This window comes from Kocuria sp. CNJ-770, from assembly GCF_001942375.1.
Taxonomy (GTDB): domain Bacteria; phylum Actinomycetota; class Actinomycetes; order Actinomycetales; family Micrococcaceae; genus Kocuria; species Kocuria oceani.
In genome coordinates this window covers 1-46,411 of record NZ_MKJW01000088.1, presented here as the reverse complement: position 1 = coordinate 46,411, position 46,411 = coordinate 1, and the positions used below count along the sequence as shown (strand labels likewise).

General features: G+C 71.7%; 30 protein-coding genes, 1 tRNA gene and 5 pseudogenes. 7 read left to right on the top strand and 29 right to left on the bottom strand.

The window, feature by feature from the left end:
• The coding region (locus BJF77_RS20500; RefSeq protein WP_158041210.1) for a hypothetical protein at positions 1-183 on the top strand (183 nt) is incomplete at its 5' end.
• Between the two features lie 10 nt (positions 184-193).
• On the top strand, positions 194-2,806 hold the full coding sequence (locus BJF77_RS08065) for an RNA helicase (RefSeq protein WP_075871828.1): 2,613 nt from the start codon (positions 194-196) through the stop codon (positions 2,804-2,806).
• An 85-nt stretch (positions 2,807-2,891) separates the two neighbouring features.
• Here the strand turns inward: BJF77_RS08065 and BJF77_RS08060 are convergent, their stop codons facing one another.
• The 3 genes and pseudogenes from BJF77_RS08060 to uvrB all read right to left on the bottom strand — a co-directional run bounded on the left by BJF77_RS08060 (position 2,892) and on the right by uvrB (position 8,129).
• Complete coding sequence (locus BJF77_RS08060) at positions 2,892-4,223, bottom strand: TerC family protein (RefSeq protein ID WP_075871824.1); 1,332 nt, start codon at positions 4,221-4,223, stop codon at positions 2,892-2,894.
• Between the two features lie 485 nt (positions 4,224-4,708).
• A pseudogene (locus BJF77_RS08055) lies at positions 4,709-5,646 on the bottom strand (TerC family protein); the annotation flags it as partial.
• Positions 5,647-6,008: 362 nt separating this feature from the next.
• Complete coding sequence (gene uvrB / locus BJF77_RS08050) at positions 6,009-8,129, bottom strand: excinuclease ABC subunit UvrB (protein ID WP_075871823.1); 2,121 nt, start codon at positions 8,127-8,129, stop codon at positions 6,009-6,011.
• A gap of 91 nt (positions 8,130-8,220) precedes the next feature.
• Here uvrB and BJF77_RS08045 point away from each other — a divergent pair, with 91 nt between their 5' ends.
• Complete coding sequence (locus BJF77_RS08045; RefSeq protein WP_369821377.1) at positions 8,221-9,087, top strand: phosphatase PAP2 family protein; 867 nt, start codon at positions 8,221-8,223, stop codon at positions 9,085-9,087.
• 37 nt (positions 9,088-9,124) lie between these two features.
• Here BJF77_RS08045 and BJF77_RS08040 read toward each other — a convergent pair whose 3' ends face one another.
• Entirely contained in the window at positions 9,125-9,952 is an 828-nt protein-coding gene (locus BJF77_RS08040) for a DUF1206 domain-containing protein (protein ID WP_075871822.1), read from the bottom strand.
• Between the two features lie 337 nt (positions 9,953-10,289).
• On the opposite strand from BJF77_RS08040, the gene BJF77_RS08035 reads away from it, so the two are divergent.
• On the top strand, positions 10,290-10,964 hold the full coding sequence (locus BJF77_RS08035) for a polysaccharide deacetylase family protein (RefSeq protein ID WP_255396184.1): 675 nt from the start codon (positions 10,290-10,292) through the stop codon (positions 10,962-10,964).
• Positions 10,965-11,147: 183 nt separating this feature from the next.
• Here the strand turns inward: BJF77_RS08035 and BJF77_RS08030 are convergent, their stop codons facing one another.
• The 7 genes from BJF77_RS08030 to BJF77_RS08000 form a co-directional block, all read right to left on the bottom strand.
• Positions 11,148-12,146, bottom strand: coding sequence for a sugar phosphate isomerase/epimerase (locus BJF77_RS08030; RefSeq protein ID WP_075871821.1), 999 nt, complete (start codon positions 12,144-12,146; stop codon positions 11,148-11,150).
• A 78-nt stretch (positions 12,147-12,224) separates the two neighbouring features.
• Positions 12,225-13,400, bottom strand: a complete 1,176-nt coding sequence (locus BJF77_RS08025) for a Gfo/Idh/MocA family protein (RefSeq protein WP_075871820.1) — start codon at positions 13,398-13,400, stop codon at positions 12,225-12,227.
• A complete protein-coding gene (locus BJF77_RS08020) occupies positions 13,397-14,266 on the bottom strand; it encodes a sugar phosphate isomerase/epimerase (RefSeq protein WP_075871819.1) in 870 nt (289 codons plus the stop codon). Before BJF77_RS08020 ends, BJF77_RS08025 begins: the two co-directional genes overlap by 4 nt.
• Positions 14,267-14,366: 100 nt before the next feature.
• A complete protein-coding gene (locus tag BJF77_RS08015; RefSeq protein ID WP_075871818.1) occupies positions 14,367-15,605 on the bottom strand; it encodes a substrate-binding domain-containing protein in 1,239 nt (412 codons plus the stop codon).
• Positions 15,605-16,702 carry an ABC transporter permease gene (locus tag BJF77_RS08010; protein ID WP_075871817.1) on the bottom strand — a complete coding sequence of 366 codons (1,098 nt, stop codon included), beginning with the start codon at positions 16,700-16,702 and terminating at the stop codon, positions 15,605-15,607. The genes BJF77_RS08015 and BJF77_RS08010 overlap by 1 nt, the downstream gene beginning before the upstream one ends.
• The gene (locus BJF77_RS08005) at positions 16,699-17,709 is read right to left on the bottom strand and encodes an ABC transporter permease (RefSeq protein WP_075871816.1); all 1,011 of its coding nucleotides are present in this window, start codon (positions 17,707-17,709) and stop codon (positions 16,699-16,701) included. Before BJF77_RS08005 ends, BJF77_RS08010 begins: the two co-directional genes overlap by 4 nt.
• A complete protein-coding gene (locus BJF77_RS08000) occupies positions 17,706-19,214 on the bottom strand; it encodes a sugar ABC transporter ATP-binding protein (protein WP_075871815.1) in 1,509 nt (502 codons plus the stop codon). Before BJF77_RS08000 ends, BJF77_RS08005 begins: the two co-directional genes overlap by 4 nt.
• Positions 19,215-19,330: 116 nt before the next feature.
• On the opposite strand from BJF77_RS08000, the gene BJF77_RS07995 reads away from it, so the two are divergent.
• A complete protein-coding gene (locus BJF77_RS07995) occupies positions 19,331-20,551 on the top strand; it encodes an ROK family transcriptional regulator (protein WP_075871814.1) in 1,221 nt (406 codons plus the stop codon).
• A gap of 151 nt (positions 20,552-20,702) precedes the next feature.
• Here BJF77_RS07995 and BJF77_RS07990 read toward each other — a convergent pair whose 3' ends face one another.
• The 4 genes and pseudogenes from BJF77_RS07990 to coaE all read right to left on the bottom strand — a co-directional run bounded on the left by BJF77_RS07990 (position 20,703) and on the right by coaE (position 25,068).
• Positions 20,703-21,818: a type I restriction endonuclease gene (locus BJF77_RS07990; RefSeq protein ID WP_075871813.1), complete on the bottom strand. Its 1,116-nt coding sequence runs from the start codon at positions 21,816-21,818 to the stop codon at positions 20,703-20,705.
• A gap of 383 nt (positions 21,819-22,201) precedes the next feature.
• Positions 22,202-22,471: a hypothetical protein gene (locus BJF77_RS07985; protein ID WP_075871826.1), complete on the bottom strand. Its 270-nt coding sequence runs from the start codon at positions 22,469-22,471 to the stop codon at positions 22,202-22,204.
• 120 nt (positions 22,472-22,591) lie between these two features.
• A pseudogene (locus BJF77_RS07980) lies at positions 22,592-24,344 on the bottom strand (BCCT family transporter).
• A gap of 100 nt (positions 24,345-24,444) precedes the next feature.
• Positions 24,445-25,068 carry a dephospho-CoA kinase gene (coaE, locus tag BJF77_RS07970; protein WP_047803962.1) on the bottom strand — a complete coding sequence of 208 codons (624 nt, stop codon included), beginning with the start codon at positions 25,066-25,068 and terminating at the stop codon, positions 24,445-24,447.
• A 238-nt stretch (positions 25,069-25,306) separates the two neighbouring features.
• Here coaE and BJF77_RS07965 point away from each other — a divergent pair, with 238 nt between their 5' ends.
• The gene (locus BJF77_RS07965; RefSeq protein WP_075871810.1) at positions 25,307-26,026 is read left to right on the top strand and encodes a YigZ family protein; all 720 of its coding nucleotides are present in this window, start codon (positions 25,307-25,309) and stop codon (positions 26,024-26,026) included.
• Positions 26,027-26,278: 252 nt separating this feature from the next.
• Here the strand turns inward: BJF77_RS07965 and rpsA are convergent, their stop codons facing one another.
• The 5 genes from rpsA to BJF77_RS07945 all read right to left on the bottom strand — a co-directional run bounded on the left by rpsA (position 26,279) and on the right by BJF77_RS07945 (position 32,906).
• Positions 26,279-27,757, bottom strand: coding sequence for a 30S ribosomal protein S1 (gene rpsA / locus BJF77_RS07960; protein WP_047803960.1), 1,479 nt, complete (start codon positions 27,755-27,757; stop codon positions 26,279-26,281).
• 169 nt (positions 27,758-27,926) lie between these two features.
• Positions 27,927-28,073 carry a hypothetical protein gene (locus tag BJF77_RS21560; protein ID WP_369821376.1) on the bottom strand — a complete coding sequence of 49 codons (147 nt, stop codon included), beginning with the start codon at positions 28,071-28,073 and terminating at the stop codon, positions 27,927-27,929.
• Complete coding sequence (locus BJF77_RS07955) at positions 28,013-29,338, bottom strand: GNAT family N-acetyltransferase (RefSeq protein ID WP_255396182.1); 1,326 nt, start codon at positions 29,336-29,338, stop codon at positions 28,013-28,015. The genes BJF77_RS21560 and BJF77_RS07955 overlap by 61 nt, the downstream gene beginning before the upstream one ends.
• 47 nt (positions 29,339-29,385) lie before the next feature.
• A complete protein-coding gene (polA, locus tag BJF77_RS07950) occupies positions 29,386-32,277 on the bottom strand; it encodes a DNA polymerase I (protein ID WP_075871809.1) in 2,892 nt (963 codons plus the stop codon).
• Positions 32,278-32,330: 53 nt separating this feature from the next.
• On the bottom strand, positions 32,331-32,906 hold the full coding sequence (locus BJF77_RS07945; RefSeq protein WP_047803981.1) for an ANTAR domain-containing response regulator: 576 nt from the start codon (positions 32,904-32,906) through the stop codon (positions 32,331-32,333).
• Positions 32,907-33,175: 269 nt separating this feature from the next.
• Here BJF77_RS07945 and BJF77_RS07940 point away from each other — a divergent pair.
• Positions 33,176-33,255, top strand: a tRNA-Leu gene (locus BJF77_RS07940).
• 80 nt (positions 33,256-33,335) lie between these two features.
• Here the strand turns inward: BJF77_RS07940 and BJF77_RS07935 are convergent.
• The 9 genes and pseudogenes from BJF77_RS07935 to BJF77_RS07900 all read right to left on the bottom strand — a co-directional run bounded on the left by BJF77_RS07935 (position 33,336) and on the right by BJF77_RS07900 (position 46,310).
• On the bottom strand, positions 33,336-33,818 hold the full coding sequence (locus tag BJF77_RS07935) for a PaaI family thioesterase (protein ID WP_238986058.1): 483 nt from the start codon (positions 33,816-33,818) through the stop codon (positions 33,336-33,338).
• Positions 33,803-35,281: a pyruvate kinase gene (gene pyk / locus BJF77_RS07930; protein WP_047803957.1), complete on the bottom strand. Its 1,479-nt coding sequence runs from the start codon at positions 35,279-35,281 to the stop codon at positions 33,803-33,805. The genes BJF77_RS07935 and pyk overlap by 16 nt, the downstream gene beginning before the upstream one ends.
• A gap of 258 nt (positions 35,282-35,539) precedes the next feature.
• Positions 35,540-37,003, bottom strand: a complete 1,464-nt coding sequence (locus BJF77_RS07925) for a glutamate synthase subunit beta (RefSeq protein WP_047803956.1) — start codon at positions 37,001-37,003, stop codon at positions 35,540-35,542.
• On the bottom strand, positions 36,996-41,666 hold the full coding sequence (gene gltB, locus BJF77_RS07920) for a glutamate synthase large subunit (protein WP_255396181.1): 4,671 nt from the start codon (positions 41,664-41,666) through the stop codon (positions 36,996-36,998). The genes BJF77_RS07925 and gltB overlap by 8 nt, the downstream gene beginning before the upstream one ends.
• Positions 41,667-41,968: 302 nt before the next feature.
• Positions 41,969-42,853 (bottom strand): prolipoprotein diacylglyceryl transferase, encoded by an 885-nt coding sequence (gene lgt / locus BJF77_RS07915; RefSeq protein WP_047803955.1) that lies wholly within the window; start codon positions 42,851-42,853, stop codon positions 41,969-41,971.
• Between the two features lie 75 nt (positions 42,854-42,928).
• A pseudogene (gene trpA, locus BJF77_RS07910) lies at positions 42,929-43,718 on the bottom strand (tryptophan synthase subunit alpha).
• A 56-nt stretch (positions 43,719-43,774) separates the two neighbouring features.
• Positions 43,775-45,027 (bottom strand): annotated as a pseudogene (trpB, locus tag BJF77_RS21555) (tryptophan synthase subunit beta).
• Between the two features lie 108 nt (positions 45,028-45,135).
• Positions 45,136-45,729, bottom strand: a pseudogene (locus BJF77_RS21550) (indole-3-glycerol-phosphate synthase); the annotation flags it as partial.
• 317 nt (positions 45,730-46,046) lie between these two features.
• Positions 46,047-46,310, bottom strand: a complete 264-nt coding sequence (locus BJF77_RS07900; protein WP_047803953.1) for an HGxxPAAW family protein — start codon at positions 46,308-46,310, stop codon at positions 46,047-46,049.
• Between the last annotated feature and the right edge of the window lie 101 nt (positions 46,311-46,411).

The window sequence follows — 46,411 nt, the reverse complement described above, 5'->3', positions numbered from 1 at the left end:
AGCACCGCGGCCGCGGTGCTGGGGGCCGTCGGGGCGCTGACCGATCGGCCCGGCGCGGGGGCCGCAGCGGCCCTGCTCGGCTGGGCCGCGGTGCTGTGGTGGGCTCCGCAGGAGCCGATGCTGCGCACGTGGGAGCGCTCGGAGGAGCTGCGTCCGCCCGGTGGCCGGCGGGCGCGCGGATAAGCTGGGGGCGATGAAACTCCTCGAAGCCCTCTCCCCCGAGCTCGGCACCCCGGGCCGTCCGTACTACCGCGGCGACTTCGCCTCCAACCCGCTGTCCGGGGACGAGGTGTACGAGGGGTTCCTCGGCTGGATCGCCTCCCGGGACATGGAGCTCTATCCCGCCCAGGACGAGGCCGTCCTGGAGTTCGCGAGCGGGTCCAACGTGATCCTCGCGACCCCGACCGGGTCCGGGAAGTCGACCGTGGCGGTCGCCGCCCACTTCGCCGGCCTCGCCGCCGGGCAGCGCTCCTACTACACGGCCCCGATCAAGGCCCTGGTCTCGGAGAAGTTCTTCTCCCTGGTGGAGATCTTCGGCGCCGAGAACGTCGGCATGGTCACCGGGGACTCCGCCGTCAACGCGGACGCCCCCATCGTGTGCTGCACCGCGGAGATCCTCGCCAACGTGGCCCTGCGCGAGGGCCGGGACGCGGACGTGGGCCCCGTGGTGATGGACGAGTTCCACTTCTACTCCGACCCGCAGCGCGGCTGGGCGTGGCAGGTGCCGCTGCTGGAGCTGCCGCAGGCGCAGTTCCTGCTCATGAGCGCCACCCTGGGGGACGTCTCCCGCTTCGAGAAGGACATGACGGAGCTCACCGGGCGGCCGACGACGACGGTCTCCTCCGCCGAGCGCCCGATCCCGCTGCACCACTACTGGTCCGAGGACCCGATCCACGAGGCGCTCGAGGAGCTGCTGAGCACCAACCAGGCCCCGGTCTACGTGGTGCACTTCTCCCAGCTGCAGGCCATGGACCAGGCCCAGAACCTGATGTCCGTCAACGTGCTGTCCAAGGAGGAGAAGGAGCGGATCGGGGAGCTCATCGCCGGGTTCCGCTTCTCGGCCGGCTTCGGCAAGACGCTCAACCGGCTGGTCCGCCACGGCATCGGGGTCCACCACGCGGGGATGCTGCCCAAGTACCGCCGGCTCGTGGAGCAGCTCGCCCAGACCGGTCTGCTCAAGGTCATCTGCGGCACGGACACCCTCGGGGTGGGCATCAACGTGCCCATCCGCACCGTGGTCATCACGGCCCTGTCCAAGTTCGACGGCGAGCGCACCCGCCGGCTCAACGCCAGGGAGTTCCACCAGATCGCCGGGCGGGCCGGGCGGGCCGGCTACGACACCGCGGGCACCGTGGTGGTCCAGGCGCCCGAGCACGTCATCGAGAACACCAAGGCCATGAAGAAGGCCCACGCCAAGTTCGGCGACGACCAGAAGAAGCTGCGCCAGGTGGTGAAGAAGAAGCCGCCGCAGGGCTTCGTCTCCTGGGGGAAGCCGACGTTCGAGACCCTCGTGGCCGCGGAGCCCGAACCCCTGAGCTCCTCCTTCACCGTGACCCACTCGATGCTGCTCAACCTGCTGCAGCGGCCCGGGGACCCGGTGCTGGCCGCCTGGCACCTGCTCACGCACAACCACGAGACGCGGCAGCGCCAGCGCGCACTGCTCAAGCAGGCGATCGGGATCCTCAAGGAGCTGCGGGCCGCCGGCGTCGTCGAGAAGCTGGACGCCCCGGACGAGGAGGGCCGCACCTGGCGGCTGACCGTGGAGCTGCAGGAGAACTTCGCCCTGAACCAGCCGCTGTCCCCCTTCGCCCTGGCCGCTTTGACGCTGCTCGACCGCGAGGCCCCCGGCTACGCGCTCGACGTCGTCTCCGTCATCGAGGCCACCCTCGAGAAGCCGCGCCAGGTGCTCAACATGCAGGAGAAGAAGGCCCGCGGGGAGGCCGTGGCCGCGATGAAGGCGGAGGGGCTGGACTACGAGGAGCGGATGAAGGAGCTCGAGGAGGTCAGCTACGCCAAGCCCCTCGAGGAGCTGCTCACGCAGGCCTTCGAGACCTACCGCACCGGGGCCCCGTGGGTGGCCCAGTTCGAGCTGACCCCGAAGTCGGTGGTCCGGGACATGTACGAGCGGGCGATGACCTTCGGCGACTACGTGCAGTTCTACGGCCTGGCCCGCTCCGAGGGGATCCTGCTGCGCTATCTCTCGGACGCCTACAAGGCCCTGCGCCAGACGGTGCCGCTGGACCTGCTGCGCGAGGACCTCGAGGACCTGGTCGAGTGGCTGGGCGAGCTCATCCGGCAGACCGACAACTCGCTGCTGGACGAGTGGGAGAAGCTCGCCGCCGGCGAGGAGTCCCCCATGGGCACCTCCGCGGACTCCCTGGAGGAGCTCATCGACGAGCAGCCCCCGGTGATCACGGCCAACCCGCGGGCGTTCCGGGTCATGGTCCGCAACGCGCTGTTCCAGCGGGTGGAGCTGTTCGCCGACGAGAAGGACAAGGTGCTCGGGGCCCTGGACGGCGCGCACGGCTGGGACCGGGACCGGTGGGCGGACGCCATGGACGCCTACTTCGACGAGCACGAGGACATCTACACGGACCCCCAGTCCCGGGGCCCCGGCCTGGTGCGCATCGACGAGCGGCCCGAGGGCCTGGACGGGTACTGGACCGTGGTGCAGGTCTTCGACGACCCCGACGGCCACCACGACTGGGGGATCAACGCCCGCATCGACCTGCGCGCCTCCGACGAGGACGGCTTCCCCGCCGTGCTCGTGGACAACGTGGGGCCGGTCACCGAGACGGGGCGCTGACCGCCCGCACCGGGCACCTGTCCCCGGACCGGAGGAGGCCCCCGTCCGCGCGAGCGGACGAGGGCCTCCGTGGTCGGGCGCCGGGTCAGGAGGAGCGGCCGGTGCTCCCGCTCCGCGGGGCGTCCGGCGTGGTGGTGCCGGCGGCGTCCTGCGTCTCGACGTGCTCGCCGTGGATCGCCTCGGCCTCCGGGGCCGGGACCACGTCGGGCTCGGGGCCCACCCCGGTGCGCTCGAACTCCCGGTGCTTGCCGCGGGCGCGGTCCAGCAGCTCGTGGAAGTGCTTCTCGGACTCGAGCAGCTCCTCGCGGTGCTTGTCGGAGATCTTCGGCATCTGCCGCTGATACTTGGCGGCCTTGTCCGCGAGCTTCTGGCGCTCCTCCGGGGAGGCGTCCTGGGGCAGGGTGACGTACTGCTCGGCGACGGTCTGGAGACCGTTGAGCACCCGCAGCGCCCGGCCCTTGGGGCTGAACAGCGAGGCGAGGACCGTGACGACCAGCACGCCCACGATCACGGTGAGGGACAGGGCGATGCTCACCTCGACGACCTCCACGTGCTCGCCGTTGTTGATGAACGGCAGGTTGTTCTCGTGCAGGGCGTGCAGGATGAGCTTCACGCCGATGAAGCCCAGGATGATGGCCAGGCCCCAGGAGAGGTAGATGAGCCGGTCCAGCAGCCCGTCGATGAGGAAGTACAGCTGGCGCAGGCCCATCAGCGAGAACGCCACGGCGGTGAACACCAGGTAGGTCTGCTGGGTCAGGCCGAAGATCGCCGGGATCGAGTCCAGGGCGAAGAGGACGTCCGTGCCGCCGATCGCGACCATCACCAGCAGCATCGGGGTCATCGCCCGCTTGCCGTTCTGGATGGTGAAGAGCTTGTCGCCGTCGTAGTGGTCCGTGGTGTGGATGAAGCGCTTGGCCAGGCGGACCACGAAGTTGTCGGCCTCGTCGTGCTGGGAGTCCGAGAGCTCGCCCTTGATCAGCGACCCGGCGGTGAGCAGCAGGATCAGGCCGAAGAGGTAGAACACCCAGGCGAACTGGTTGATCAGCCCGGCGCCCACGAAGATCAGGGCGGTGCGGGCGATCAGCGCGAAGGTGATGCCGAAGAGCAGCACCTTCTGCTGGTCCTCCCGCGGCACCTTGAAGGACGCCATGATGATGAGGAACACGAAGAGGTTGTCCACGGACAGCGCCTTCTCCGTGATGTACCCGGCGTAGTACTCCCCGGCGTAGCGACCACCCCACTCGATCAGGACGAACAGGCCGAACAGGAGGGCGAGGCCCACGTAGATCGCCGACCAGATCGCGGCTTCCTTCAGCTGGGGCTCGTGCGCCTTGCGCACGTGGAACACGTAGTCGAAGAGGAGCAGGCCGAGGATGGCCGCGATCGTGACGATCCAGACGGTGAGTGAGACTTCCATGATTCTGCTTTCGGGGGTCGGGTACGGGACAGCCGTAAGTCTCTCCGCCGAGCGCGCCGCACCGTTCGGGTGCGCCGCGCTGGGACCGGCCGCTGCGTCCGGCCGGGTCCGGGGACCCGACGTGCTGACGTCCACAGCGCTGAGGGATACTCCCCTAGGCTGGGCTCAGTCTATACAGCCGTCCGGGCGGAACCATGCGCAGGGCCCGTGCCGCCGGTCGGCGGTACGGGCCCTGCGCACGTCTCACCGGTCCCGCTGGACCGGACACCCCGGAGCCGGCGGGCTCAGCGCCCGTCCGCCCGGCGGGGGTCCGACGACGCCGTGCCGCTCTCGGTCCGGTGCTGCTCGACCGACTTGCCGGTGCGCTCGGCGAGGTCCGGCAGCTCCACGGAGGACCGCTCGGCGGCCGCCACGGCGGCGTGGTACTTCAGCACGAGGTCCGCCTGCACCGCCCGCATCTGACCGGTGCTCGTGTCCTCGCCCGGGCTGCGATACGTCTCGATGGCCCGGTGCAGCTCCGCCGCCGCGTGGGCGGAGCGGCCCTTGGGGCTGAGCATCGACGCGACCGTGGCGACCGCGATGATGGCCACGATCACGCCCAGGGACACGAACGTGGGGATCTCCGGGGCCCAGGCGATGTGCTCGCCGCCGTTGATGAACGGCACCTCGTTCTCGTGCATGGCGTGCAGGATGAGCTTGACCCCGATGAACGCCAGGATCAGCGACAGGCCGTGCTTGAGGTAGATGAGCCGCTCCATGAGCCCGCCGAGCAGGAAGTAGAGCTGGCGCAGGCCCATGAGCGCGAAGATGTTGGCGGTGAAGACGATGAACGGGCTCTGGGTGAGCCCGAAGATCGCCGGGATGGAGTCGAAGGCGAACATCAGGTCGGTCACGCCGATGGTCACGAACACCACGAGCATCGGGGTGAACACGCGCTTGCCGGCCACCGTGGTGCGCAGCTTGTTCCCGTCGTAGTGCTCCGTCATGGGCACCACGGTGCGCAGGCGGCGGATGAGCCCGTTCTCCTCGGCCTCGTCCTCGCCGTCGTCCTTGGCCTGCTGGTAGGCGGTCCAGAGCAGGAAGACGCCGAACAGGTAGAAGACCCAGGAGAAGTTCGCGATGATCGTGGCGCCCAGCAGGATGAACACCCCGCGCAGGACCAGCGCGATGATGATGCCCACCATCAGCACCTCCTGCTGGTACTTCCGGGGCACGGAGAAGCGGGCCATGATCACGATGAACACGAACAGGTTGTCGATGCTGAGGCTGTACTCGGTGATCCAGCCCGCCACGAACTGGGTGCCCTGCTCGGCGCCGGCGAAGACGAACATCAGGCCCGCGAACACCAGGGCGAGGGCCACGTAGAAGCCACCCAGGTGCCGGCCTCCTTCATGGAGGGTTCGTGCGGGCGCTTGGCGACCATGATCAGGTCGAAGAGAAGGATGCAGCCGAGAACGACGAAGGAGCCGATCTCGAACCACGCGGGTAGCTGTGTGTGCACGCGAGTTCTTTCGCTTGGAGATGGGTGAGCCCGCGGGCCGGCGTCGTCCGTGGAGCGGGGCGGACCGGGGCATCACGATGAGCCGCAAGTCTCTCCACCGCTCCTGGCGGGCTCCGGGTCCGGATGCCGAGGTGCGGCCGCTGCGACCGGCCCGGCTCCGTTGCCCGGCGTGCTGACGATCGCAGCGCTGAGGGATACTCCCCTACGCGGGGAGCACTCTACCCCAACCTGGGAGAACGCCGGGAACCGGTGTCACCGCGGGTCGCGGTCCCGGCGGGACGGGCTCAGGCGTGCCCGGCCTGCTGCATCTGCCGCAGCTCCTTCTTCAGGTCCGCGAGCTCGTCGCGGATCCGCCCGGCGAGCTCGAACTGCAGCTCGGCGGCGGCGGCCTGCATCTGCTCGGTCATCTGCGCGATGAGGTCCACCAGGTCCTCCGCCGGGGCGGCGGCGACCCCGTCCCGGCGCAGCTTCTGCTCCGCGGCCGCCACCGCGTCCCGCCCGCCCCGGCCCGCGGTCGGGGCGGTCTTCTTCCCGGCGGCCGCCCGCCGGGCCAGCAGCTCCTTGGTGTCCTCCTCCTCGCGCTGGAGCTGGTCGGTGATGTCGGCGATCTTCTTGCGCAGCGGCTGCGGGTCGATCCCGTGCTCGGTGTTGTAGGCGACCTGGATCTCCCGGCGCCGGTTGGTCTCCTCGATGGCCGTGGCCATCGAGTCGGTGATCCGGTCGGCGTACATGTGCACCTGGCCGGAGACGTTGCGGGCGGCGCGGCCGATCGTCTGGATCAGGGAGGTCGTGGAGCGCAGGAACCCCTCCTTGTCCGCGTCGAGGATCGCCACGAGGGAGACCTCGGGCAGGTCCAGGCCCTCGCGGAGCAGGTTGATGCCCACCAGGACGTCGAACGTGCCCATCCGCAGCTCGCGCAGCAGCTCCACGCGCCGGAGGGTGTCGACGTCGGAGTGCAGGTACTGCACCCGCACCCCGTGCTCCATGAGGTACTCGGTGAGGTCCTCGGCCATCCGCTTGGTCAGGGTGGTGACGAGCACCCGCTCGTCGCGCTCCACCCGCACGTTGATCTCGTCGAGCAGGTCGTCGATCTGGCCCTTGGTGGGCTTGATGATGACCTCGGGGTCCACGAGCCCGGTGGGCCGGATGATCTGCTCCACGTAGCCGTCCGCCTGGGACAGCTCGTACTTGCCCGGGGTGGCGGAGAGGTAGACGGTCTGGCCGATCCGTTCCAGGAACTCGTCCCACTTCAGCGGCCGGTTGTCCATCGCGGAGGGCAGCCGGAAGCCGTGCTCCACGAGGGTGCGCTTGCGGGACATGTCGCCCTCGTACATGCCGCCGATCTGGGGGATCGTCACGTGGGACTCGTCGACCACCAGCAGGAAGTCGTCCGGGAAGTAGTCGATCAGGCAGTGCGGCGCCGAGCCGCGCGGGCGGCCGTCGATGTGCAGCGAGTAGTTCTCGATGCCGTTGCAGTAGCCCATCTGCTCCATCATCTCGAGGTCGTACGTGGTGCGCATGCGCAGCCGCTGGGCCTCGACGAGCTTGTTCTGCGACTCGAGCTCCTGCAGCCGGGCGGCGAGCTCGTCCTCGACGGACTTCACGGCCCGGGCCATCCGGTCCGCGCCGGCCACGTAGTGGGAGGCCGGGAAGACGTACATCTCGGTCTCCTCCCGGATGATCTCCCCGGTCAGCGGGTGGAGGGTGTAGATGGACTCGATCTCGTCGCCGAAGAACTCCACGCGGATGGCGTGCTCCTCGTACATCGGGATGATCTCCACCGTGTCCCCGCGGACGCGGAAGGTGCCGCGGTGGAAGTCGACGTCGTTGCGCGCGTACTGCATGTTCACGAACCGGCGCAGCAGCTCGTCCCGGTCCATCTCCTCGCCCTGGCGCATGGTGACCATCTGGGCGACGTACTCCTCCGGGGTGCCCAGGCCGTAGATGCAGGACACGGTGGCGACGACCACGACGTCGCGGCGGGTCAGCAGGGCGTTGGTCGCGGAGTGCCGCAGCCGCTCGACCTCCTCGTTGATCGAGGAGTCCTTCTCGATGAAGGTGTCCGTCTGCGGGACGTAGGCCTCGGGCTGGTAGTAGTCGTAGTAGGAGACGAAGTACTCGACCGCGTTGTTCGGCAGCAGCTCACGCAGCTCGTTGGCCAGCTGCGCGGCGAGCGTCTTGTTCTGCACCATCACGAGGGTGGGCCGCTGGACCCGCTCGATCAGCCACGCGGCGGTCGCCGACTTGCCGGTGCCCGTGGCGCCGAGCAGGACTACGTCCTTCTCCCCCGCCTCGATGCGCGTGGCCAGCTCCTCGATGGCCCGGGGCTGGTCGCCCGCGGGGACGTAGTCGGAGATGACCTCGAAGGGGGCGACCACACGGTTGATCTTCTGCGCCAGGCTCATGGATCCAGGCTACGCTCCGCCCCGGACACGGAGAGCGGGTTCCTCCGGAGGCGATCAGCCGGCACCCGGGACGCCGTAGGCTCTCCCTCACGTGCCCCAGGACGACTCCGCCGCGCGGGCGGACCGGGCGCGCGGACAGGGGGACAGCGTGACCGACGACCTGCGGCGGACCGGCAGCCACCAGGACCGGTTCCTGGGCGAACAGGACCTCACCACCTGGCGGACCCGCCTGGGGCGCTTCCTCGTCCGGTGCGTCCGACGGCTGGCCCGGTGGCTCGGACCGCACGCGGCGGTGCTCGTGCCGCTGGTGATCGGACTGGGCGTCGCGGTGACCATGACGGTCGCCTCCGCGGAGGTCTACGAGGCCGTCATGGACCAGGACGACGCCGCGGCGCTGGACCGGCCCCTGCTGCAGGCCGCGATGACGGTCCGCTCGCCGTGGCTGGACACCTTCGTGACCGCCTACACCCACGTGGGCGGGGTGATCGGCATGCCGATCCTGGCGGCGGTGGCCATGGTCTGGCTCGCCCTCAGCCGGCGGTCCTGGACCCCGGTGCTGCTGGTGACGGTGGCCGCGGCCGGTTCGCTGCTGATGACCGTGGCCGGCAAGCCCCTGATCGGCCGGGCCCGCCCGGACCTGGCCGACGCGGTCCCGCCCTACGAGTACTCGGCGTCCTTTCCCAGCGGCCACTCCCTGAACTCGTTCGTGATCGCGGGCACCGTGGCCTACCTGCTGGTCCTGCGGCAGCGCACCCGCGTGGCCCGCGTCCTCACGGTCGCCGCCGCCGCGGCCTTCGCGGTCAGCATGGCGCTGAGCCGGGTGTACCTGGGCCACCACTGGTTCACCGACGTGCTCGTGGCCCAGACCCTCGGAGCGGCGTGGCTGGCCCTGGTCATCACGGCGCACCGGCTCCACCTCACCGTCCGGCGCCGCGGCCCCGCCTCCCCCGACTCCTGACGGGCGGCGCCCGGACCCGGTCGGGTCCGGGACGGGCTCACATGCGCTGGTACTTGGCGCGGACCACCAGGTACAGCCCGTAGCAGATCAGCCCCACCGCCACGGCCCCGAGGAGCCACGTGCCGAACGGCTGCCCCTGCAGGGACTTGAGGGCGCCGTCCAGGCCGGTCGCCTCCTCGGGGTCGTGCTGCAGGGTGGCCACCACGAAGAGCGCGCCCAGCACCGCCAGGGCCACCCCCTTCGCCACGTAGCCGGCCACCCCGAGCGCGACCACCGCCGAGCCGGTCCCGCCCGGGGGCAGGCCCTTGAGCGTCTGCGTGAACGTGCGGGTCACGCCGCGGTAGACGAAGTAGCCGCCGGCGACGACCAGCCCCAGCCCCACGGCCACGAGCAGCACGGTGCCGGCCGGATGGGCCATCAGCCGGGCGCTGATCGACTGCGTGGACCGGCTGCTGTCGCTCGACCCGCCCAGGGCGTAGGTGCCGAAGACCGCGCCGATCGCGCCGTAGACCACGGCCTGGCCCCCGCTCTTGAGCCGGTGCTTGAGCTTCTCCCGGTCCGAGCGCTGCGTCGCGCCGAAGACGGCCTCGCTGAGCAGGAACACCGCCAGGGCCCCGCAGCCCAGGAAGCACGCCCACAGCAGCACGGTGCCGCCCGGGGTGCCGGCGAGCGCGGCCACGGCCCCCGACTGGTCCGCCGACCCGGACCCGCCACGGGCCACCCGGAGGGCGATCACCCCGATCATCGCGTGCAGCAGGCCCGCGGCCACGAAGCCGGCCCGGGCCGCGAGGACGAACCCGCGCGAATCCGTGGCATCGTCGGCGGCATCGGCCGCCCTGGTCGCCCGGCGTCCGAGCTCGCCCATGGTTCCTCCTGAGGATAGGGCTTCATCGTGCGCCCCGCGGCGGCTCCTGTCCACGCCGCCCTTCGACGGACACCGGGCAGCCGGCGTGCCGGGCGCCCGCGCCGGATGCCTGCGCGGACACTCGCCACGGACGACGCATGACCGACGATCCCTTGACGGATTAGTTAATACTCTTTACTTTTAGGGCGTCCGATCCGCTCCTCCCCCACCCCTCTCCCACCCCTCTCCCACCCCTCCGCCGCCTCAGCCGCTCCCGGGCACCGATTCCGGGCCGGGCTGCGCCCCTCGCCGGCGGTGACGCCTCCACCCGCCGTGACGCCCCCGAAAGGATGCCCCCATGACTCCGCCGTCCGCACCCTCCCCCCGGTCCTCCCCCGCCGCACGCCGCCTCGTGGCCGGGGCCGCGGCCCTGGCCACCGTGGTCTCCGCCGGCCTGGTCACCGCCCTGCCCGCTCGGGCCGACCAGGCGACCCCCGCCGTCGTGGACTCGACGGTCCACGACGGCCGGTACCTCAGTCTCACGTTCGACGACGGACCAGACCCGGTCAGCACGCCGGCGCTGCTCGCCGTGCTGAAGAAGCACCACGTCAAGGCGACCTTCTGCCTGTGGGGCGACCACGTGCAGCAGCACCCCGAGGTGGTCCGCCAGATCGCCGCCGACGGGCACCGGCTGTGCAACCACACCATGCACCACGACGACATGGCCGACTGGGACGCGGACGCGATCCGCCAGGACCTCGAGCAGACCAGCGCGGCCATCCGCGCCGCCGTGCCGGGAGCGCGCATCGACTACTTCCGGGCGCCTACGGCAGCTGGGGACGGACGCCCGAGGTCGCGGCCGAGCTGGGGATGCAGCCACTGGGCTGGCGGCTCACGATCGGCGACTGGGCGCCTCCGGGCACGGCCGAGCTGGTGCGCCGCATCGAGGAGGGCGTCACGCCCGGGGCCGTGGTCCTGCTGCACGACGGCGGCGGCGACCGCAGCCAGACCGTCGAGGCCGTGGACCAGGTGATCCCCCGGCTCCAGGCCGAGGGCTGGCGCTTCGACAAGCCCGCCCGGCGGGGTTAGGCCCGCCCGGCGGGGTTAGGCCCGCCGGGCGGTCGGTCCGTCCGCAGGCGCCGGACCCCCGGCTCCACGTCTCCGGCGGCCGCCCCCGGCCGCCCGGACGACGTGGGGCGCGGTGGCCGGGCGCCGTCTACTGCTGGAAGGCGGCGTCGAAGGCGGCGCCGGCGGGACCGAAGTCGAAGCGCTTCAGGAAGGCGAGCGCCTCGGGCGCGCCCTGGAGGCGGTCCATCCCGGCGTCCTCCCACTCCACGGAGATGGGCCCGTCGTAGCCGATCGCGGTGAGGGCCCGGAAGCTGTCCTCCCAGGGCACGTCGCCGCGCCCCGTGGAGACGAAGTCCCAGCCCCGGCGGGGGTCTCCCCAGGGCAGGTGCGAGGACAGGATGCCGTTGCGCCCGCCGCCCATCCGCATCTTCGTGTCCTTGCAGTCCACGTGGTAGATGCGCTCGGCGAAGTCGGAGATGAAGGCGACCGGGTCGATCTGCTGCCACAGGAAGTGGCTGGGGTCCCAGTTCAGCCCGAAGGCCTCACGGTGCCCGACGGCCTCCAGCGCCCGGTGGGTGGACCAGTAGTCGTAGGCGATCTCGGACGGGTGCACCTCGTGGGCGAAGCGCACGCCGCACTCGTCGAAGACGTCGAGGATGGGGTTCCACCGGTTCGCGAAGTCCTGGTAGCCGGCGTCGATCACGTCCCGGGAGACCGGGGGGAACATCGCGACGTACCGCCAGACGGAGGACCCGGTGAAGCCGACCACCGTGTCCACGCCGAGCCGGCGCGCCAGCCGCGCCGTCAGCTGCATCTCCTCGGCCGCGCGGGCGCGCACCCCCTCGGGGTCGCCGTCGCCCCAGACCCGGGGTCCCACGATGGCCCGGTGCCGGAAGTCGATGGGGTCGTCGCAGACGGCCTGTCCCTTGAGGTGGTTGGAGATGGCCCAGACTCCCAGCCCGTGGCGTTCCAGGATCGCCAGCCGGTCCTGGACGTACGCGTCGTCGTCCCACCGCCAGGCGTCGAGGTGCTCCCCGGACACGGCGATCTCCAGGCCGTCGTAGCCCCAGCCGGCGGCGAGCTCGGCGACCTGCTCGAGCGGGAGGTCGGCCCACTGGCCGGTGAACAGGGTGTAGCGGTGTCCCATGGCAGTCCTCGGTGTCGTGGAGAGGCGGTCTCCGGTGGATCGGGCGGCGGTGGTGGGTTGGTGGTGGTGGGTCGGGGGTCAGAGCCGGACGGTGGCGCCGTCCCGGGCCGCGCTGTCCGTCACGGCGTGGAGCACCCGCTGCACGGCCAGACCGTCGTCGAAGTCGGGCGCGGCCGGGACCCCCGTGTCGATGGCGTGCAGGAAGTCGGCGGCCTGGCTGGTGAACGTGTGGTCCCAGCCGAGGGTGTGCCCGGGCGGCCACCACGCCCCGATGTAGGGGTGGGAGTCCTCGGTGACGAGGATCCGGCCGTAGCCCTGGACGTCTCCCGGGACGGTGGTGTCGAAGAACTGCAGCTCGTTGAGCCGTTCCAGGTCGAAGCGCAGGCCCCCGCGCGAGCCGTAGACCTCGATCTGGAGGGCGTTCTTGCGGCCGGTGGCGCAGCGGGAGACCTCCAGGCTGACCACCGCCCCGGAGGCGGTGCGCAGGGTGGCCCAGGCGGCGTCGTCGACCGTGACGCGCTCGGTCCCGTCCGGGCCCTCGCGGGTCGCCACGAACGTGTCGGTCGTCCCGGAGACGGACGTGACCGGGGAGCCCAGGAGGAAGCGCACCTGGTCGACGGCGTGCGAGGCGAGGTCCCCGAGGGCCCCGGACCCCGCGGTCTCCCGCCGGAGACGCCAGGTCATGGGCGCGCGCTCGTCGGCGAGCCAGTCCTGCAGGTAGCTGGCCCGCACCTGCCGGACCTCGCCCACCCGCCCGTCGGCGATCATCGTGCGCGCCAGTGCCAGTGCCGGGACCCGGCGGTAGTTGAAGCCCACCATGGCGTGCACCCCGCGGGCCCGGGCGGCGGCCGCGGCGGCCGCCATGCGCTCGGCCTCGGCCACCGTGTTGGCCAGCGGCTTCTCCACGAGCACGTGCTTGCCGGCGTCGAGGGCGGCCACGGCCATGTCGGCGTGCAGGTGGCCGGGGGTGCAGATGTCGACGACGTCGACGTCGGGCCGCTCGAGCACCGACCGCCAGTCCGTGCCGCTGTCCTCCCACCCGTACCGCCGCGCGGCCGCGGCCACGTGTCCGGCGTCCCGGCCGACCAGCACCCGCTGCGCGACGCGCGGCACGGGATAGAAGGCGTTGACGTTGCGCCACGCGTTGGAGTGGGCCTTGCCCATGAAGGAGTAGCCGAGCACGGCCACGCCCAGGACGGCCGGTGCGGGACCCCGGTCGGTGCGGGCGGCCGGCTCGGGTTCGGGGCTGGTCATGGGTGTCCTCCTCGGGTCCGGTCACGGGCGGCGCGCAGGAACGCCAGGCCCTGCTCCGCGAGCTGGTCCTGGGTCGGGGCCAGTGCCCGCCAGACCGCGGCGGCGGTGGCGATGCTGGCGTTGTGCGCGGTGAAGCTCTCGATGTTCAGGGCGCCGGTGTAGCCGACGGCGTCCAGGGCGTCGAAGATGCCCGTCCAGTCGGTCTGGTCCCCGCCGGGGGCTCCGCGGTCGTTGCCGCAGACCTGCAGGTGCACCAGGTGCTCCCCGGCCGCGCGGACGGCCTGGGCGGAGGAGCGTTCCTCGAGGTGCAGGTGGTAGGTGTCCAGGGCCAGGCCCACGCCGTGCCCGAGCAGCGGGCCGAGGGCCTCGAGGGCCTGTGCGGTGGTGTTGAGCAGCGAGGTCTCGTACCGGTTGAGCGGTTCGATGCCCAGGACCACGCCGGCGGCCTCGGCCTCCGCGGCGAGCGGGGCCAGGTTGCGGCGCAGCTGCGCGTAGGCCTGCTCCCGTTCCGCAGCGTCCATCCGCCACAGCCGTCCCGTGTGGGAGTAGAACGGGCCGCACACCGCGGGGGCGCCGACGTCGTGGGCCAGCTGGATGCAGGCGCTGAGGTAGCGCTGGGTCCGCAGCACCACGTCGTCGTCGGCCAGCACCAGCTCCCGCCCGGGGGCCATGGCGCCCACGATCCACGGCCGCAGCCCGGCGAGCGCCTCCCGCACCGTCCCGGCGGTGAAGTCGCCCTCGTGCTCCAGGGGCAGCTCGACGGCCTCGAAGCCCAGGTCCGCGATCCTCGCCAGGAGCGGGGGCAGGTTCGCGTCGGTGAGCGGGGACTCCCACACCCAGGTGTTGACGCCGATCGGGCGGTGCATGGGCGGCTCTCCTTCCAGTGCGGTGTGGTGGGTGGGCGCCGCGCCCGCCGCCGGAGGGCCCGGGGGCCTCCGGCGGCGGACGGGGCGGCCGTCGCGCGGCTCAGGGGATGATCCGGTCCCGCCACACCTCGGGGTAGCCCGGCAGGTCCTCGCCGCCGAACTTGGCGTAGTGGCCGTCCGGCATCCCCTCGTTGTCGGCCAGGAAGCCGGCCCGCTGGTCCTCGGTGATGGGCTCCTGCGGCAGGACCCACTCGGCGGGCACCTCCTCGCCGGCGAAGATCTGCTCGAGGGCCAGCAGCGGGGTGCGCCACTGGAAGTTCGAGTACACCGGGGCGATGCCGGTCAGGCCGGTGTCCTCCCACTTGCGCAGGAAGCTCATCTCGTCCTCGCCGGTCATCACGGGGTAGTCCGCACCGGCGTCCTCGAAGGCCTCGATGGCGGCGACGGCGCCGTCACCGGCGTCCATCCACACGCCCTGCACCTCGCCGGTGGCGAGCTCGTCGGAGATGATCTTCTTGATCTCGGTGGGGTCGGCCCCGGTGAAGTAGTCCGTGGCCTCGATCCCGTTCTCCTCGAAGATCTTCTCGGCGGCCGCCCACCGCTGCTCCAGCACGTCGACACCCGGCAGGATGCGCAGCGCCACGACCTTGTCGCCCTCCTGGAGGTTGTCCACCAGGAAGTTCGCCGAGTCGATGCCCCAGGCGAAGCCGCCGATCGGGTGGATGAAGGTCGTGGCGCAGTCGGTCTCCACCCCGCGGTCGAAGACCACCACCGGTTTGCCGGTCTCGCAGGCGCGCTCGACCGCCGGGGTGAGGGCGGCGGTCGAGTTGGGCGAGATGATGAACGCGTCGCAGCCGCCCTCGGCGATGAAGTAGTCGATGTCGGCGATCTGCGTGTTGTCGTCGTCCTGCGCGTCGCGGGTCTCCATCTCCGAGATCACCCCGGACTCCTGGAGCACCTTCAGCTGCTCGTTCATGGTGATCCAGCCGGTCTGGCGCCACGGGTTGGAGATGGAGGCGTTGGAGAAGCAGACCTTCTGCGGCCCCTCCGCGGCGTACTGCGCGGTCGGGGTCATCTCCCCTTCGATGTACTGCCTCCAGGGTTGCTCGGGATCGCCCTGGAAGTCGGCCGACCGCTGTGCGGACTGCTCGTCGTACTCGGCCTGGTCGAACCACTCGTCACCGCCTTCCGGGGCGGGCGTGGCGGCCGCCTGCTCGGCGCCCTCGGCGCCCTCGGTGGCCGGCGGGTTCTCGATGGATGAATCGGTGGTGCAGGCGGTCAGCCCCAGCAGCGCTGCCGCTGCCACCACGGTGACCTGTGACTGGATGCTTCGGCGCATCATGTTCCTTCCTCGTCGGTGCCCGGGGCGGGCTGTGCTGCGATGGCACGCTGTGGAGCGCGGGCCGGGTCCGCGCGGCCGCGCCGGCGGCGCTGCCACGTCCGGGTGCCCGCGGCGACCGCGACGATGATGATCACGCCCTGCACCGTGTCCCGCCACGTGGACTGGACGCCCAGGAAGTTCAGGAGCGCGAAGAGGGTCTCGAGGGCGAAGGCCCCGGCGGCCGCGGACAGGACCCAGCCGCGCCCGCCGCCCAGGACGACCCCGCCGAGGACCACGGCGGTGATGGCCGTGAACTCGTAGCCCCGCCCCACGGAGGGGTGCACGCCGGCGTAGCCCACCAGGATGATCCCGGCCACGGTCGCGGCCAGGGAGGAGAGCATGAACGCCCGGGTCCGCACCCACCAGACCCGGGCCCCGGTCAGCGCGGCAGCCCGCGGGTTCTCGCCCACGGCGATGAGCGTCCGGCCGTAGGGGCGGCGCATGAGCCAGAAGGCGGCGGCGGCGATCACCGTCACCAGGACCACCGGATAGGGCAGGACCTCCAGGACCGGGACGTCCTCGATGCCCCCACGGCCGATCTGCCGGAAGCTGTCCGCGGGGTTGCCCGTGGCGGCGCCGCCGGTCCAGTAGAGCACCAGCCCCAGCAGGGCGAGCATGGTGCCGAGGGTCACGATGAAGCTCGGGACCTTCAGGAGCGTGGTGACCAGGCCGTTGGCCAGTCCCACCAGGGCGCCGAGGACGAGCATGAGCACCAGGACGGGCACCACCCGGCTGTCGTCCTGGCCGATGAGGTTGCCGGCCACGAACACCTGGGCGGTGACCACCGACCCCATGGACAGGTCGAACTCCCCGGAGACGATCACGAAGTACTGGCCGATGGCGGCGATGGCGATCGGCGCCGTGCGGCCGACGAACCGGATCAGCGAGCCGGGTTCCCCGAAGGACGGGTTGACGGCGATCGCCGCGGCGAGCAGCAGCAGCAGGAGCACGAAGACCGCTCCCCCGGGCGTCCGCAGGGCGCGCAGCACGCGCTCGTGCCGGGGTGCGCGGTTCTGCTGCAGGACGGCGGCCCGGTCCGTGACGGCGGCGCTCATGCCGGGACCTCCTGTCCGCCGCGGGCGTGCTGGTGCTCGTCGAAGCGGGGGGTCCGGCGGGCCACCCTGCGCCGGGCGTACACGGCGACGGCGACCACGATGACGATCCCGCGGACGACGTCCTTGAGGAACGGGTTGATCTGCATGACGCTCATGATGTTGTCGATCATCGCGAAGATCAGCACGCCGCCCAGCGTCCCGACCAGCGAGCCCTTGCCGCCCGAGAGCAGCGTCCCGCCGAGGACGACGGCGGCGATCGAAAGCAGGTCGTAGCCGCCCTGGGATCCGATCGTCGGGCTGCCCACCCCGAGCCGCGCCGCCAGCAGCAGTCCCGCCAGGCCGGCCATCGTGGAGCAGATGACGTGGGCGGCGACGATCGGGGTGCCGGTCTGGATCCCCGACATCCGGGCGACCCGGATGTCCCCGCCGACGGCGTACATGTGGTGGCCCAGGCGGGTGCGCGTGAGCATCAGCAGCACGACGGCGGCGCAGGCCAGCATGATCAGCGTGGAGACCGGGACGGGCCCGATGCCGGTGGCGCCGACCAGCCGGAAGGCCACGGGGGCCTGTCCCGAGCTGCCCTTGTAGTTGGTGGCGAGATAGCCGCTGACGATCAGTCCGGTGCCCAGCGTGGCGATGAACCCGTGGACCTTCAGCCCGGACACGACCAGTCCGTTGACCAGGCCGATGCCCGCCGAGACGAGCAGTGCCACGGCCACGCCGAGCAGGATGTTGCCGGGCTGCCCGGCCATGATCCCGGCCGAGAGCAGGCTGGCAAGGCTGATGACGTAGGGGACGGACAGGTCGAGGCTGCCCACCAGGATCACGAGCGTCTGGCCGATCGCGATGAACCCCAGGACGCTGGTCCCGGTGAGGATCGCCGAGACGTTTCCCGCGCTGACGAAGCTGCGCCCGGCGGCGCCGACCAGCACCGTGCCGGCGAGGAAGGTCAGCAGCACCACGAGGTAGACGATGTGGGTGGACGTGAGCCGGGAGAACGCGGTCATGGTGCGGCCCCCTCCGTCCGGGCGCCGGTGGCCAGCTGGAGCACTTGTTCCTCCGTGGAGTCGGGCGGGAGCTCACCGGCGATCCGGCCGTCCCGCATGACGAGGATGCGCCCGGACATGCCCAGCACCTCCGGCAGCTCGCTGGAGACCATGAGGATGGCCCTGCCCTCGGCGGCGAGCCGGCGCATGAGGTGGTAGACGGCGATCTTGGCGCCCACGTCGATCCCGCGCGTGGGCTCGTCGAGGAGCACGACGCGGGGGTCCACGGCCAGCCACTTGGCCAGCACCACCTTCTGCTGGTTGCCGCCCGAGAGGTACTGGACCTCCTGGTCCAGGTCCCGGGCCACGACCTCGAGGGAGGACAGCACCCCGGGGGCGGCCCTCCTGGCCTCGGCGGTCCGCCGCGGGAAGACGGAGCGGATGACGCCCAAGACGTTGTCCAGGACCGACTGGTCGAGGCTCAGCCCCTGGGACTTGCGGTCCTCCGTGATCAGCGCGATCCGTTGCCGGACGGCCTGGCGGGGCGAGGAGGCGGTGTACGGCCGCCCGTCCAGCTCCATCCGCCCCCGGGTGAAGGGGTGCACGCCGAAGACGGCCTCCACCAGTTCCGTGCGCCCGGACCCCTGCAGCCCGGCGACCCCCACGATCTCCCCCGCCCGCAGCGTCAGGTCGATGGCGTCGAGCTGGTCGTTGCCGCCGTCGTCGACCCTCAGGAGCACCCGGCCTGTATCCGTCCCGGGCTCCGCGTCCGGGAAGTAGGCGGAGATCGGCCGGCCCACCATCATGCGCACCAGGGAGGCGTCGTCCATGGCGGAGGCCGGCTCGGTGCCCACGACCCGGCCGTCCTTGAGGACGGTGATGGTGTCGCAGAGGTCGAAGATCTCCCGCAGCCGGTGGGACACGTAGAGGATGGCGGTGCCGCGCGCCCGGAGCCGGCGGATGATCGCGTACAGCAGCTCCACCTCCGGGCCCGCGAGCGCCGCGGTCGGCTCGTCCATGGAGATGATGCGGGCGTCGTAGCTGATGGCCTTGGCGATCTCCACGATCTGCTGCTGCGCCACGGACAGCGAGCTCACCGTGGTGGTGGGCCGGATGCTGGTGACGCCCAGGTCCTCGAGCAGCTCGCTCGTCCGCGCGTTCATGGCCCGCCTGTCCACCAGCAGGCCGCTGCGCGGCTCGCGGCCGAGGAACACGTTCTCCGCGACCGTGCGGTCGGGCAGCAGGTTGAACTCCTGGAACACCGTCGACAGCCCGGCCGCGTGCGCCTGTGTCGGGTGGTGGAACTCCACGGGAGCGCCGTCGATCTCCACGGTGCCCGCGTCCCGGTCGTGGACCCCGGCGAGGACCTTCATCAGGGTCGACTTCCCGGCGCCGTTCTCGCCCACCAGGCCGTGCACCTCGCCGGCGTACAGCTGCAGCCCCGCGTCCTGGAGCACCGGCACCCCGAAGAAGGACTTCGACAGGCCGGTGACCCGCAGCACCGGGGAGCTCGCACGCTCGTTCATGCGGTCACTGTGACATGCACCACGAACTTCTGTCGACAGTCCAGCAAAAGTTGGTTTGTGTGCATGCGATTGTGACGCGCTTGACCCCCCCTAAGGGGCCGTGCTCTACTGACAAAGTGCTGAAGAGTCCACCGCAGACGCCCTCATCGCGGCCGGCGGCCTCGCCCGCTCCCGGGGCGAGCGAGGTCTTCCAGCTGCTGCGCGACGGCCGTCCGAGGACGCGGGCGGAGCTGGCCCGGCTGACCGGGCTGGCGCGCTCCACCGTGGCGTCGCGCGTGGACACCCTCATGGCGCTGGGCCTCGTCACCCCCGACGGAGGAGCCGCCTCGACCGGCGGCCGCCCGCCGTCGCTGTTCGCCCTCAATCCCGGCGCCCGGGTGGTGGTCGGCGCGGACTTCGGCGCCACGCACGCCCGGGTGATCCTGGCGGACCTCTCCGGCCGGGAGCTCGCCGAGGAGCGCCAGGCACTGGCGATCGACGAGGGACCCGACGCGGTCCTGGGCTGGCTCGTGCGCACGGTCGCCCTGCTGCTCGAGCGCGGGAACCGTCCGGTCTCGGAGCTCGCCGCCATCGGCATCGGGCTGCCCGGGCCCGTCGAGCACCGCACGGGCCGGCCGATCAATCCCCCGATCATGCCCGGCTGGGACCGCGCCGACGTCCCCGCCCTCGTGCAGACCCGGTACGACGTGCCCGTGCTGGTCGACAACGACGTCAACATCATGGCCCTGGGCGAGCGGAGCTTCTTCTGGCCCGAGACCACCGAGCTGATGTTCGTCAAGGTGGCCACGGGCATCGGCGCCGGGATCATCTCCGGCGGGGCGCTGCAGCGCGGGGCCCAGGGGACCGCAGGGGACCTCGGCCACGTCCGCGTGCCGCGCGGCGGCGAGGTCCTCTGCCGCTGCGGCAACACCGGCTGCCTCGAGGCGCTGGCCGGGGCGCCCGCGCTGGTGGCGGCGCTCAACGCGCAGTCCTCCGGTGAGCTCGGCACCAGCCAGGACGTGGTCGACCTCGTCCGCTCCGGCGACGCCCGGGCCGTCCAGGCGATCCGTCAGGCCGGCCGGGACATCGGTGACGTCCTGGCCACCTGCGTGAACCTCATCAACCCGTCCGTGATCGTGATCGGCGGCAGCCTCGCCCAGGCCGGTGAGCACCTGCTGGCCGGGATCCGCGAGGTCGTCTACCGGCGGTCCCTGCCCCTGGCCACGGAGCACCTGCGGGTCGCGCCCTCGGTCGCCGGGGACCGGGCCGGGGTGATGGGGGCGACCGTGATGGCCGTCGACCACGTCCTGTCCCCCGAGTCCATCGAGGCCGCCTGCGCCGCCCTGACCACGGGCTGAGGGCCTCCGCGGCGCAGCGTCACGGGGCCAACCCATGAGCCGGCGCCGAGACGATCCGAGGTCATGCTCGACGCCCGGCATCCGGACACCAACCGGGCAGATCCGAGATGGCTCTGATTGCCGGGCGTGTTCCTGCCTGGAAATGGAAACTTCAGGCGACCGGCACGCCGCTTAGACGTTCGACTGTCGCTCGCAATTCGTCGCTGAACTGGAAGATGTCCTCCAGCCCGTCGATGCGGTGACGGGTCTCTTTCTTGTCCTCGTCGAAGAGACCGATGTACTTCTGCCCGGTGTTGAAATGCAACCGGGCGATCGACTTGCGGTTGTTGTCATCGAGCAGGACCGCACAGTAGGACTTGGCATCGCGGTAGACCACACGCTGAGGCTTGACCTGCCCGCACACAATCGCCCGGATGATCTGGAAGGCCTCCAGCTCCTCGATGGTGGTCATCACTCCGTCGCTGGACTCATTCAGGTCCTTCTCCACCTCCGCCTCGCTCGCCACCGCCTCCGCAGGAACACCAGCGGAGGTGACAGGTACCGGGGTGCTGCCCGCGCCCAAGGCGGTGGTCAGCCGGTTGTTCACCTGCTCGTTCAGGAACTGCTGGGCAGCCTTGGCCACCAGCGGGGTGAACTGGTCACGCACCTTCTGGGTGAAGGCCCCTTCGTAGACCTTCATGGTGAAGAACTTGACCCACTCCACATCGGGCTCTTTGAACTGAGCGGAAATGGCGCGCTTGATCGCACCGATGTACTTGAGCTCCCCGGCGGCGCTGATGATGGAATCGAGGTCGAAGACCTCCTTGGACAGCTTCTGCAGCTCCGGGATCAGCGTGGTGTCGATGTCGGCCAGGTCCAGGACGAGAAAGGGCTTGGCATCCATCTTGTTAGGAGCGTCCAGGTCTGTGTAGAAGTGATAGACCTCCCCGTTGGTCAAGATGGCAATCCGAGCATTGGTGGCAGCGAAGTACCGGAACAGCTGGGAAGCGTGCTCCAGCTTGAGCGGTGCGCCGACGTGCTTGCACTCCACCAGCATCTGCACCTTCTCGTCGTGCACGATGGCGTAGTCGATCTTCTCCCCCTTCTTCACCCCCACATCGGCGGTGAACTCCGGGACGACCTCCAACGGGTTGAACACGTCGTAGCCCAAGATCGTGGAGATGAACGGCATGATGAACGCGTTCTTGGTCGCCTCCTCGGTTTCCAGGGACGCCTTCTGCTGCGCCACCTTGTTGGCCAGTGCTGCGAGTCGTTCGGTGAACTCCACGGTTCCTCCTGGGGGTCGACGTTCAGTTCACATTCATACACAGCATGGCATCTCGCCCCTACCTTTCGGGCAGTCAGCTGTCACTTGTTGCGTCATCATGAAGCGCAGTCGTGCCGCAGTCCGATTCGCGGGCGTGGGCGGCCTGATCGACCGGTTCAGCGATCCGACTGACGCGGCTGTCCTCGCTGGCTCGCGGGACGTGACGGCTGGTGCCGTGACCCACCACCGGAAGGCAGTTCCAGGACAGGGTTGGGCCCTGACGGACTGGGGACGGACTGGTTCGCTGTCGAACTCGACGCTCGCGGCCGCGCAGGAGCGGCCGGCGCGTGCAGAACGGGCGGGCGCCTCCGTGAGGCGCCCGCCCGTTCTGCGGTGCATGCGGTTCAGTTGCGTGCGCTGCCGGTGTTCGTGCCCTCGCCGGAGTCGTCGCGGTGGTAGAGGTACTCGTTGCCGTGCTGGTCCTTCTCCACGTAGAAGTGCTCCTGCACCTCCTGGTACCACTGCTCGGCGGCCTCGCTCATGTGCTGGCCCTCCTGACCCTGGGCGAGGCGGTCCCCCGGCCCGTAGACCCGCATCGCGATGGCGTTGAGCCGGTCGAGGATGCGGTGCGGCTGCTCCCCGTCCCGTGCGGTGGCCTGCTTCTTCTTCACCATGGCGTCCCCCGATGCCGATGTGATGGTGGTCACCATTCTACCGCCGGCACAGAAAGGGAGCGGGCGGCCCTCCGGCCGGTATCGCCGGTGGGCCGCCCTTCGTATCGCGCTCCGGAGGAGCTACTCGATGTCGCGGATCTTCTTGAGGGAGCCGGTCGTGGTGCGGTACTCCCGGACGTAGTCGGGCTGCTCCGGGTGGTCGATGCTCGGGGCGTTCTCCGGCTCCGAGCCGTGCACGTAGTCCGGCGCCACCACGAACTCCTCGTCCACCGCGCCGTCGCTGCTGCGGCGGTGGAACTCCTCCGGGGGCAGCACCCGCCGCCACTGGCGGGTGGGCAGGACGCCGATCTCGCCGGCGTCCTCGCGCAGGGCCCTCAGGAGCGAGTAGATCATCAGGTAGCCCAGCACGAAGAAGGGCAGGCCGATGAGGATGGCCACGTTCTGCAGGGCCGCCAGTCCCGTGGTGCCGGTGGCGGTCAGCAGGATCGCGGCGATCAGGCCGATGGCCACGACCCAGAACACCCGCTGGTGGACCGGGGCCTCCTCCTCATGGCCGCTGCCCATGGTGTCCATGACCAGGGCGGCGGAGTCGATCGAGGTGATGAAGAACAGCACCACGATGAGCACGCCCACCGCGGAGGTCACCGTGGAGAACGGGAAGTTCTCCAGGAAGACGAACATCGCCCCGGGGATGTCGCCCTCGTCGACGACGGCCTCGACCAGTCCCCCGCCCCCGTTGAGCTCGATGTTGAACACGCCCATGCCGAAGATCCCGAACCAGATCACCGAGAACAGGGTGGGGAACGCGAGCACGCCGGAGACGAACTGGCGGATGGTGCGGCCGCGGGAGATGCGGGCGATGAAGATGCCCACGAACGGCGACCACGTGATGGTCCACGCCCAGTAGAAGACGGTCCAGCCGCTCTGCCACCCGGTGTCCGCGAGCGTGTCGTTCCAGAAGGCGAGCGCCGGGAGCATCGAGAGGTAGGTGCCGGCGGACTCGACCATGCCCCGGAGCATCATCACGGTGGGCCCCGAGACGAGGATGAACACGAGCAGGCCGATCGCGATGAGGATGTTGGTGTTCGACAGCCGCTTGATGCCCCGGTCCAGGCCCAGGGCCACGGACACCGAGGCCACCAGGCTCACGGCGGCGATGATGAGGATCTGGGAGAGGGCGGACTCGGAGATGCCGAAGAGCCGGGCCAGGCCGCTGTTGATCTGCATGGTGCCCAGCCCGATGGAGACCGCGACGCCGAAGAGGGTGCCCACGATGGCGAGGATGTCGATGCCCCGGCCCACGGGGCCGTGGATGCGCTCGCCCAGCAGCGGCTGGAACATGGAGCTCACCCGCGGCGGCAGGTTGCGCTTGTACATGAAGTAGCCGAAGGCAGGGCCGGGAGGGTGAAGATCGTCCAGGTGTGCAGTCCGAAGTGGTACAGCGTGAAGCCCATGGCCTCGGTCGCCGCCTCCATGGACTCGGGCTCCACGCCCTGCCGCGGCGGGTTCGCGAAGTGGTTGACCGGCTCGGCGACCGCCCAGAACATCAGGATCGTCCCGATCCCGGCGGCGAATAGCATGGAGAACCAGGACAGGTTGGTGTGCTGGGGGCGTTCGTCGTCGGCCCCGAGACGCACCTGCCCGAAACGGCTGATCATCAGGTAGATGAGGAACAGCAGGAAGACGGTCACCCCGAGGATGTAGAACCAGCCGAGCTGGTCCATGACCCAGGCGGAGCCCTGCGCGAAGAAGGCGTCCATCGCGTCGGTGAACACCAGGGTCAGGACCACGAAGGCGATGATGATCAGGCGGAGCCGAAGAAGATGGCAGGACTGGTCCGCAGCCGCAGGGCATCGTGCAGTGAGTTGAGCATCGGAGAGCTTCCCCGGCCGCCGGCCACGTCGAGCGGACCGCCGCCGTGTCTGGACGACGTGCTTCGGTCGCCCTCGACCCTACCCGGATGTGACGCAGAGTTACAGGCGGCGGGGACGGGCCGGGGACGGCAGGCGGGGCTCGACGTGCCACTCCCACCAGGCGTCCACCCGGTCGAGCAGCCGCTGGACCGAGTCGTCGTTGGCCAGCACGGTGTCCGAGACCGCGGCCCGCTCCTCGTCCGTGGCCTGGGCCGCGATCCGCGCCCGGGCGTCCGTCTCCGTCATCGCACGGTCCTCGACCATCCGGCGCACCCGCTCCTCCACGGGGGCCTGCACGGTGAGCACGTGGTCGAAGCGCTCGTGCTGGCCGGTCTCCACCAGCAGCGGGATGTCCTCCACGAGCACGGCGTCCTCGCCGGCGGCGGCGGCCAGCCGTTCGGCCTCCGCCCGCACCAGCGGGTGGACGATCGCGTTGAGCCGCTGCCGGGCCTCCGGGTCCCCGAACACCAGGGCGCCCAGGGCGGCGCGGTCCAGCCGCCCGTCAGGGGTCAGCACCGAGGGTCCGAACTCCTCGACGATCCCCTCCAGGCCGGGCTGCCCGGGTTCCTGCAGGGCCCGGGCGATGGCGTCTGCGTCGATCACCGTGGCGCCGAGCTCCGTGAGCCGCCGGGAGACCGTCGACTTGCCCGAGGCGATCCCGCCCGTGAGTCCGATGGTCAGCATGCGGCCATGGTAGCCGCCGGGCGCGGACGGGAGCGCGCGCCTCCCCGGCGGCCGCGACGGCGGTCAGCACGTCCGGGGGCCGCACCCGCGGCCCGCCGGGGCGAGCTCCGCCGCCGCGTCGGCGGCGCGGGGCACGTTCCGCCCCGGCGCGGGCCCGTCCGCTCGGTGCCCTCCACCGATCCGGGCAGCAGCAGCGGCCCCGTCGAGGGAGCGCCGGGGCCGCCCTAGAGTGGGGAGCATGGACCCGGACCCCCTGCTCAGTCGCGCCACCGGCTACACCACGCTCGCCGCAGGGACCGAGGCGGTGGCGGAGCTGGAGATCAAGCGGTCCCGGTTCCTGGCCGTGCTCCGCCGGGCCGGCACCGAGGCCGAGGCGCGGGCCGTGGTGGAGGAGCTGCGCCGGAGCTTCCACGACGCCCGCCACCACTGCTCCGCGTTCGTGCTGGGCCCGGACCGGGACGTCCAGCGCTCCTCGGACGACGGGGAGCCGGCCGGCACCGCCGGCCTGCCCATGCTGGAGGCGCTGGTGCTGCGGCGCACGGACACGGCCGCGGGCGGCGCCGACGTCACCGACCTCTCCGACGTCAGCGCGGTGGTGGTGCGCTGGTTCGGCGGCACCTTGCTCGGCGCCGGCGGACTGGTGCGCGCCTACTCCGACGCCGTGTCCCAGGCCCTCGACGGGGCGCAGCTGGTCCGCCGCCGGCGGCAGCGCCTCTACCGCCTGCCGGCCTCGCACGCGGACGCCGGGCGGATCGAGAACGAGCTGCGGGCCACCGGCCTCACCGTGCTGGGCACCTCCTACGGGGCCGCGGGCGCCGAGCTGGGCCTCGCCCTGCCCGACGACGACGCCGCCCTCGCCGCGGCGCACTCCCGGGTGGCCGCGCTGACCGCCGGCACCGGGGTCCTGCACCCGGACGGCGTGGACTGGGTCGACTCCCCCGCCGCTCCCCCGGCCTGAGCACTCCGCGGCGGACCCGGCCGTGGGACCGGGACGGCCGGGCGGGACCGCCGGGTCGCATCGATGGCGTCCGGGGCGGGTCCGGCCGAGCCGCGGCAGCCGCTGCCGGAGCGTGACCGCGCGGGAGCGTGACCGGGCCGGAGCATGACCGCGCCGGTAGCGGCCGCGTCCGGACATGGGGACGGCCCCCGCCCTGGACAGGGCGGGGGCCGTCGGAGCGCAGTGCGGGACTGCCTACCGGTGCCGGTCGGCTCAGGCGCCGGTGAGCTTCTCGCGCAGCGCGGCCAGGGCCTCGTCGGAGGCCAGGGTGCCGGAGTCGGCGGGAGCCTCGGAGGAGTAGCTGGTCGGAGCCGGCGCGGAAGAGGAGGACGAGGAGGACGAGGAGCTCGTCGTGCCGCCGGCGGCCGCCTCGGCGTCCTCGGCGATCGACTTGCGGACCTGCTCCTTGTGGGCCTCCCAGCGGGCCTGGGCGTCGGCGTACTGCTGCTCCCAGGCGGCGCGCTGCTCCTCGAAGCCCTCGATCCACTCGTTGGTCTCGGGATCGAAGCCGGCGGGGTACTTGTAGTTGCCCTGCTCGTCGTACTCGGCGGCCATGCCGTACTGGGCCGGGTCGAACTCGGTGGAGTCCGGGTCCACGCCCTCGTTGGCCTGCTTGAGCGACAGCGAGATGCGGCGGCGGTCCAGGTCGATGTCGATGACCTTGACGAACAGCTCGTCGCCCACGGAGACGACCTGCTCGGCCATGTCCACGTGGCGCTGTGCCAGCTCGGAGATGTGCACCAGGCCCTCGATGCCGTCCTCGACGCGCACGAACGCGCCGAAGGGAACGAGCTTGGTGACCTTGCCCGGCACGACCTGGCCGAGGGCGTGGGTGCGGGCGAACAGCTGCCACGGGTCCTCCTGGGTCGCCTTCAGCGACAGGGAGACACGCTCGCGGTCCATGTCCACGTCGAGGACCTCGACGGTGACCTCCTGGCCGACCTCGACGACCTCGGACGGGTGGTCGATGTGCTTCCAGGACAGCTCGGAGACGTGCACCAGGCCGTCGACGCCGCCCAGGTCCACGAAGGCACCGAAGTTGACGATCGAGGAGACCGTGCCCGTGCGGACCTGGCCCTTCTCGAGCTTGTGCAGGAAGTTGGAGCGGACCTCGGACTGGGTCTGCTCGAGCCAGGCACGGCGGGACAGGACCACGTTGTTGCGGTTCTTGTCCAGCTCGATGATCTTGGCCTCGATCTGCTGGCCGATGTACGGCGCGAGGTCGCGCACGCGGCGCATCTCGACGAGGGAGGCGGGCAGGAAGCCGCGCAGGCCGATGTCCAGGATGAGGCCGCCCTTGACGACCTCGATGACGGTGCCGGTGACGACGCCGTCCTCCTCCTTGACCTTCTCGATGTCGCCCCAGGCGCGCTCGTACTGAGCCCGCTTCTTGGACAGGATCAGGCGGCCTTCCTTGTCCTCCTTGGTGAGGACCAGAGCCTCGACCTCATCACCCACGGTCACGACCTCGTCGGGGTCGACATCGTGCTTGATGGACAGCTCGCGGGACGGGATGACGCCCTCGGTCTTGTAGCCGATGTCGAGAAGGACCTCGTCGCGGTCGACCTTGACGACGGTGCCCTCGACGAGGTCGCCGTCGTTGAAGTACTTGATGGTCGCGTCGACAGCGGCGAGGAAGTCCTCCTCGGACCCGATGTCGTTGACGGCAACCTGCGGGGTGGTGGTGGTCATGTAGTAGGGGCTCCGATGTGGATAGGTTCTGATCAGTCGGAACGGCACCTGCCGGCCGGCCGCGGCCGTTCCGAAGGACTGTTGGACAGGGTGCGTGCACAGCACGCACCGGCTCAGTCTACGGATGCGCCGAAAAGGAAGCAACACGCGCCCGCGCGGGCGGCGCCGGTCAGAACTGCGTGACCCCGTAGGGGGCGGTCGGCGTCTCCATGAAGTCCTGCAGGTCCCGCAGCGCATCCTCGTCCCGGGCGACGATCAGCCCGGCCTGGGCCAGGGTGCTGGCCTTGACCGCCCCGAGGTACAGGGAGCCCAGCACGTCCACCCGCATCGCCACGTCGGCCCCGTCGGGCAGCTGCACCGCGGGCACGGACCGGCCGGCGGCGTCGTCGGCGGTGCGGGGACGGTCGGCGACGCGCTCCACCACGGGCGCCCGCTGGTGGTGTCCAGCGCCCACAGGCCGTCGGCGTAGCCCATCGAGTCCACCAGGGAGATCACGATCCGCCCGCGCACGGTGTACGGGCGGGCCTCGAGGGCGGCGGCCGGGTCCAGGACCCGGACCCAGACCTTGTCCGACTCCGAGGTGACCCGGTACTGCGCGCGGTCGGTCATCGCCCACACCAGCGGGTCCTCCACGGGGGCCCGGCCGAAGCGGACCCGGTCCACGAGGTCCAGGGAGGTGACGAACTCCCACAGGGCGATCGACACGTCCGGGGAGGCGCCCACGAGGTCGAGCACGGTGAGGGTCAGCGGGTAGGAGGTGTTGGGCTCGAACCGGTAGGTGACGTAGCCGTCCGGGCGCATCGCGTCGTCGTAGTGCACGGCGCAACGCACCTCAGGGTCGGCCTTCTGCGGGGTGATGGCGTACTCCCCCGTGTACTCCGGCCAGTGGTAGGCCACCCGGCTCACCGACCCGTGCGAGCTCTCGTGGAAGCGCTGGAAGAGCACGGGGGCCAGCTGGCGCACGGCCTCCCCGTCGGCCATCTCCACGGTGCCCACCGTGGGGGCCTTCAGCTGCAGCCGGGTGGTGGCGTCGACGCTGACCTCGCGGTTGAACGTGGCGGCGCCGAAGCCGAACCGCCCGTAGATGGTCGCCTCCGTGGCGGTGAGCAGCGCCACGGGGTAGCCGTCCCGCTGCGCGCGGTCGAGGTCGCCGGTCATCAGCCGGCGCAGCAGGCCCCGGCGGCTGTGGGTGGGGCGCACCGTGACCTCGGAGATCAGCCGTGCGCGCAGCAGCCGGCCGCGGCCCACGTTGAGGGAGCCCTCCCACGAGGTGAAGGTCGCCACGGGTCGCCGGGTGGGCAGCGCCGCCTCGGGCACCGCGTGCGGATAGGCGGCCCGCAGCCGGACCCGCTCGGCGTGCATCCAGGACAGGGTGCGCTCGAGGGTCTCCTCGGTGGGCTCCGCCTGGTGGAAGCCCTGGCGGATGGCCCGGACCCACTCCACCGCGGCGGGGTTCCCCGCGGTGCCGCCGGGGCCCACCCCGAACTCCGCAAAGGTGTAGTCGTGCCCGCCGGCCGAGTAGGACTCGGTCACGGTGCCCGGGGTGGTCGGCGGTGTCGGTGCCTCGTGCGTCAGGTCCATGTCGTGTCCTTCGTCGGCGGTGCGGAGCAGGCGGTCGGGAGGAGCGGTCAGTGGGCCGCCTCGTGCCAGGACCGCCCGGCGCCCACGTTGACCTCCAGCGGCACCGCCAGCTCGGCGGCCCCGCCCATCTCCTCGCGCAGCACCTGCTCCACGGCGGCCGTCTCCCCGCGCACGACCTCGACCACGAGTTCGTCGTGGACCTGCAGGAGCACCCGGGAGGACAGGCCCTCGGCGGTGAAGCGGCGGTCCACGCCCAGCATCGCCTTTTTGATGATGTCCGCGGCCGAGCCCTGGATCGGGGCGTTGAGGGCGGCGCGCTCGGCCATGGCCCGCAGCTGCCGGTTGTCGCTGGAGAGGTCCGGGAGGTAGCGGCGGCGGCCGTCGATCGTGGCGGTGTAGCCGTCGGCGCGGGCCTGCTCCACGACCCCGCGCAGGTAGTCCCGCACGGCGCCGAACCGGGTGAAGTAGTCGCTCATCAGGGTCCGTGCCTCGTCCACCGGGATCCGCAGCTGCTTGGAGAGCCCGAAGGAGCTCAGCCCGTAGACCAGCCCGTAGCTCATGGCCTTGACCTTGGAGCGCATCGCCGCGGAGACCTCCTCCGGGGCCACGCCGAAGATCTTCGAGCCGACGAACCGGTGCAGGTCCTCGCCGTTGCGGAACGCCTCGATGAGCGCCTCGTCCCCGGACAGGTGCGCCATGATGCGCATCTCGATCTGCGAGTAGTCGGCGGTCAGCAGCTGCTCGTACTCCCGGCCCGTCCCGGGGCGCCCCACCACGAACAGGGCGCGGATGCGCCGGCCCTCCTCGGTGCGCACCGGGATGTTCTGCAGGTTGGGGTTGGTGGAGGACAGCCGGCCCGTGGCGGCGACGTTCTGCATGTAGGTGGTGTGCACCCGCCCGTCCTCGGCGATGGCCTTCTGCAGGCCCTCGACGGTCTGCCGCAGCTTGTTCGCGTCCCGGTAGGCCAGCAGGCTCGCCAGGAAGCGGTGGCCCTTGGAGTCGGGGTCGGTGCGGGTGAGCAGCTCCGCCACGGCGTCGGCGTCGGTGGTGAAGCCGGACTTGATCTTCTTGGTCCTCGGCAGCCCCAGCTCCTCGAACATCACCTGCTGCAGCTGCTTGGTGGAGCCCAGGTTCACGGGCTCGGCGATCTGGGCGTGGGCCTCCTGCTTGGCCTGCTCGATCACCCGGGCGAAGTCGTCGAGCAGGACCTGCACGCCCTCGGGGTCCACCGCGATCCCGGCCAGCTCCATCCGGCCGAGCACGACCGCCAGCGGCAGCTCCAGGTCGGTGAGCAGGCCGGTCTGGTGCGTCTCCGCGAGCTTGTCCAGCAGGTGCTCGGAGAGCTGGGTGGTGGCCACGGCCAGCTCCGCCTCCCGGCGCAGCACGGCCGGGTCCGGCCAGGGCCGCTCCTCCAGGGTCAGCTCCTGCTGGCCCTGGGCGGCGGGGCCGGTGTCCTCCGCGGCGGCCACCGTCAGGCCGAGCCGCTCCTCGAGCAGCGCCGGCAGCTCGTAGCTGCGCCGCGCCGGCTGCAGGAGGTAGGCGGAGAGCTGCGGGTCGTCCACCACGCCCTCGAGCACCAGCCCGCGCACGGACAGGGACTTCCAGACGTCCTTGACCCCGTCCACGATCTTCGCCCGTCCCGCGTCGGCGAGCCACCCGGCCAGGGCGGCCTCCAGTGCCGCGTCCGCGGCGGAGAGGTCGAGGAACACGGCGGAGGGGGCGTCCCCGCCGCGGGCCAGGACGACCCCGGAGAGCTCGCGGGACCCCGGCAGCTCGGGGTCGTCCGCGCGGTGCAGGGCGCGCAGGACCACGGGCGAGTTCCCTGCGGCGAGCCAGTCCTGCAGCTCCTCCCCGGTGCCGGGCCGGGCCACCTCGCCGAGGCCGAGGTCGGCGGGCGGGGCGCTCTCGTCCTGCGGCCGGCCGAACGCGTCGAAGAGCCGGTTGCGCAGCCCGTCGCCGAACTCGAGGTCGTCGAAGACCTCGCCCACGGCCTCGGCGTCGGGCACGGGCAGCCCGGCGTCGGCGAGGTCGACGTCGAGGCCGAGGTCGGTGACGAGCCGGTTGAGCCGCCGGTTGCGCTCCACGGCCGCCCGGTGCTCGCGCAGCGCCTCGCCCTTCTTGCCCTTGATCCGGTCCGCGTGCTCGAGCAGCGAGGGCACGTCCCCGTAGGCGAGGATCCACTTGGCCGCGAAGCCGGCCCCCACCCCGGGCACCCCGGGGAGGTTGTCGGCCTGCTCCCCGGTCAGCGCGGCGAGGTCGGGGTAGTGCTGCGGCGGGACCTTGTACTTCTCCACCACCGCGGCGGCGTCCATGTGCTTGAGGTCGGAGGGGGTGCGCCCGGGGTAGACCACCGTGACGTGGTCGTCGATCATCTGGAAGGCGTCCCGGTCCCCCGAGAAGACGAGGACCTCGTAGTCCTGCTCCGCGCCGCGGCGGGCCAGGGTCGCCAGGACGTCGTCGGCCTCGTGGCCCTCCGCGGTGACCACGGGCACCCCCAGTGCCTCGAGGATCCGCCGGATCTGCGGGACCTGGCCGTGGAACTCCTCGGGCGTCTCGTCCCGCCCGCCCTTGTACTCCCCGTACTCCTGGGAGCGCAGCGTGGGGCCCTCGAGGTCGAAGGAGACGACCAGGTGCGTGGGCTTCTGCTCCCGGACCAGCTTCACCAGCGTGTTCACGAAGCCGTACACGGCCTCGGTGTGACGCCCGTCGGAGGTGACGAAGGCGGGCCCGCCGCCGTACTCGGCGGCGCGCGAGAGCGCGAAGAACGCCCGGAAGGCCAGGGAGTGGCCGTCGACCAGCAGCAGCTTCCGCTCCGGCCGGGAGACCGGCCGGGGGATCTCGACCTCGACCGGGTGGTCGGTCTCGGCCCCCACGGTCACCGTGCGCACGCCGGCCTCGGAGCTGCTGTCGGTCAGGATCTGCTGCGTCGTTTCACTCACGGACCCATCCTAGGGCCCGGGCCGGACGGGCTCCGTGTACCGCAGCGTGCCGCTCAGGCGACCTGGTTGATGATCGCCTCGGCGACCTCGCGCATGGACAGCCGCCGGTCCATCGAGGTCTTCTGGATCCAGCGGAAGGCCTCGGGCTCGGTCAGCCCCATCTTGGTGGTCAGCAGGGACTTCGCCCGCTCCACGAGCTTGCGGGTGGCGAACTGCTCCTTCATGTCGGAGACCTCGCGCTCCAGCGCCGCGATCTCCTCGAAGCGCGAGATCGCGATCTCGATCGCCGGCACCACGTCGTCGACGGTGAACGGCTTGACCACGTAGGCCATCGCGCCGGCCTCGCGGGCCCGCTCGACGAGCTCGCGCTGGCTGAAGGCCGTCAGCAGGACCACCGGGGCGATCCGCTCCGAGGCGATCTGCTCGGCGGCCGTGATCCCGTCCAGGACCGGCATCTTCACGTCCATCAGGACCAGGTCCGGGCGATGCTCGCGCGCCAGCTCGACGGCGCGCTGGCCGTTGTCGGCCTCGGCCACCACGTCGTAGCCGGCCTCCCCGAGCATCTCCACGATGTCGAGGCGGATGAGGGTCTCGTCCTCGGCCACCACCACCCGGCGGGGCGGGCGCAGGGACGTCCCGGCGTCCTCCTCGGGAAGGGCGCTGTCCCGGTCCTCGGGCTCCTCCGCCGGGGCGGGTTTCGGCTGCTCCGTCACGCTGACTCCTTGCCTGCTGGTGGGGCGGTCCCGCGGCGGGCGGGACCGCGGACTCCGGGTGCACGGGTGGCCCGGGGCCGCCCGGCACGGCACGTGCCGTCCGATCGGTCCCAGCCTATAACTGTTGTACGCTGGTCGAGCGCAGGAGCGGCCCCTCCACGGGGCCGCGGGGACTGCGACCACGGGCCCAAGTGGCGGAACTGGCAGACGCGCCGCACTCAAAATGCGGTTCCTCGGAGTGTGGGTTCGAGTCCCACCTTGGGCACGAGCACCCCGGACCGGCGGTCCGGGGTTTTTTCGCGCCCCGGACCGCCGGTCCCGCGCCGGTTCCCGCGCGGTCCTCGCTCAGGCCCCGGCGGGACGCTCGCGCAGCAGGTTGGTGACCCGGGCCGTGGACAGCCGCCGCCCCTGCTCGTCGGTCATGACGACCTCGTGCACGGTCATCGTGGCGCCCAGGTGCAGCGCCGTGCAGGTCCCGGTCACCGTCCCGGCGGCGATCCCGCGCTGGTGCGTCGCGTTGATGTCGACCCCCACCGCGAAGCGCTCCGGGCCGGCGTGCACGCTCGCGGCCGAGGAGGCCAGGGTCTCGGCCAGGACGCAGTGCGCCCCGCCGTGCAGGATCCCGCCGGGCTGGGTGTTCGGCTCCACCGGCATCGTGGCGACCGCGCGCCCGGGCGTGAGCTCCGTGAACCGGATGCCCATCGCCCGGGCGAGACCGCCGATCCCGTGCCCGGGGAACCCCGCGTGCAGCTCCTCGGGCACTCCGTGGGCACGGAGATCCCGGGCGTGCTCCTCCGGGTCGAGGCGCCCGCTCAGGACTCCCGCCACGGCCCCACGCGCTCACGCCGCCGCTGGCCGCTCAGCAGCTCGCCGGCGTCCTTGACGTCGCCCACCCGGTGCACCTTCACGAGGTTGGTGGTGCCGGCGACCCCGGGGGGCGAGCCGGCGCAGATCACCACGAGGTCGTCCTCCCCGGCCAGGCCCTGCTCCTGCAGGTGGAGGTCCACCTGCCGGGTCATGTCGTCCGTGTGGTCGACCTTCGCGACCTGGATCGGCTGGACGCCCCACAGCAGGGACATCAGGGCGGTCACCAGCGGCTCGGGGGTGAACGCCAGGATCGGGTGCGGCGGGCGCAGCCGGGAGAGCCGGCGGGCGGAGTCCCCGGACTGGGTGAAGGTGCAGATGTAGCTGACGTCGAGCTGCCGGGCGATCGTGACCGCCGCGCGGGTCACCGCGCCGCCGCGGGTGCGCGGCTCCGTGCCCAGCGCCGGGACGCGCTCGAGCGCCTGGGACTCGGTGGCCTCGATGATCCGGGCCATGGTCTGGATGGTCTCGATCGGGTACTTGCCCACCGAGGTCTCCCCGGAGAGCATCACGGCGTCCGCGCCGTCGAGCACCGCGTTGGCGCAGTCGGAGGCCTCCGCACGGGTGGGGCGCGGGCTGTCGATCATCGACTCGAGCACCTGGGTGGCGACGATCACCGGCTTGGCCCAGCGCCGGGCGAGCTCGATGGCGCGCTTCTGCACGATCGGCACCTGCTCCAGCGGCAGCTCCACGCCGAGGTCGCCGCGGGCGACCATGATGCCGTCGAACGCGTCGATGATCTCGTGCAGGGAGTCCACCGCCTGGGGCTTCTCGATCTTGGCGATCACGGGCAGGCGGCGGCCCTCCTCGTCCATGATCTCGTGCACCCGCACGATGTCCTTGGCGTCGCGCACGAAGGACAGGGCGATCAGGTCCACGCCGCGGCGCAGGGCCCAGCGCAGGTCGTCCTCGTCCTTGTCGGACAGCGCGGGGACGTTCACGGCCACGCCGGGCAGGTTGATGCCCTTGTTGTTGGAGACCGGCCCGCCCACGACCACCTCGGCGGTCACGGTGGTGTCCGAGACGGCGGTGGCGCGCAGGGCGACCCGGCCGTCGTCGATGAGCAGGGGGTCGCCCACGTTCACGTCGCCGGGCAGGCCCTTGTGGGTGGTGGAGCACAGCTCCGCGGTGCCCTCCACGTCCTCGACCGTGATGGAGAACTCGTCGCCGGGCAGCAGCTCGTGGGGGCCGTCGGCGAAGCGGCCGAGCCGGATCTTGGGGCCCTGCAGGTCCGCGAGGATCGCGACGGTCTGCCCGAGGTCCTCGGAGGCCCGGCGCAGGTTCTCGTAGGACGCGTCGTGGACGGAGTGGTCGCCGTGGCTCATGTTGAGCCGGGCCACGTTCATGCCGGACCGGATCGCCTGGGAGAGGTTCTCGTAGGAGGAGATGGCCGGGCCGATCGTGGCCACGATCTTTGCTCGTCGCATGTGTGCCGCCTTGGGTTGTGGGGTGCCACCGCGGGTGGACGCACAAGAAAGAACGACCGGGACGCCGCGCGGGCGCGGCGGAGCTCCCGGCCGCTCTGCCTGGTTGTCCTGCCCCGGAGCGGGGAGGTCCTTCCCAGCCTACCAACGCGGCACGTGGTGTCGAGGCCGCCGCTCCCCCGGCACCCGTCCGCCGACGAGGAGGCGCGGCCCGCACCCCGGGTGGGGGTGCGGGCCGCGCCGTGGTCCGGGCCGTGGGCCCTACATGCTGAGGTCGATGGCCCGGTCCGTGGGGGCCACCGGCGCCGGCAGCCGGGTGGAGCCCAGGAGGTGGCGCTCGACGGCGGCCGCGCAGGCCCGGCCCTCGGCGATTGCCCAGACCACCAGGGACTGGCCCCGGCCCGCGTCGCCGCAGGAGAACACCCCGTCCACGTTGGTCATGTACTGGTCGTCGCGGGCCACGTTGGTCCGCCCGTCCAGCTCCGCGCCGATCTGCGCGGTGATGTCCTCGGACTCGTTGCCGGTGAAGCCCAGCGCCAGGAACACCAGGTCCGCGGGCAGGACCTTCTCCGTGCCCTGCTTCGGGGCGCGGCGGCCGTCGGGCAGGTACTCGGTCTCGGCGACCTTCAGCCCGGTCAGCTTCCCGTTCTCACCCACGAACTCCACGGTCGAGGCCAGGTAGGTCCGCTCGCCGCCCTCCTCGTGGGAGGTGGAGACCTCGAAGACCCTCGGCATCATCGGCCACGGGTCGGCGTCGGAGCGGTCCGCGGCGGGCTTGCGCCCGATCGCCAGGGACGTGATCGAGGCGGCGCCCTGGCGGTTGGCGGTGCCGATGCAGTCGGAGCCGGTGTCGCCGCCGCCGAGCACGATGACGTGCTTGCCCCGCGCCGAGATCTGCCCCTCGACCTCGTCGCCGGCCACCACGCGGTTGGCCTGCACCAGGTAGTCCATCGCGAAGTGCACGCCCTCGAGGTCGCGGCCCGGGATCGTCAGGTCGCGCGGGAGGGTGGCGCCGGTGGCGACCACGACCGCGTCGTAGCGGCGCTTGAGCTGGTCCCAGGTGATGTCCTTGCCGATCTCCACGCCCGGGCGGAAGCGGGTGCCCTCGGCGCGCATGACGTCCAGGCGGCGGTCCAGGACCTCCTTCTCCATCTTGAAGTCGGGGATGCCGTAGCGCAGCAGCCCGCCGATCCGGTCGTCGCGCTCGTAGACGGCGACGGTGAACCCGGCCTGGGTCAGCTGCTGGGCCGCCGCGAGCCCGCCGGGCCCGGAGCCCACGACCGCCACGGTCTTGCCGACCAGCCGCTGCGGGACGAACGGCTTGATGATGCCCTCGTCGAAGCCCATCTCGCCGATCGAGTACTCGATCTGCTTGATGGTCACCGCCGGCTGGTTGATCCCGAGCACGCACGAGGACTCGCACGGGGCCGGGCAGACCCGCCCGGTGAACTCCGGGAAGTTGTTGGTGGCGTGCATGCGCTCGACCGCCTCGGCGTCGAGCCCGCGCCACACCAGGTCGTTCCACTCCGGGATCAGGTTGCCCAGGGGGCAGCCCTCGTGGCAGAAGGGGATGCCGCAGTCCATGCACCGGCCGGCCTGCTTCTGCAGCACCCCCCGGTCCTGGGCCTCCTGGACCTCCTTCCAGTCCATGATCCGGACCGGCACCGGCCGCTTGGGGCGGTCGACGCGCTCGGTCACCTTCAGAAAACCGCGCGGATCAGCCACGGGTCGTCACCTCCAGGATCTTGTGCCAGGCCTCGTCGCCGTCGGGGTCCTGCCCCCGGGTCGCGGCCTCTTCGCGGATGCCCTGCACCGCGGCGTACTCCCGCGGCAGGACCTTGGTGAACCGGCCCAGCGTGGCCACCGGATCGGCCAGCAGCCGGTCCGAGAGCTCGGAGCCGGTCTCCTCGCCGTGCTTCGTGATCAGCGCGAGCACCGCCTCGGCGTCGGCCTCGTCCAGCGGCAGCAGCTGGAGCTCGCCGCTGTCCCGGGCCTGCTTGTTGACGGAGGTCTCGGCCAGGTCGATGACGTAGGCGACGCCGCCGGACATGCCGGCGCCGAAGTTGCGCCCGGTGCGGCCCAGCACCAGGGCGGTGCCGCCGGTCATGTACTCGCAGCCGTGGTCCCCGATGCCCTCGACCACCGCGGTGGCCCCGGAGTTGCGCACCAGGAATCGCTCGCCCACGGTGCCGCGCAGGAAGATCTCCCCGCCCGTGGCGCCGTAGCCGATCACGTTGCCGGCGATGACGTTCTCCGAGGCCTCGAACACGGCGTCCCGCTCGGGGCGCACGATGATCCGCCCGCCCGAGAGGCCCTTGCCGGTGTAGTCGTTGGCGTCGCCCTCCAGTCGCAGGGTGATGCCCTGCGGCAGGAACGCGCCGAGCGACTGCCCGGCCTGGCCGGTGAGCGTCACGTCGATGGTGTCGTGGGCGAGCTCGTCCGTGCCGAAGGTGCGGGTCACCACGTGCCCGAGCATCGTGCCCACCGCCCGGTCGGTGTTGATGATGTGCTGCTGGATCCGGACGGGCTCCCGCTTCTCCAGGGCGGCCCGGGACAGGCGGATCAGCTCGTTGTCGAAGTGCTTCTCCAGCTCGTGGTCCTGGCCGCGCATGTTGCGCACGGCGGCGCCGCGGTGCTCGAGCACCGTGGAGTGCAGGATCGGGGACAGGTCCAGCCCGTGGGCCTTCCAGTGGTCGATCGCGGCCTTGGTCTCCAGGACCTCGGCGTGCCCGACGGCCTCCTCGATCGAGCGGAACCCGAGCTGGGCCAGGTACTCCCGGACCTCCTCGGCGATGAACTCGAAGAAGTTGACCACGTGCTCGGCCTTGCCGGTGAAGCGCCGGCGCAGCTCCGGGTTCTGCGTGGCCACGCCCACCGGGCAGGTGTCCAGGTGGCACTTGCGCATCATGATGCAGCCCTCGACGATCAGCGGGGCCGTGGCGAAGCCGAACTCCTCCGCCCCGAGCAGCGCCGCGATCACCACGTCGCGCCCGGTCTTCATCTGCCCGTCCGCCTGGACGACCACCCGGTCCCGCAGCCCGTTGAGCATCAGCGTCTGCTGGGTCTCGGCGAGGCCGAGCTCCCAGGGGGCGCCGGCGTGCTTGAGCGAGTTCAGCGGGGCCGCGCCGGTGCCGCCGTCGTGCCCGGAGACGAGCACCACGTCGGCCTTGGCCTTGGTGACCCCGGAGGCCACGGTGCCGATGCCGATCTCCGAGACCAGCTTCACGTGCACCCGGGCCCGCGGGTTGGAGCGCTTGAGGTCGTAGATCAGCTGCGCCAGGTCCTCGATCGAGTAGATGTCGTGGTGCGGCGGCGGGGAGATCAGCGACACCCCGGGGGTGGAGTGGCGCGTCCGGGCGATCCAGGGGTAGAGCTTCTGGGCCATGAGCTGGCCGCCCTCGCCGGGCTTGGCGCCCTGGGCCATCTTGATCTGGATGTCGTCGGCGTTCGTGAGGTACAGGCTCGTGACGCCGAAGCGGCCGGAGGCGACCTGCTTGATCGCCGAGCGGCGCTCCGGGTCGAGCAGCCGCTCGACGTCCTCGCCGCCCTCGCCGGTGTTGGACTTGGCGCCGAGCCGGTTCATGGCGATCGCCAGCGTCTCGTGCGCCTCCTGGGAGATGGAGCCGTAGCTCATCGCACCGGTCTGGAAGCGCTTGACGATCGAGCTGACCGGCTCGACCTCCTCCAGCGGCACCGGCCGGCGGTCCGAGGAGAAGCCGAGCAGCCCGCGCAGGGTCAGCAGCTTCTTGGTCTGGTCGTCCACGAGCTTCGTGTAGGACTTGAAGATGTCGTAGCGGCCGCTGCGGGTGGCGTGCTGGAGCCGGAAGACGGTCTGCGGGTTGAACAGGTGCGGCGGGCCGTCGCGGCGCCAGTCGTACTCCCCACCGGTCTCGAGGTCGCGGTAGGGCTCGGTCACGCCGTCCGCGGGGTAGGCCCGGCGGTGGCGGGAGGCGGTCTCCTCGGCGATGACGCCGAGGCCGATGCCGCCGATCTGGGTGTGGGTGCCGGTGAAGTAGTCGTCCACCAGCTCCCGGGACAGGCCGAGGGCCTCGAAGACCTGGGCGCCGCAGTAGGAGGACACCGTGGAGATGCCCATCTTGGACATGATCTTCTGCACGCCCTTGCCCAGGGCCTTGATCAGGTTCTGCACGGCGTGCTCGGTGGTGATCCCGGTCAGGTCGCCCGAGCGGACGAGCTCCTCGGCGGACTCCATCGCCAGGTACGGGTTCACCGCGGACGCCCCGTAGCCGATGAGCAGCGCCACGTGGTGGACCTCGCGGACGTCGCCGGCCTCCACGATCAGCGCCACCTTGGTGCGGGTGGCCGAGCGCAGCAGGTGGTGGTGCACCGCGGAGGTCAGCAGCAGCGAGGGGATGGGTGCCCACGCGCCGTTGGAGTCGCGGTCCGAGACGATGACGTACTCCACGCCGCGGGCCACGGCCGCGGAGACCTTCTCGCAGATCTCGGCGATCCGGGCGCGCAGGGACTCGGCCCCGCCGTCGGGCCGGTACAGGCCGCGCACCTTCAGGGCGGCGGGCATCCCGTCCTCGCCCTCGATGTGCAGGAACTGGTCCAGCTGGTCGTTGTCGATGACCGGGAAGTCCAGGGCGATCTGGCGGGTGCGCACCCGCTCGGTGGTCAGCAGGTTGCCGGAGGGCCCGACGGAGCCGCGCAGGCTGGTGACCAGCTCCTCGCGGATCGCGTCCAGCGGCGGGTTGGTGACCTGCGCGAAGGACTGCACGAAGTAGTCGAACAGCGTCCGGGACTGCTCCGAGAGCACGGCGATCGGGGTGTCGGTGCCCATGGCGTAGATGGGCTCGGCGCCCTTGGCCGCCATCGGGCCCACGATCATCTTCAGCTCCTCCTGCGTGTACCCGAAGGTCTTCTGGCGCAGGGTGATCGAGGAGCGCGGGTGGACCATGTGCTCGCGCTCGGGCAGGTCGGTGATGTCGACGATGTTGCCGTCGGCCCACTCCTCCCACGGCGCCGCGGAGGCGATCTCGGCCTTGATCTCGGCGTCCTCGACGATCCGCCCGCGGGCGGTGTCGACGAGGAACATCGTGCCCGGGGACACCCGGCCCTTGCGCACGACCTTGCGGTCGCCGATGTCGACGACGCCGACCTCGGAGGCCAGCACGACGAGCCCGTCGTCGGTGACCCAGAACCGGCCCGGGCGCAGGCCGTTGCGGTCCAGCAACGAGCCGACCTGCACGCCGTCGGTGAAGGCGACCGCGGCGGGGCCGTCCCACGGCTCCATGAAGGAGGCGTGGTAGCGGTAGAACGCCTTGCGGGCCGGGTCCATGGTCTCGTGGTTCTCCCAGGCCTCCGGGATCATCATCATCATGGCCTGGGTGACGGGCCGGCCGGAGAGCACCAGCAGCTCGGCCACCTCGTCGAGGGACTGCGAGTCGGAGGCGCCTTCGGAGCAGATCGGGAACAGCTCCTCGGGGCTGCGGCCCAGCAGCGGGGACTTCAGCTGCGACTGGCGGGCGCGCATCCAGTTGCGGTTGCCCTTCACGGTGTTGATCTCGCCGTTGTGCGCCAGGGTGCGCATGGGCTGGGCCAGCGGCCAGGAGGGGAACGTGTTGGTGGAGAAGCGCGAGTGCACGATCGCGAGCTCGGTGGCGAACCGCTCGTCGGCCAGGTCCGGGTAGAACGGCTCCAGCTGCTGGGTGGTCAGCATGCCCTTGTAGACGATGGTGCGCGAGGACAGGGAGGGGAAGTACACGCCGGCCTTGTTCTGGGCGCGCTTGCGCAGCCGGAAGGCCTTCTGGTCCAGGCGGCGGCGGGCGGCCTCGTCCTCGGGCGCGGGGGCCGGCTCGGCCACGAAGAGCTGGAGGAACCAGGGCATGACCTCGCGCGCGGAGCGGCCCACCACGGACTCGGCGACGGGGACCGGGCGCCAGCCCAGGACCTGCAGCTCCTCCGAGGCGGCGATCTCCTCGAGCGCGGCCTGGATCTTGTCCGCGTGCGCCCCGCCGTGCGGCAGGAACGCGGTGCCCACGGCGTAGCCGCCCAGGGGCGGCAGCTCGAAGTCCACGACCGCCCGGAAGAACGCGTCGGGCAGCTGGGTGAGCAGCCCGGCGCCGTCCCCGGTGCCCTCGTCCCCGCCCACGGCACCGCGGTGCTCCAGGTTGCGCAGGGCGGTCAGGGCGGCGTCGACGATCTCGTGGCTGGGGGCGCCGTTGAGGGTCGCGACCACGGCGAGCCCGCACGCGTCCTTCTCCTCGTCCGGGTGGTAGAGGCCCTGCTCCGCGGGCGCGTTCGAGAACTGCTCGAACGGCGACGTCGCCTGGTCCTCGGCGATCTCGGCCGGGTCGGCCGGACGGGGGTCCGTGCCGTGCTGGTCGGAATTGTCACCGGGGGTGCCGGCGGGGGTAGAAGTCATGACAGACGTCTCCTCACCATGAGATGTGGTCAGCAGGAGCGGCCCCCGCAGCAGAGCTCCGGTCGGGAGGTGCCGCCGGTTCGTGAGCTGCCGCCGGCGTCCTCGAGCGGTGGTCGAGGTGGTGCCGGTCGGCGGAAGGGCCCCGTTCCAGGAAGGTCCGACGTTGGACGCTCTGGCGTGCGCAGGAGCGGAAGGCGTGGTTGGCCCGTCCCCGGTCGTGCGCCAATGAAATCTAGCACTCCGATGTTACAAGTCTGAAAACTCCCGGACCCTCCGTGGTATTGCGGGGCTGATCCGGGGCATCAGGTCCGGGCCGCCTGCGCGGCGCCGTCCCGGGCCCTCCGGCGGCGCACGGTGACCGCCGCGAACAGCACCAGTCCCAGCAGCACCAGGCCCAGCGAGGTCCACACGTGCACCCGCAGCCCCAGCACCATCAGGGAGGGGTCGATCCGCAGGAACAGCTCGATCAGCATCCGGCCGATCCCGTAGTGGACCAGGTACAGGGCGAACAGCCGGCCCCCGTCCAGGCGGAACCGCCGGTCCAGGGCCAGCAGCAGCACCACGCCGGCCAGGTTCCACAGGGACTCGTAGAGGAACGTGGGGTGGAAGAGGGTGTCGGCGGGCAGCCCGGCGGGGAAGTTGGCGCCGGCCGGGTCGATCTCCAGACCCCACGGCAGGGTCGTGGGCCGGCCGAAGAGCTCCTGGTTGAACCAGTTGCCCCAGCGCCCGATCGCCTGGGCGAGGAGCAGCCCCGGGGCCGCGGCGTCGGCGAACACGGCCAGGGAGACCCCGTGCCGCCGGCACACCCACCACGCGGCGGCCGCGCCGAAGGCCACCGCGCCCATGATGCCGAGCCCGCCCTCCCAGATCCGCAGCGCATCCACGGGGTCCGCCCCCGGGCCGAAGTATCCCGCCGGGTCGGTGATCAGCACGTGGTAGGCCCGGGCGCCGACGATCCCGGCGGGCACCGCCCACATCACGACGTCCCACACGATCTCCGGGTCCAGGCCGCGGTCCTTCCAGCGGCGCAGGGTCAGCCACATGGCCGCGGCGATCCCGGCGAGGATGCACAGGGCGTAGGCGTGCACCGTCAGCGGGCCCAGCGAGAAGCCCGACCAGTCCGGGGAGGGGATGCCGGCCCGGACGGGGACGCTCAGCAGGACGGGGGAAGCGGCGCTCAGCAGCATGGGATGGGGCCTCGGCTCGTCGGGACGTGGGGAGGGGCGGGGACCCGGTCCGGGCCGCTCCGCCCCGTCACGCTATCAGGCCAGACCCGCCAGTTCCCGGGCCAGGGCGCCCACGGCCTCGGGGCCGCCGTCGGCCAGGGCCTTCACGAGGGCGGTGCCCACGATGACCCCGTCCGCGTAGGCCCCGATCTCCTCCACGTGGGCCCGGCGGGAGACGCCCAGCCCGACGCACACGTGCTGGGCGCCGGCGGCGCGGGTGTCGGCCACCAGCTGCTCGGCGACGTCGGAGACCGCGTCCCGGGCCCCGGTCACGCCCATCACGGAGACGGCGTAGACGAAGCCGCTGGCGCCTTGGCCACGAGGTCCAGGCGCTCGCGCGAGGAGGAGGGGGCGGCCAGGAAGACCCGGTCCAGGCCGTGCGCCTGGGAGGCGGCGAACCACTCGGCGGCCTCGTCCGGGATCAGGTCCGGGGTGATGATCCCCGCTCCCCCGGCCTCGGCCAGCCGCTCGGCGAAGGTGTCCACGCCCATCTGCAGGACGGGGTTCCAGTAGGTCATCACCACCGGCACCGCGTCGGTGCGCTCGGCGACCGCGCGGACCACGCGGAAGACGTCGGCGACCCGGAAGCCGTTGGCCAGGGCCGTCGTCGTCGCGTGCTGGATGACGGGCCCGTCCATGACCGGGTCCGAGTAGGGGATGCCGATCTCGATGACGTCCGCGCCGTTGCGGCCCAGGCTACCGCCGCCTCCACGGACTCCTCGACCGTGGGGAAGCCCGCGGGGAGGTAGCCCACGAGCGCGGGCCGGCCCTGCTCCCGGCAGGCCGCGAGGCGTGCGGTGAGCCGGGAGTCGGGGTTGCTGCCCAGGCCGGGGGGCAGGATGCGGGAGGCCAGGTCGGCGCCGGCGCCGGGGTGGGTGGTGCTCACAGTCGCTCGCCCTTCTCGCCGAGCTCCGCCTCGGCGCTGTCGTCCGGGAGCATCCCGAACCATTCCGCGGCCGTGGCCACGTCCTTGTCGCCGCGCCCGGAGAGGGAGACGACGATGATCTTCTCGGCGGCGGCCTCCGCGCCGAGCTCCTCGACCCAGCGCCGGCCGATCTTCAGCGCCCCGGCGAGGGCGTGGGACGTCTCGATCGCGGGGATGATGCCCTCGGTGCGGCACAGCAGCTGGAACGCCTGCATCGCCTCGGTGTCGTTGATCGCCTCGTAGCGGGCCCGCCCGATGTCGTGCAGGTAGGAGTGCTCCGGGCCGACGGCCGGGTAGTCGAGCCCGGCGGAGATGGAGTGGGACTCCAGGGTCTGTCCGTCCTCGTCCTGCATCAGGTACGTCCTGGCGCCGTGCAGCACCCCGGGCCGGCCAGGGAGATGGTGGCCGCGTGCCGGCCGGTCTCCACGCCGTCCCCGCCGGCCTCGAGGCCGTAGAGCTCCACGGAGGGGTCGTCCAGGAAGCCGTGGAAGATGCCGATGGCGTTGGAGCCGCCGCCCACGCAGGCCGCCACCGCGTCCGGCAGGCGCCCGGCCCGGTCCAGGACCTGGGCGCGGGCCTCCTCCCCGATCTGCTCGTGGAAGTAGCGCACCATCGCGGGGAACGGGTAGGGGCCGGCCGCGGTGCCCAAAAGGTAGTGGGTGTGCTCGACGGAGGCGACCCAGTCCCGCAGGGCCTCGTTGATGGCGTCCTTGAGCGTGCGGGAGCCGTTGGTCACGGGCACCACGGTGGCGCCGAGCAGCTCCATCCGGGCCACGTTGAGGGCCTGCCGACGGGTGTCCTCCTCCCCCATGTACACCACGCACTCCATCCCGAACAGCGCGGCCGCGGTCGCGGAGGCGACCCCGTGCTGACCGGCGCCGGTCTCGGCGATCAGCCGGGTCTTGCCCATCCGGCGGGCGAGCAGGGCCTGGCCGAGCACGTTGTTGATCTTGTGCGAGCCCGTGTGGTTGAGGTCCTCGCGCTTGAGGAAGACCCGGCACCCGGCCTCGGCGCCGAAGCGGTGGGCCTCGGTGAGCAGGGAGGGGCGCCCGGAGTAGTCGCGGGAGAGCCGCAGGAACTCCGCGGTGAACTCGGGGTCCGCCTTGGCCTTGTCGAAGGTGTCCGTCAGCTCGTCGAGGGCGGCGACCAGGGACTCGGGCATCCAGCGCCCGCCGAAGTCCCCGAAGTAGGGGCCCGGGGCCTCGCGCAGCGACGCGGCCCGCGCGGCGACGGACTCGGCCTCGGCGTCCGGGACGTGCCGGCGGGCACGGGCCGCGGCACCGGCGGTGCGGTAGCCGGCGATGGCGGCCGCGGCGTCGGCGCTGCGCACGAGCGCCTCGCCGACCAGCACGGCCTTCGCCCCGTGGGAGGCGTACAACTCGACCTGCTCCTCGCCCTCCACCCCGGACTCGGCCACGAGCACCGCGTCCTGCGGCAGCAGGCCGGCCATCCGGCCGAAGGTCTCGACGTCGGTGTCGAGCGTCTTGAGGTTGCGCACGTTCACGCCCACGATGCGGGCGCCCACCGCCACGGCGCGCTCGATCTCCTCGGGGGTGTGCGTCTCCACGAGGGCGTGCATGCCCAGCTCGTGGGTGAGGTCCAGGAAGCGGCGCAGCTGCTCGTCGGTGAGGGCGGCCACGATCAGCAGCACCAGGTCGGCGCCGTGCGCCCGCGCCTCCCAGATCTGGTACTCGTCGACCGTGAAGTCCTTGCGCAGCACCGGCACCCCCACGGCCGCCCGCACGGCGTCGAGGTCGGCCAGGGAGCCGTTGAAGCGGCGCTGCTCGGTGAGCACGGAGATGACGGAGGCCCCGCCGCGCTCGTAGCCGGCGGCGAGCAGGGCGGGGTCGGCGATCGGGGCCAGGGCGCCCTTGGACGGGCTGGAGCGCTTGACCTCGGCGATGATCTGCACGGCGTCCGCGCTCGGCCCGCGCAGCGCGGACTCGGCGTCCAGCGCCGGCGCCGCTGGGCGGCGGCGGCGCGGAGCTCGTCGAGGCCGACACGCTCCCGGCGCTCGGCCAGGTCGGCGCGGACGCCCTCGATGATGGCGTCCAGGACCGTCCCGGTGCTCTGTTGCGACATGGATTCCTGTCCTCTCGGCGGCGGCGGCCGCCTCTCTGCGTGCTGCGGGGACCGGGCCGGTGACCCGGCCGCGCCGGGAGGCCGGACCCTGGGGGAGCGCCCGGCCGTGGCCGGTGCTGCGCGGGGCCGGGCCCTGCCGGCGCCGGCTCAGCTCTGGTGGTTGCGGGCCTCGTGCTTGCGCTGCTCGGAGCCGGCTCCGTGGCCCATGGAGCGGAGCACGGCCCCGGCGATCAGGCCGACGACCACGAGGCCGATGCCGACGATCAGCACGGGGGTGTTGCCCACGGTGAAGCCCACGACGCCGACGATGACGCCCACGGACATGATGCCGATGGTCACCCAGGCGGCCAGGGTGTTGCCGTGCCCCACGAAGCCCGTGTGGTCGAGGACGATCTCGTTGCCGTTTGCCATGTTCCTGCACTCCCGATTTCCCTGCCGGGGCCGGCCGGCCCCGCTCGCCGGGCCCGGCGGGCGCGGCGGTTGCTGACAGTCTGTCTCGCTCCATTGTGCCA

Bases quoted from the DNA above. Each gene is read 5' to 3' on its own strand.
- BJF77_RS08060 (WP_075871824.1), bottom strand. From the start codon at position 4,223: ATGGAAGTCTCACTCACCGTCTGGATCGTCACGATCGCGGCCATCCTC.
- lgt (WP_047803955.1), bottom strand. From the start codon at position 42,853: ATGCTGCTGAGCGCCGCTTCCCCCGTCCTGCTGAGCGTCCCCGTCCGG.
- BJF77_RS08030 (WP_075871821.1), bottom strand. From the start codon at position 12,146: ATGGGACACCGCTACACCCTGTTCACCGGCCAGTGGGCCGACCTCCCG.
- BJF77_RS07965 (WP_075871810.1), top strand. From the start codon at position 25,307: ATGGACCCGGACCCCCTGCTCAGTCGCGCCACCGGCTACACCACGCTC.
- coaE (WP_047803962.1), bottom strand. From the start codon at position 25,068: ATGCTGACCATCGGACTCACGGGCGGGATCGCCTCGGGCAAGTCGACG.
- BJF77_RS08000 (WP_075871815.1), bottom strand. From the start codon at position 19,214: ATGAACGAGCGTGCGAGCTCCCCGGTGCTGCGGGTCACCGGCCTGTCG.
- uvrB (WP_075871823.1), bottom strand. From the start codon at position 8,129: ATGAGCCTGGCGCAGAAGATCAACCGTGTGGTCGCCCCCTTCGAGGTC.
- BJF77_RS08065 (WP_075871828.1), top strand. From the start codon at position 194: ATGAAACTCCTCGAAGCCCTCTCCCCCGAGCTCGGCACCCCGGGCCGT.
- BJF77_RS08020 (WP_075871819.1), bottom strand. From the start codon at position 14,266: ATGCACCGCCCGATCGGCGTCAACACCTGGGTGTGGGAGTCCCCGCTC.
- rpsA (WP_047803960.1), bottom strand. From the start codon at position 27,757: ATGACCACCACCACCCCGCAGGTTGCCGTCAACGACATCGGGTCCGAG.
- BJF77_RS08015 (WP_075871818.1), bottom strand. From the start codon at position 15,605: ATGCGCCGAAGCATCCAGTCACAGGTCACCGTGGTGGCAGCGGCAGCG.
- BJF77_RS08040 (WP_075871822.1), bottom strand. From the start codon at position 9,952: ATGGGCGAGCTCGGACGCCGGGCGACCAGGGCGGCCGATGCCGCCGAC.
- pyk (WP_047803957.1), bottom strand. From the start codon at position 35,281: ATGCGACGAGCAAAGATCGTGGCCACGATCGGCCCGGCCATCTCCTCC.
- BJF77_RS08010 (WP_075871817.1), bottom strand. From the start codon at position 16,702: ATGAGCGCCGCCGTCACGGACCGGGCCGCCGTCCTGCAGCAGAACCGC.
- BJF77_RS07985 (WP_075871826.1), bottom strand. From the start codon at position 22,471: ATGGTGAAGAAGAAGCAGGCCACCGCACGGGACGGGGAGCAGCCGCAC.
- BJF77_RS07955 (WP_255396182.1), bottom strand. From the start codon at position 29,338: ATGGACCTGACGCACGAGGCACCGACACCGCCGACCACCCCGGGCACC.
- BJF77_RS08005 (WP_075871816.1), bottom strand. From the start codon at position 17,709: ATGACCGCGTTCTCCCGGCTCACGTCCACCCACATCGTCTACCTCGTG.
- BJF77_RS08025 (WP_075871820.1), bottom strand. From the start codon at position 13,400: ATGACCAGCCCCGAACCCGAGCCGGCCGCCCGCACCGACCGGGGTCCC.
- BJF77_RS07900 (WP_047803953.1), bottom strand. From the start codon at position 46,310: ATGGCAAACGGCAACGAGATCGTCCTCGACCACACGGGCTTCGTGGGG.
- BJF77_RS08035 (WP_255396184.1), top strand. From the start codon at position 10,290: ATGACTCCGCCGTCCGCACCCTCCCCCCGGTCCTCCCCCGCCGCACGC.
- gltB (WP_255396181.1), bottom strand. From the start codon at position 41,666: ATGACTTCTACCCCCGCCGGCACCCCCGGTGACAATTCCGACCAGCAC.